This window comes from Rhodobacter sp. NSM, assembly GCF_052244495.1.
GTDB lineage: Bacteria > Pseudomonadota > Alphaproteobacteria > Rhodobacterales > Rhodobacteraceae > Cereibacter_A.
Genome location: NZ_JBQPXH010000018.1, coordinates 1 through 42,259, shown reverse-complemented (window position 1 = coordinate 42,259; position 42,259 = coordinate 1). Strand labels below are relative to the sequence as shown.

Annotated in this window: 38 protein-coding genes; 21 read left to right on the top strand and 17 right to left on the bottom strand. The window is 67.8% G+C overall.

All coding sequences use genetic code 11. The features are described from left to right. From ACTVZP_RS19905 to ACTVZP_RS19895, 3 genes are all read left to right on the top strand, one after another. Positions 1 to 597: hypothetical protein (locus ACTVZP_RS19905; protein ID WP_443213912.1), on the top strand; the 597-nt coding region annotated here is incomplete at its 5' end. Positions 598 to 656: 59 nt separating this feature from the next. After that, positions 657 to 875 (top strand): hypothetical protein, encoded by a 219-nt coding sequence (locus ACTVZP_RS19900; RefSeq protein WP_443213911.1) that lies wholly within the window; start codon positions 657 to 659, stop codon positions 873 to 875. 3 nt (positions 876 to 878) lie between these two features. Continuing rightward, positions 879 to 1,076: a conjugal transfer protein TraG N-terminal domain-containing protein gene (locus ACTVZP_RS19895; RefSeq protein WP_443213910.1), complete on the top strand. Its 198-nt coding sequence runs from the start codon at positions 879 to 881 to the stop codon at positions 1,074 to 1,076. Positions 1,077 to 1,085: 9 nt separating this feature from the next. On the opposite strand, the gene ACTVZP_RS19890 is transcribed toward ACTVZP_RS19895, so the two are convergent. From ACTVZP_RS19890 to ACTVZP_RS19880, 3 genes are all read right to left on the bottom strand, one after another. Continuing rightward, on the bottom strand, positions 1,086 to 2,339 hold the full coding sequence (locus ACTVZP_RS19890) for a type II toxin-antitoxin system HipA family toxin (RefSeq protein ID WP_443213909.1): 1,254 nt from the start codon (positions 2,337 to 2,339) through the stop codon (positions 1,086 to 1,088). Then, complete coding sequence (locus ACTVZP_RS19885) at positions 2,336 to 2,683, bottom strand: helix-turn-helix domain-containing protein (protein WP_443213908.1); 348 nt, start codon at positions 2,681 to 2,683, stop codon at positions 2,336 to 2,338. The genes ACTVZP_RS19890 and ACTVZP_RS19885 overlap by 4 nt, the downstream gene beginning before the upstream one ends. 407 nt (positions 2,684 to 3,090) lie before the next feature. Continuing rightward, positions 3,091 to 3,699, bottom strand: coding sequence for a calcium-binding protein (locus ACTVZP_RS19880; protein WP_443213907.1), 609 nt, complete (start codon positions 3,697 to 3,699; stop codon positions 3,091 to 3,093). Between the two features lie 136 nt (positions 3,700 to 3,835). Between ACTVZP_RS19880 and ACTVZP_RS19875 the strand changes: the two genes are divergently transcribed. Genes ACTVZP_RS19875 through ACTVZP_RS19865 form a run of 3 tightly spaced genes read left to right on the top strand, consistent with a single transcriptional unit; the run spans position 3,836 to position 6,203 of the window. Continuing rightward, positions 3,836 to 4,171 carry a PepSY domain-containing protein gene (locus ACTVZP_RS19875; protein WP_443213906.1) on the top strand — a complete coding sequence of 112 codons (336 nt, stop codon included), beginning with the start codon at positions 3,836 to 3,838 and terminating at the stop codon, positions 4,169 to 4,171. Further along, complete coding sequence (locus ACTVZP_RS19870; protein WP_443213905.1) at positions 4,171 to 4,833, top strand: response regulator transcription factor; 663 nt, start codon at positions 4,171 to 4,173, stop codon at positions 4,831 to 4,833. The genes ACTVZP_RS19875 and ACTVZP_RS19870 overlap by 1 nt, the downstream gene beginning before the upstream one ends. Further along, positions 4,830 to 6,203 carry a sensor histidine kinase gene (locus ACTVZP_RS19865; RefSeq protein ID WP_443213904.1) on the top strand — a complete coding sequence of 458 codons (1,374 nt, stop codon included), beginning with the start codon at positions 4,830 to 4,832 and terminating at the stop codon, positions 6,201 to 6,203. Before ACTVZP_RS19870 ends, ACTVZP_RS19865 begins: the two co-directional genes overlap by 4 nt. 99 nt (positions 6,204 to 6,302) lie before the next feature. On the opposite strand, the gene ACTVZP_RS19860 is transcribed toward ACTVZP_RS19865, so the two are convergent. Then, positions 6,303 to 8,090: a calcium-binding protein gene (locus ACTVZP_RS19860; RefSeq protein WP_443213903.1), complete on the bottom strand. Its 1,788-nt coding sequence runs from the start codon at positions 8,088 to 8,090 to the stop codon at positions 6,303 to 6,305. Between the two features lie 340 nt (positions 8,091 to 8,430). Here ACTVZP_RS19860 and ACTVZP_RS19855 point away from each other — a divergent pair, with 340 nt between their 5' ends. Then, a complete protein-coding gene (locus tag ACTVZP_RS19855) occupies positions 8,431 to 11,943 on the top strand; it encodes a hypothetical protein (RefSeq protein ID WP_443213902.1) in 3,513 nt (1,170 codons plus the stop codon). Between the two features lie 187 nt (positions 11,944 to 12,130). Here the strand turns inward: ACTVZP_RS19855 and ACTVZP_RS19850 are convergent, their stop codons facing one another. Together ACTVZP_RS19850 and ACTVZP_RS19845 are read right to left on the bottom strand one after the other, a co-directional pair. After that, entirely contained in the window at positions 12,131 to 12,565 is a 435-nt protein-coding gene (locus tag ACTVZP_RS19850) for a type II toxin-antitoxin system VapC family toxin (protein ID WP_443213901.1), read from the bottom strand. After that, a complete protein-coding gene (locus ACTVZP_RS19845) occupies positions 12,562 to 12,903 on the bottom strand; it encodes a type II toxin-antitoxin system Phd/YefM family antitoxin (protein ID WP_443213900.1) in 342 nt (113 codons plus the stop codon). Before ACTVZP_RS19845 ends, ACTVZP_RS19850 begins: the two co-directional genes overlap by 4 nt. 111 nt (positions 12,904 to 13,014) lie before the next feature. On the opposite strand from ACTVZP_RS19845, the gene ACTVZP_RS19840 reads away from it, so the two are divergent. The 8 genes from ACTVZP_RS19840 (at position 13,015) to ACTVZP_RS19805 (ending at position 22,265) form a co-directional block, all read left to right on the top strand. Then, positions 13,015 to 13,818 carry a glycosyl transferase gene (locus ACTVZP_RS19840; protein WP_443213899.1) on the top strand — a complete coding sequence of 268 codons (804 nt, stop codon included), beginning with the start codon at positions 13,015 to 13,017 and terminating at the stop codon, positions 13,816 to 13,818. A 559-nt stretch (positions 13,819 to 14,377) separates the two neighbouring features. After that, a complete protein-coding gene (locus ACTVZP_RS19835; RefSeq protein ID WP_443213898.1) occupies positions 14,378 to 15,331 on the top strand; it encodes a hypothetical protein in 954 nt (317 codons plus the stop codon). Then, on the top strand, positions 15,328 to 16,182 hold the full coding sequence (locus ACTVZP_RS19830; protein WP_443213897.1) for a sugar phosphate isomerase/epimerase family protein: 855 nt from the start codon (positions 15,328 to 15,330) through the stop codon (positions 16,180 to 16,182). The genes ACTVZP_RS19835 and ACTVZP_RS19830 overlap by 4 nt, the downstream gene beginning before the upstream one ends. Next, positions 16,179 to 17,201, top strand: a complete 1,023-nt coding sequence (locus ACTVZP_RS19825; protein WP_443213896.1) for a hypothetical protein — start codon at positions 16,179 to 16,181, stop codon at positions 17,199 to 17,201. The genes ACTVZP_RS19830 and ACTVZP_RS19825 overlap by 4 nt, the downstream gene beginning before the upstream one ends. Continuing rightward, positions 17,198 to 18,367: an FAD-dependent oxidoreductase gene (locus tag ACTVZP_RS19820; RefSeq protein ID WP_443213895.1), complete on the top strand. Its 1,170-nt coding sequence runs from the start codon at positions 17,198 to 17,200 to the stop codon at positions 18,365 to 18,367. Before ACTVZP_RS19825 ends, ACTVZP_RS19820 begins: the two co-directional genes overlap by 4 nt. Next, on the top strand, positions 18,367 to 18,831 hold the full coding sequence (locus ACTVZP_RS19815) for a GtrA family protein (RefSeq protein WP_443213894.1): 465 nt from the start codon (positions 18,367 to 18,369) through the stop codon (positions 18,829 to 18,831). Before ACTVZP_RS19820 ends, ACTVZP_RS19815 begins: the two co-directional genes overlap by 1 nt. Positions 18,832 to 18,894: 63 nt before the next feature. Then, positions 18,895 to 21,372, top strand: coding sequence for a glycosyltransferase family 39 protein (locus ACTVZP_RS19810; RefSeq protein WP_443213893.1), 2,478 nt, complete (start codon positions 18,895 to 18,897; stop codon positions 21,370 to 21,372). A 122-nt stretch (positions 21,373 to 21,494) separates the two neighbouring features. Continuing rightward, a complete protein-coding gene (locus tag ACTVZP_RS19805; RefSeq protein ID WP_443213892.1) occupies positions 21,495 to 22,265 on the top strand; it encodes a PAS domain-containing protein in 771 nt (256 codons plus the stop codon). Here the strand turns inward: ACTVZP_RS19805 and ACTVZP_RS19800 are convergent. Both ACTVZP_RS19800 and ACTVZP_RS19795 read right to left on the bottom strand, forming a co-directional pair. Beyond that, positions 22,195 to 22,650 carry a hypothetical protein gene (locus ACTVZP_RS19800; RefSeq protein ID WP_443213891.1) on the bottom strand — a complete coding sequence of 152 codons (456 nt, stop codon included), beginning with the start codon at positions 22,648 to 22,650 and terminating at the stop codon, positions 22,195 to 22,197. The genes ACTVZP_RS19805 and ACTVZP_RS19800 overlap by 71 nt on opposite strands. Positions 22,651 to 22,656: 6 nt before the next feature. After that, positions 22,657 to 22,908: a hypothetical protein gene (locus tag ACTVZP_RS19795; protein WP_443213890.1), complete on the bottom strand. Its 252-nt coding sequence runs from the start codon at positions 22,906 to 22,908 to the stop codon at positions 22,657 to 22,659. Between the two features lie 342 nt (positions 22,909 to 23,250). Here ACTVZP_RS19795 and ACTVZP_RS19790 point away from each other — a divergent pair, with 342 nt between their 5' ends. From ACTVZP_RS19790 to ACTVZP_RS19780, 3 genes are all read left to right on the top strand, one after another. Beyond that, positions 23,251 to 23,502: a helix-turn-helix domain-containing protein gene (locus ACTVZP_RS19790; RefSeq protein WP_443213889.1), complete on the top strand. Its 252-nt coding sequence runs from the start codon at positions 23,251 to 23,253 to the stop codon at positions 23,500 to 23,502. Beyond that, complete coding sequence (locus ACTVZP_RS19785) at positions 23,502 to 24,812, top strand: type II toxin-antitoxin system HipA family toxin (RefSeq protein WP_443213888.1); 1,311 nt, start codon at positions 23,502 to 23,504, stop codon at positions 24,810 to 24,812. The genes ACTVZP_RS19790 and ACTVZP_RS19785 overlap by 1 nt, the downstream gene beginning before the upstream one ends. Before the next feature lie 742 nt (positions 24,813 to 25,554). Continuing rightward, the gene (locus ACTVZP_RS19780) at positions 25,555 to 26,379 is read left to right on the top strand and encodes a nucleotidyltransferase family protein (RefSeq protein WP_443213887.1); all 825 of its coding nucleotides are present in this window, start codon (positions 25,555 to 25,557) and stop codon (positions 26,377 to 26,379) included. A gap of 213 nt (positions 26,380 to 26,592) precedes the next feature. Here ACTVZP_RS19780 and ACTVZP_RS19775 read toward each other — a convergent pair whose 3' ends face one another. Both ACTVZP_RS19775 and ACTVZP_RS19770 read right to left on the bottom strand, forming a co-directional pair. After that, the gene (locus ACTVZP_RS19775; RefSeq protein ID WP_443213886.1) at positions 26,593 to 26,829 is read right to left on the bottom strand and encodes a hypothetical protein; all 237 of its coding nucleotides are present in this window, start codon (positions 26,827 to 26,829) and stop codon (positions 26,593 to 26,595) included. 8 nt (positions 26,830 to 26,837) lie between these two features. Continuing rightward, positions 26,838 to 27,068, bottom strand: a complete 231-nt coding sequence (locus tag ACTVZP_RS19770; protein ID WP_443213885.1) for a hypothetical protein — start codon at positions 27,066 to 27,068, stop codon at positions 26,838 to 26,840. Positions 27,069 to 27,622: 554 nt separating this feature from the next. Here ACTVZP_RS19770 and ACTVZP_RS19765 point away from each other — a divergent pair. Continuing rightward, complete coding sequence (locus ACTVZP_RS19765) at positions 27,623 to 31,927, top strand: beta strand repeat-containing protein (RefSeq protein ID WP_443213884.1); 4,305 nt, start codon at positions 27,623 to 27,625, stop codon at positions 31,925 to 31,927. Positions 31,928 to 32,255: 328 nt separating this feature from the next. Next, entirely contained in the window at positions 32,256 to 32,540 is a 285-nt protein-coding gene (locus ACTVZP_RS19760; protein ID WP_443213883.1) for a hypothetical protein, read from the top strand. A gap of 250 nt (positions 32,541 to 32,790) precedes the next feature. Here the strand turns inward: ACTVZP_RS19760 and ACTVZP_RS19755 are convergent, their stop codons facing one another. After that, entirely contained in the window at positions 32,791 to 34,017 is a 1,227-nt protein-coding gene (locus ACTVZP_RS19755; protein ID WP_443213913.1) for a Fic family protein, read from the bottom strand. Positions 34,018 to 34,347: 330 nt separating this feature from the next. Here ACTVZP_RS19755 and ACTVZP_RS19750 point away from each other — a divergent pair, with 330 nt between their 5' ends. Further along, positions 34,348 to 34,707, top strand: coding sequence for a helix-turn-helix domain-containing protein (locus ACTVZP_RS19750; protein ID WP_443213882.1), 360 nt, complete (start codon positions 34,348 to 34,350; stop codon positions 34,705 to 34,707). Positions 34,708 to 34,792: 85 nt separating this feature from the next. Here ACTVZP_RS19750 and ACTVZP_RS19745 read toward each other — a convergent pair whose 3' ends face one another. The 6 genes from ACTVZP_RS19745 to ACTVZP_RS19720 all read right to left on the bottom strand — a co-directional run. Beyond that, positions 34,793 to 35,797, bottom strand: coding sequence for an NAD-dependent epimerase/dehydratase family protein (locus tag ACTVZP_RS19745; RefSeq protein ID WP_443213881.1), 1,005 nt, complete (start codon positions 35,795 to 35,797; stop codon positions 34,793 to 34,795). Between the two features lie 126 nt (positions 35,798 to 35,923). Continuing rightward, on the bottom strand, positions 35,924 to 37,348 hold the full coding sequence (locus tag ACTVZP_RS19740; protein WP_443213880.1) for a UDP-glucose dehydrogenase family protein: 1,425 nt from the start codon (positions 37,346 to 37,348) through the stop codon (positions 35,924 to 35,926). A gap of 57 nt (positions 37,349 to 37,405) precedes the next feature. Beyond that, complete coding sequence (locus ACTVZP_RS19735; RefSeq protein WP_443213879.1) at positions 37,406 to 38,299, bottom strand: UTP--glucose-1-phosphate uridylyltransferase; 894 nt, start codon at positions 38,297 to 38,299, stop codon at positions 37,406 to 37,408. A 124-nt stretch (positions 38,300 to 38,423) separates the two neighbouring features. Further along, positions 38,424 to 39,821, bottom strand: a complete 1,398-nt coding sequence (locus ACTVZP_RS19730; protein ID WP_443213878.1) for a phosphomannomutase — start codon at positions 39,819 to 39,821, stop codon at positions 38,424 to 38,426. A 1-nt stretch (position 39,822) separates the two neighbouring features. After that, positions 39,823 to 41,250 (bottom strand): mannose-1-phosphate guanylyltransferase/mannose-6-phosphate isomerase, encoded by a 1,428-nt coding sequence (locus ACTVZP_RS19725; RefSeq protein WP_443213877.1) that lies wholly within the window; start codon positions 41,248 to 41,250, stop codon positions 39,823 to 39,825. A gap of 57 nt (positions 41,251 to 41,307) precedes the next feature. Further along, the coding region (locus ACTVZP_RS19720) for a polysaccharide biosynthesis tyrosine autokinase (protein ID WP_443213876.1) at positions 41,308 to 42,259 on the bottom strand (952 nt) is incomplete at its 5' end.

Below are 42,259 nucleotides of genomic sequence, written 5' to 3'. Positions count from 1 at the left end.
CCTCGGCGGGGTCTATGGCGGGGTCCCAAGCATCGGATGAGAGGGCGTCGGGTCCTAGAGCGGCGGGCAAGGATCTTCCTAGGTTGCGAAGGGGAGAGCGAGCAGGGCTATGGCGCCCTGCTTCAGCGGCTTGTTAACGCGAGCGGGGCTAAGATTCACGTGGTCCCTGTAAACCTCCAGCCGGCCGGGGACCCGCTGGCGCTGGCGAGGAAGGCGGAGCGCAAGCTGGCGGAGGAGATCCTGCGAGGCGGCCCATTCGCGGCACAGGCGGTCATGCTAGATACGGACCGGCTTCCCGAGCTACCGGACGGCGGCCGCGAGGCAAGGGCGATCCTGGCGCGGAACGAGATAATCGCGATTTGGCAGCGCCCGGACTTCGAAGGACTCCTGCTTCGCCATTTCGCCGGTCATGAACATGATCACCCGCCCCGTGGCAGGTCAATGGCAGCGCTTTCCGCCGTATGGACCGACTATCACAAGAACATGTCGGCGGCCGAACTTCAGAGGAGAATCGGGCTCGATCACGTCTTGCGGGCGGCGGGGGTTGAACCGGATCTGGCCGAGCTTCTAGAGCGGCTCAAGCTCATCGCGCCTTGACCGGCGGAGGAGGCGGGTGCAGCCGAACTCGTGTATAGTTAGTCGGCGCCACTGGGATCGTGCCCCGGCTGCTTCGGGATCACGTCATAGACGTCCCAGCCACAGTACGGAACGACGCCATCCGCAACACCCGGAATGGCTTCGGCACGCTGCGCCGCGAGGCCGCCGAAAAGTATGCGGACGCGCTTTCGGCCATCGAGAAGCTGCAGCTCCACAAGGCCATGCTCACGGCCGGCAGCTCCACGAAATTCACCTCGATGATGGGACAGGGGCGCTGATCGATGCAGTGGGAAATCTACACGACCGGCGGCGCCTTCTATCTCTATGACGTGTTCCAGATGCTCGGAGCCTACACCTCCTCGGGCAACTTCAAGAACCTCCTCACCATCGGAACGATCATCGGCATCGGCTGGGCGTCGCTGCAGCTCGCCTTCGGCGGCAGCCTCGGCTCCGCCATGAATATGTGCTGCCGTGACTGACCCGCCCATTCAAAGCGAGAGTGTCGCCTCGCGCCGTTCGTGTTCAAAGGCGCCCTCCATCTCCCGGATCTCGGCAGCTCGAGCACCCAGTTCAGCCGCCACCTCCCGCCATGTGCCGATGACCTGAGCCGTATCCCGCAGGAGTGTTCGGGCGTCGCGCGGGCGGATTCCGTATTCACCGGCTGTCTCGAGCAGAAGCCCCACATCGGCGGTCCGGTCGTCGTAGTCGATGGCCGTCGAGAGGATTGCCGGCTTCAGGTGCGGCGGGACCGGATTGAGGTCGTAGGCCGGCGACAGGCGCCAGCCGGCTGCGCCTTGGCGGATGAAGCCGTGGTTGCGCAGGTGGTCGTCAACATTCGAGATCAGGATCGAGAAAGCGATCCGCCGAAAGAGCTCGATCCGATCAGCTTCGGGCTCTGCCCCTTCTGCGTCGATGACCTCGGCCATCTCGAGGTAGCTGCAGTCATCGTCGCCGTCGCGGTGCCCGGTCAGCGCCATCGCCGAAATGAAGGGTAGCCGGTGCCCGCCCGCCCGGTCGAAGCGCCGCGACAGGAGGACCCGGCGGCCACCGACGCTCTTCAGTTCGAAGGGCGCCACGCGGATCCCCGCCCGGGCCGCAAGGGTCAGGGCGATCGCCTCCCAGGTCTCGATGTCATGCTCATCGTCCGCCTTCGGGAATTTCGCGATCATGAGGTTGCCCGTGGCGTCGAGCACGCTTGCCTTCGGGCGCGCCCCGCCGAGCGAGGAGCCGGGCGCGAAGATCATCCGCAGATCCTCATCCGCGAAGTCGTCGGCCTGGATCCGGTCCGAGGCGGCCAGGAGACGGCCGAGATCGATCGTGCCCGGCACCCCCTCGCCGACATCGGCCACGAAGAGCTCCGATCCCTCTTCCCGAAAGCGCATGGCCCCCAGACGCGAGACATCCGCGACCCCGAGCAGGAAATCGACCTCCTGCAGCGCCCGCGGACGCCTGCCTTCCGCCACCGCGGCGCGCCGCTCCCTCCGGCGCATGAGGTCCTTTCCCCACCGGTCCGGCGCACTGTCGCCGATCGTCCCGAAGACCTGCCCCTGATCGGGAAAGAATTCGCCCGGGGTCAGCGGCAGGCGCGGATCGACGGCAAAGCTCATCGGATGCGCGATCCATTCCGCATCGTAGGCAAAGCTCAGGATCTCCCCGCCGGCGCGCGCCTGGCGGCGCATGCGGCCGAGACGGACGAGCCCTGCCTCCCAGTCGAGCCAGACCTCGACGATCTTCGCGATCACGACTGGCTCTCGGGACCTGCGCGCGAGGATGGCGCCTTCGGAAGCCGCGCGCGCCGGTGCCGCAGATCGGCAGATTTCATGCGCGCGATCGGATCGCCTTGAGGCGCGGCCAGATGCCCAGCCGTCTCGAGGAGACCGAGAGCGTTGAGCACGCCAAGAACCGTCCCCCAGGACACCCGCGGATCGCCGGTTTCGATGCGACCGACCGTCTGGCGCGTCGTCATTGCGCGCTCGGCCACGATCTGCATCGGCAGGTTCCGCTCGAGCCGCGCAGCGCGCACGCGATCACCGATCCGACGAAGCTCTCGCCTGACCGCCGAGGGAACAAGGATTTCCTGCGCCATATCGTTTCCTCAGAGCCACGCAAAAGGCTATTATGTGCGCCTGACATAACGTAGTCATGCAGAGGTAACAAGGCGCCGGCGCCGGTGGCGAGGGCAGCGAGGCCGCTGGCGAACCGTAGCTGACCTCGGCCGACGCGTTCTGACGGTACTGACCGGTGTTCAAGAAGGCCTCAGGACCGACAGAGATATTGGCCGTCTTGCGCGGCGCGGATCCCCGAGCGATTTCTCTGATCGGTGTTGCGGCGGGACAGAACTTCCGCACTCCGGATAGATGGCGTCCATAGATAATTTCGCAAAAATCAGACGGCTGCCACGGGCCTCTCGGCAGCCGTCGTTGTTGTGTCCCAAGACCCGGGTGAGCCAGCCCGGGCAGTCATGTCCTTCTGCCCGAGGCGGATGGCCGGGGATCAGAACAGGAAGTCGGACATGTCCAGCTGCGAAAGCCTCATGTCCTCGAGGATGATCCTGGTATCTGCCGACAGGGTGAGGATGAGGTCGCTGCCGACCTGCCGGGCGCCGTCGATCACCGCCTCGACCTGCGCGCGGCTGAAATCGTCGAGATCCAGACGGTCCTGGCCATTGGTGAAATCGGTGATGCGGTCGCGGCCGCCGCCGAAGTCGAATTCGAAGACGTCCCGGCCGGCCCCTCCGGTCAGCACGTCATTGCCCGCGCCGCCGTCGATCTCGTCATTGCCCGTGCCGCCATAGAGGCGGTCTGCCCCGCGACCTCCGTCGAGTTCGTCGTTGCCGCTGCCGCCCCGCAGGCGGTCGTTGCCGGAATCGCCGTCCAGCTCGTCGTCGCCCGTGCCGCCGAGGAGGAAGTCGTCGCCGCTGCCGCCCTCGAGGTCGTCCCGTCCCGCTCCGCCCCAGAGGCGGTCGTTGCCGCGGCCCCCCTCGATCTCGTCGTTGCCGTCCCGGCCGTAGAGCCGGTCATGGCCGTCGAAGCCGAAGATGTCGTCCATCCCGTCGGTGCCCTGCAGCGTGTCGTTCAGGCCGGTTCCCCTGATGCGCGCCATGCGGAGTCTCCTTCTTGCTGTTTCCTGAAGGGTCCTGCTCTTCAGGACCGCTTCCCGTTCCTGGCACAGACGGGCTGACGGCACTCTGATCCCGGACGTCAGCGCGATGTCAGCTCCGCCCCGGTAAGGTCGGGGCATGCGCCTCATCCTCCTTTCCCTTCTCCTTCTCCCCTCGGCCGCCGGCAGCCAGGATGCGGTCCCCATCCCGCTTCCGGATTTCGAAGCCGCGCGCCGAGGCGTGGAACAGGGCGAGATGCTGCCGCTCGGCAGCCTGATGCCGCGGATCGAGCAGGAGTTCGGCCGCGTACTGGAGGTCGAGCTGGAGGAGGCGGACGAGGGCGGGATGGTCTACGAATTCGAGATCCTGCGCCCGGACGGCCGGCTTGTCGAAGTGGATGTCGACGTGGTCACCGGCCTTGTCGTCGAGGTCGAAGACGAGGAGGATGACGACGACGACGATGGGATGGACTGATGCGGGCGCTGGTCGTCGAGGATGATGCGAGGATCGCGCGGGATCTGGGCCTGGCGCTCGGCGCGGCGGGCTTCAGGGTCGAGACGGCCGCCGATGGCGAGGCCGCCTGGTTCCTGGGCGGGACCGAAAGCTTCGACCTGATCGTGCTCGACCTCGGCCTGCCGAAGCTGGACGGGCTGGCCGTGCTGAAGCGCTGGCGCGCCGAGGGGGTGGAGACCCCGGTCCTGGTGCTGACGGCGCGGGGCACCTGGAGCGAACGGGTGGAAGGCATCGACGCGGGGGCCGACGACTATCTGCCCAAGCCCTTCCGGATCGAGGAACTGGTCGCCCGCGCCCGCGCCCTCGTGCGCCGCTCGACCGGGCGGGCTGCGGCCCAGCAGAGCCTGGGGCGGCTGTCGCTCGACATGAACCGGATGTCGGCGACGCTCGACGGCCTGCCGCTCGGCCTCGCTCCGCTGGAGTTCCGCCTGCTGGCCTATCTGATGCTGCATCGCGACCGGGTCGTGCCTCCGACCGAGCTTCTCGAGCATCTCTACGGCGACAACGATGCCCGCGAGGCGAACGCGCTTGAGGCGGTGGTGGCGCGGCTGCGCCGCAAGACGGGGCGGGGCATCATCGGGACGCGACGCGGCTTCGGCTACCAGCTCGAACCGGGTCCGTGAAGCTCCGCTCGATCCGGCTCCGCCTCGTGGTCGTGAATGCGCTGGCGCTGGCGCTGGCGCTCACGGCGGCGGCCTGGGGGCTGGCGCTGCTCTTTGACCGCCATGCCGAGCGCGTGGCGCTCTCTGCCCTTGCCGCCCGCGCCGACGCGCTGACCGCGGCGCTGGAACGCGGCCCCGGCGGAGCCGTCCGCTTCGTGGATCCCTCGGGCGATCCTTCCTACCAGCAGCCGCTCTCGGGCCATTACTGGCAGATCTCCATCGACGGCGAGCTGCGCCGCTCGCGCTCGCTCTGGGATTACGTGCTGCCCCTGCCGGAGCGGGCGCCGTCTCCCTCCGGAACCGCGTCGCCGCTTGCGCTGCCGGGGCCGCAGGGCGAGGCGCTCCTGGTCCTCGACCGGACGGTACTGATCGGTGAGGGCAGGGACCCGGCGCGGGTGCGCATCTCGGTGGCGCAGGACCGCGCCGAACTCGCCCGGGCGCAGCAGTCCTTCCTGCGCGAACTCGCGCCCCTCCTTGCGCTGCTGGCCCTGGCCCTGGTCGCGGCGGGAGCCGTGCAGGTGACGCTCGGGCTCAGGCCGCTCGCGGCCATCGGCCAGAGGGTCGGGGCGCTGGCCTCGGGCGCGGAACGGCGGATCGGGACCGACCTGCCGACGGAGGTCCTGCCGCTCGCGCGCGAGATCGACCAGCTTCTGGAGGCGCGCGAGCGGGAACTGGAGCGGGCCCGCAGCCGGGCGGGGGACCTGGCGCACGGCCTGAAGACACCGCTTCAGGCGCTTCTCGGTGAGGCGATGCGGCTGCGCGATCGGGGCGAGGCGGCGGCGGCGCGCGGAATCGAGGAGGTCGCCTCCGGCATCCGGCGCCATGTCGACAGGGAACTGATGCGCGCGCGGATCATGCGGGACCGGGCGGGCGCCTCCTCCGATCCGGCGGAGGCCGCCCGAAGGCTGATCCGCGTCCTGCGCCGCACCGAGCGGGGATCGGCCCTTGCCTGGCATCTCGAGGCCGACGGGCCGCTGCTCGTCCGGCTGGACGGCGCGGATCTGACCGAGGCGCTGGGGCCGCTGATGGAGAATGCCGCGACCCATGCCGCCAGCGCCGTCCGCGTGCGGATCGCCGCCGCGGGAGCGTCGGTCGGAATCGCGGTCTCCGACGACGGACCCGGAGCCCCCGACATCGAGGCGATCCGCGGGCGCGGCGTCAGCTTCGACACCCGCGCCGACGGACACGGGCTCGGCCTTGCCATTGCGGGAGACATCGTCGAGACGGCCGGGGGAGAACTCCGCCTGCGGAACCTCTCGCCTGGGTTCGAGGCCACGCTGATCCTGCCTGCCGCCCCGGCCATGACAGTCCCCGATGTGGGACGACAATGACCGAAGAAAGAAGGCGCTGATCAAACCGGTCGAGAAGCAGGTTGATGGCGACCTCGTGCGTGAGATGCCGGCCTTGTCCGGAGGACGGATCCGATCACGTCAGAAAAGGAAGTTGTCGACCACGTCGGTGAGGTCGTCCGCATGACCCGTTCCGACGCCTTCGAGCACCAGGACCAATCCCCTGTCGAAACGGACGATGACGTCTCTGCCACGCCCGAGATCCTCGACCTCGGTGGTGGCGAGAAGATCGTCGAGAGTGCCGGTTCCCGACGGGATCAGCGACTTGATCTGCAGCGTGTCTCGGTCCCGATCAAAGTCCTCGATGCGCCGGACGCCGTCGCCGCCTGAGCCGATGACGAAGACGTCCTGGCCAAAGCCTCCGATCATCGTCACATCCGTTCCATTCCCCTCGATGGTATCGTTCCCGGCGCCCCCCTCGATCCGGCTCACGGCCCCCGAAATGATGAACGTGTCGTTCCCGGTACCGCCATGGATACGGTGGATGCCATCGGCCGTCGCATCGATCTCGGACACGATCAGGTCGTCGCCCGCGCCGCCGCTGAACAGGTGCTCGGCGGAAGGCCCGAACAGGGATGAGGCGATCAGCGTGTCGTTTCCGGCGCCACCACACAACGAGACAGTGGAGATCACGTTGCCAACTGTCGCCACGAAGATGTTGTCGTCTCCGGCACCCCCGTCGCACCGGGTGGTGATCCGGCTGCCGAACTCCAGCGATGACAGGTAATGCTCGATCGTCATGCGGTCGTCGCCGGTTCCCCCGGTGGCATCAAACGCGATGGTGAACCGTTTCTCGACCGTGACGTCCCTCTGCGGATCGTCTCGATAGGATCCGGAGGTGAAGCGGATGTCGTCGGCACCTTGTCCGCCAGAGATATTCACCGTGTCGTCTGTGCCACCTATAGCGGACCAGCGCTGGAAAATCACCGAAGCGATGATCAGGTCGTCTCCGGCTGCGCCCGCGAGCGTCTGCGCGCCGCGAGAGCCATCGGCATCTTCATAGGCAATGCCGCTGTTGATCTGGTCGTCGCCGCTTCCGCCGAGGAGCCGGTTGTCGAATGTCGCGGTCGCGTCCGCATAGGTATGGCCGTATAGAAAGTCGGAACCGGCACCACCGTCCTCCCGGATCTGGCTGCGGCCGCCAGCATCTTCGCCGCGGAAGTAGGTCTGGGAGAAAAGCGTGTCATTGCCCTTGCCGCCGCTCAATGACGTCAAGGCGAGACTTGTATCACCGGCCCATGCGTAACTCGTCACATGGAAACGGTCCGATCCGGATCCGCCGGATCCGCTGTTGATCGAAATGCTGCCGTCCACGGCCGGCTCCGCAAGCGCATAAAAATTCACAAGGTCATCACCGCTCCCGCCCGTGAAGCGGTTGATCGCCCGCGTACTTCCTCCGGACCCTGCCTCGTTGCCTGCCTGAGCCGCCAGAGAGAGGCTCGTCCCGCCGCTGTCTCCTGAACGCGCCAGATTGGTGGCTGTTGCAACGCCGCCGCCACGGCTGACGGCCGAGGTCTGGATTGATGCCGTTCCATAGCCGGGACGCACATTGGCGTCGTTGGATCCCACGTCGGTGAAGCTCAGCGCCGTCGCATCGCTTTCCGCCATGGCCTGGAGATCGACCACGATATAGTCGTTTCCGCTGCCGGCATCGATTGTGGTGGTGGCCAGCGCGGTGTCCTGGCCAGTTTCCTCGACGGCTACGGTGGCAAAGAGGCTATCGGCTCCATCGCCTCCGACAAGATACGAATGGTTGAAGGTTGTGAACAGCCTGTCTTCGCCCCCGCGACCGAAGAGAGCCTGCCTCTCCGCCGTGGCTGAAAGCTCGTCGGGTCCAGATGTTCCCACAATGTTTTCGTCAAGGCGCATCGCATCACTCCACATAACAGGCGGAACAACGTGGCCTGTTCTTGAACCATATGCTGCGACGCGCCGCCGGCCAACGAGTCGACGGGCAGTCGGTTGTTCAAGCCGTTTCTGCTGGCAAAGCCTGTCTGCGGAAGAGGGCTGAGCCCTGCACTCTGATGAATGGCCATGATCTGCCGCGAGCCGGAGCACCCGGATGAGGGCCGCCACCGGAACGCGGCTCGGGCTGAGGGCGGGTTGCTACGCCCTTCGAACGGTTGACTCGGCGGCGGCCAATGGCGGTAATCGGAAGAACCTTTTCAGACTGATCGTTTCGGGACCCGCATCCTTCCGGGAGGCCGCCATGTATTCCGCAACACGTGCCTGTCCTGCACTGCGGGCCGCCGTGCTCTTCCTCCTCATCCCGGCGGCGGCGCTCGGCCAGCAGGGGCAGACGCTCTGGCAGTTCTCGGCGGATGGCGCGCGGCTGATCGGATCGGCCGATCACCTGGAGGATGGCCGTCCGCGGCTCGCCTTCCGCTGCATCGCACCGGGCCAGCCGGAGGCGCGACGGGCCTCGGCCGCCAGTCTCGTCGCCTCGGCCGTGGCCCCGGGAGAGACGGCCCTTCTGCTGGCCCCTGACCTGCCGATGCTCTCGGGCGGGCTGCCGCCGTCGCTCCGGATCTCGGTCGACGGAGCGGCGCTGGTCGAGGCGCCGCTCGCCCTCGGGGCGCCCGAGAACGTCCCCTTCCTGCGCATTCCGCGGGAAAGCCCGCTGCTCGACGCCATGGCGAAGGGCAGGAGCCTCACGCTCGCGGCGGCCTCCGGCGGTTCGGCCGCCTTCGCGCTGGAGGGCGCCGGGGAGGCGCTCGCACGACTGAAGGCGCATTGCGCCCCCACGGGCTCGGCCGCTTCCCCCGTGGCGCCGGAGCCTGCAGCCTCCGCACCCGCCCCGGTCCCCGCTCCTGCGCCGGAGCCTGTCCGGACCGCCACGGTGGCGCCCGATGCCGCGCAGAGCTGGGCCCGCTACGGCGCGACGCTGGTGAGCGACCGCGTCCTCATCCGCCCGGATCATCCCGCCAAGGAACCGCATCCGCTCGAGCCCCTGCTGGCGCTCGTCGGCCTGTCGCTCCTGGAGGAGGTGACGGATCCGGAGACGGTCTTCGCGTTCGGCCGCTTCCTCCAGCCCGCCGATTTCGCGCGGCTTGCCCGCACGAACGACGTCAGCGACTACAAGTACAAGAGCCTGCTTCGGAACGATCCGTTCCTGCGGCGGGACATCATGACGGAGTTCGAGAAGCTCTACCGGCCGTCGCTGGTCGCCCTTGCGCCGAAGCTGCCGGTGCGGGCCGCGATCCTGCTGCCGGCCAGCCTCGGCGCCTACGACTTCGAGACGGGCAGCTTCCCGCTCCTCACCAACCTCTACGGCGGATCCCGGCAGGGAATGCCCGTCCAGATCCCCGGGACGAATGCGACGATCACGCTGGATGTGGTGCAGATCCAGTCCGAGATCCCGGTCGAGCCCGAGCTTGCCCGGCGGATCACGCAGAGCCGCGTCGGCAATGACTTCGGCGGCGGCCAGCTTTCGGGCTTCGGCCTGCTTCTCGACCTGGAACTGCTGGCCGATGGTACCGCGCGTGAGAAGCATGACGGGACGGTCGAGCTCTCTCTTCCGGCGCATGTCGTCTCGGCCACACTCCATTACGACGAGGCGGCGACGCAGCGCATGACGGCGCTGAAGCTGTCGCCGGTCGCGGCCGAGGTGCCCGATCTGCCGAAACCGAAGCCCGGAAGCGCCACCGCCGAGGGAACGTCCCTGACACTGGAGGACATCGTGTCCCTCGCGCTGGCCAAGGGCGTCACGGTCCCCCAGCTGGAGCGGATCGCCTCGCAGGCCGCCGCGGTCCGGCAGGTCAACGAGTTCGACCGCCCCGACGCCGTCCGCGATCTCATGGCACGCCTGACCTCTTCCACCCCCGATGCAGGGCGGCCGATGTTCCTCTCCGGGACCATCGCCCTCGGGACCTATGACAACGACGCCTTTCCGATCGAGAGCTGGAGGCTTGGCTATCTCCGGTCAGCGTCGTCGGGCAAGGCCAGCCTGGACGGCGACGATGTGCAGGTCGATCTGCACAATCCCGAGGGGATCACGCGGTTTCCGATGGACCGCGAAGCTGCCCGGCGGCTCATCGAGGATGGGCGCCAGTTCAACGTGCTGTTCGAAGTCGCGCCCGTGCGCGCCTCCGTGGGCGAGGGGAGGCGGGGGGAGCCGTCGGTCCTCGTCGATTTCCAGGCTCTCGCCGTCCATCTGCTCTCGCCGCGCGAGGAAGGGCGGACGCTTGCCGTCCTGCGCGTGCCCGAGGTGAAGGCCCCGGCGACGGGCTCGGCCGAGGCGGCCGAGGCGCAGCGCCCGGAGGGCCGCCCGGCGCTGACCGGCGAACTGGTGCGCTGGCTGCAGATCCGCCACGGGCAGGTGACGCTCGACGACGGGCTGCTGCGCAGCCTGCTGGACGAACGCTGGACGGTCGAATCCACCCTCGCCTCCGGTCAGGGGAACGCCAGCCTGCCCGAACCGGACTCGCCCTGCGGCGCCTTCTTCCCGCCCGGCGGACGGCAGCCGACGGAGGCCGACAGGACGGCCATGCTGCCGGTGTTCCGGGCCTGGCTCGGGCGGTGCCTCGACCTTCTGCCCTCCGGCTTCCGCTTCGAGGCGCAGAACGGCAGCTACACGGGCCTGCGCGACAGGACCGTGATCGCCGTGAGGCCGGAGGATCCGCTCTTCGCCTCGGGTCGGGACGCCGATCTCTTCCGGGACGGAGCGGCGATGACGGAGGCAGGGCTCGTGTCGCTCACGGCAGCCGGTTTCGGGATGGACGATCTCGTCTTCGCGCTGCCGCCCATGCCCCGGCCGCCGAACGGAGCGAGGATCGACGCGGTGTCGGTCGCCTTTGATGTCGCGCAGGTGACGGCCGTTCCCCGGCCCGCGCCGCAGTTGCCGAGGCTGGTGATGGAGGTGCGGCCGGTCGAGGTGCAATGGTGGGGCAGGACCGGTCCGGGCCAGCGGCAGTTGCTGCTCTCGCAGCCCGTGGCGGCCGCACCGGCGCCCGCCCCCGCAACGCCCGAGCCGCCGCCGCCCGCGGTGAGCTACGACGTCGTCGGCGTGAAGCTCGGCATGACGCCGGACGAGGCCCGGGCGGCGATCGATGCCCACATGAAGGTCGGCCGCGTGCTCGAGATGAGCACGACGGGGCGTCCTCCGCTCGTTCCCGACCAGAGGACGCTCCTCCTTATCGACGAGGGGGCCTCGGACTTCGTCACGCTGATGCTCGGCCCGAAGGAGTGGGAGCCGCGGGTGTTCGGCGTCGGCCGCACCTGGTTCGCGCCGGCCGGCCAGATCCCCGAGGCCCGCCTGGCGGAGGCGCTGCAGGCCAAGTACGGGCCGCCGCTTCCGGGGCAGGCCGGCCGCTGGGCAGCCCCCGGATCGGGCGAGGACTGCTTCGACTTCGGGGCGCAATGGACAGTGAACTGGCTCAGGGCCGCGGCGGTCGAGGGGGAGGCGCCCCCGCCGCTCCACGGCGGCGAGCCGGTGCCGGACGATCCGGCGGCGCGCGCCGCGATGACGCTCGCCCTGCGGCTGGCGAACCTGCCCTTCGGCATCGGGCTGTCGCGGGACGAGCAGCCCGCCTCCTGCGGCGAGACGCTGCGGGTGGACCGCGAAGCGAACCAGATGATGGGGCTGCGCGGCATCCAGATCCCCGAGAGCGTTTCCGACCGCGTGACCGTGACGCTCTTCGATCCCGCCCGCTACCGCGCCGAGGCCGACCGGATCATGGAGGACAGGCTGAGCCGCATGCCGAAGGTCGACCTCAAGCTTTGACGCGGAAGCCGAGGGGCTGACCGGGCTGCGGCATCAGCCCCGTTCTTCGCCGGATCGAGTCCGGCCCTGCCAATCTCCGGCATGACCGCTCTCCTCTGTGGATCGCTGCAGATCCACCTTGGCATATCGATGCCGTCGGGGGGGGCGGTCACAGCATCAACGCCCCACGGCAGGCGTTCGATAGCCGTCAAGACCCAGGTTCTGGCGCATTCGAGGAAGATCCCCAGACCCGGCCCTTCCATTCCGGCAAGCCCGCAAGATCATCGAATACGGCATCGGTCGAGATCAGCGGGCAAGCCATCTCGATAGCCGTAGCGGCAATCATACGGTCGAAAGGGTCGCGGTGTGCCCAGGCCATTGATCCCGACCTCATCGCCATCTTCGCGGTGAAGGGAGCGATGTGGAAGCCCTGCGACATGCACAGGCTGTCGAGCCGATCCGCATATGGGGCCATCGCGTCCCACTTCCCGTTGCGAATCTTGAGCGTGATTTCATGCAGCGAGCATGGCGGTGCATAAACCATGGCCCCGCTCAGAAGAAGGCCACGCGCTTCCGAAGGCAGGAGTGCTGGCGCGATCAGAGACCACGCCAGCACATGCGTATCAATCAGAACGCTGGTCAAGCGCCCCACTCCGCCACTTCGTCTTCGCTCATCGGCTGCAAGAAGTCCGGGATCGTGTCAGGGCCGACAACTCCTTCCAGCAACCCCAGACGGACACCGACTCGGGCAACTGGCACCAGTCGCGCTGCAGGAACCCCGTCCCGCGCGATCACGACCTCTTCGCCCGCATCCACGGCAGCCAGAAGCTGGGACAGCTTCGCGCGCGCCTCGGCAACATTCATCTGCATCATCTGGAAGCATCCTCCATCGGTGAAGATGCGACCAACATGGGCCAGGTCGGAGCTTGTATCAAGGTTGGTGCAGGGTCGGTACGACGGCATCGGGATCGGCCGCAACATGCGTCGCCACCTCGGGACCAGGTAGCCGGAGGCCTCCGCCCCCGCGCTTGACTTCCCAGGGCGGAGGCCTCTTCTCGGCGGAAGGACGGTCAGGGCGGGGCGCACGGGCGAATGCTGAAACAGGTGATCTGCATCAACTGGGGGACGAGATACGGGCCGCGGTTCATCAACCGGCTCTATGCCATGGTGGCCCGGAACATCACGCCGCCCTTCAGCTTCACCTGCTTCACCGACAACGCACAGGGCGTCCGGCCCGAGGTGGACTGCCAGCCGCTGCCGCCGCTCGATTTCGTCATGCCGAAGAACACCAAGGGGAAGTGGCCCAAGGCGCGCCTGTGGAGCCCGACCCTCGGCGATCTGAAGGGGCCGGTGCTGTTTCTCGACCTCGATCTGGTGATCACCGGCTCGCTGGACGAGTTCTTCACCTATGGCGACCCCGACCGGGTGATCCTGGCGCGCAACCCCGCCAAGCCCTTCGAGCGTCTGGGACAGACCTCGGTCTTCCGCTTCCCGGTGGGAAAACTCGTCGATCTGCAGCGCAGGTTCCTCGCCGATCCGCAGGCGGTGGCCGACCAGTACCGCTTCGAGCAGCGCTTCGTGACCCTCAACGCCCCCGGCGGCGTGGATCTCTTTCCCGCCCGCTGGGTCCGGCATTTCCGCTACCAGTGCATGCCGCCCTTCCCGCTGAACCTCGCCCTCCCTCCGCGCCTGCCGCGGGGGGCGAAGATCGTGATCTTCCCCGGCGGCGTGCATCCCGAGCATGCGATCCAGGGCGGATGGGTGGATCGCGAGGGCTGGACCCTCGGCCAGCATCTGAAGGGCTTGGCCGAACGCCACGCGGACGGCTCGCGCTGGCGGTATCTCCGGCACTACATGCGCCCGGCCCCCTGGGTCGCCGATCACTGGAAGGAGTGAGCGGGCGCACGCTCGCAGGGCGGCGGCATTCCATGCGGTCTCGGTCGCATGCTGGAGCAGCGCGCAACCTGAAAGCATAAGCTCATCCCGTTGCCCGGCTCTGAGGCCGCCAGCCAGCGCTACTCAGAAAGCAATAACCATTCGTCGAAGTGATGATGGGGCGAAGTTGTTATGCTCGTTGACGAAATCCATTACCCGTGCGAACAATTCATTCATATTCTTCGACACGAATGTTTTTGTCGGCTGTTTGTTATTGCGGTTTTGCCATGTTCGAATGTCGCTTCGCGTCCGAGCTTCCTGTCAGTTCGATATCCTGTTCTCCCTCGATGACATTTCGCCTGCCTGATAGGGTCCTGCCGTGTCGTGCCGTCTGCCGACGGTGACGCTCGATGCGGCGCACGGCAACCCGCTGCGCTCGGGATTCGACGGTCCCCACCTCAGCCGGAAGCTACGCCTACACCTCTCTCCCGTCGCTCGGCCTTCCTGCCCCGATATCCGGCATGAGCCGCCCCTCCGCCCCTTTCTCGATCAGGCGCCGCGCGCCGCAGGGTGAAGAGACATGGATGCGCTGATCGGATTCACCGGCTTTGTCGGAAGCCACCTGCTGCGCCAGCACGAGTTCGGCGCCCTCTTCAACAGCGCCAATATCGGCGAGGCGGCGGGCGGCCGGTTCGGCACGCTCGTCTGTGCGGCGGCCCCCGGCTCGATGTTCACCGCCAACCGTTTTCCCGAGAGGGACGAAGCCGCGATCCGGAGCCTGATGGCCCGGCTCGCACCGATCCGAGCTGAACTCTGCGTGCTGGTCTCGTCGATCGCGGTGCTGGCCGAGTTCGACGGGCAGGACGACGAGAGCACCGACCGCTTCCAGACGACCCTCGCCTATGGCCGCAACCGGCGGATGCTCGAGGCGTTCTGCGCCGAAAGATTCGACCGCTGCCTCGTGGTGCGGCTGCCGGCGCTGTTCGGCCGCGGGCTGCGGAAGAACTTCCTGTTCGACATCCTGAACCCGATGCCGACCATGCTGCCGAGGGCCCGGCTCGACGAGCTGGCCGGGCGGCTGCCGGCCGGGATGCGGCCGGGGCTCGCCCGCTTCTACCGGCCGGACCCCGAGACGGATCTCATGGTCATCGACCGCGCGGCCCTGGCAGCCAGCAGCCAGCGGGCGGCCTATGACGAGGCGGTGACGGCGCTCGGCTTTTCGGCCGTGCAGTTCACCCATCCCGCAACGCATCTCCAGTATTACGACATGGAGCGTCTCTGGTCCGATATCGGCCTCTGCCTCGGCGCGGGGCTTGAGACGATCCACCTCGCCCCCGAGCCGCTCGAGGCGGGGCGTATCCATGCAGCCCTGACGGGGCGTGAGATGCCGGCGGGCTCGGCGCGGATCCACCACGAGGACATGCGCACCCGCCACGCCGCGCTCTGGGGCTGTGCGGGACCCTACATCGCCACGGCCGACGAGGTGCTCGCAGGGCTGCAGGCCTTCTTTGCCGGGGAAAGGGCCGTGGCATGAAGCTCGCCGTCTCGAACATCGCGTGGGCCCCCGCGGAGAGGCTCCGCGTCTACCGGCTCCTTGCCGCCCACGGCATCCGCGGACTCGAGATCGCGCCGGGCCTGTTTTTTCCCGGCAGCACCCGCCCCTTCACGCCCTCAGAGGCCGAAGTGGCGGCGTCGCTGGCCGAAACGCGGGCGGCGGGACTGGAACTGGTCTCCATGCAGTCACTGCTCTTCGGGGTGGAGGGGGCGGCCCTCTTCGGCGACCCCGGAGAGCGCGCGCGGTTCCGCGACGGGCTGCGGGCGGCGATCACGCTGGCCGGGCGGCTCGGCATCCCGAACCTCGTCTTCGGCTCGCCGCGCCAGCGGGTGATCCCCGCGGACATGGGCACCGCCGAGGCCGAGGCGGTGGCGCTTGAAACCTTCGCCGTTCTGGGCGACGCGGCCCGGCAGGCCGGAACCCGGCTGGGGATCGAGTTCAATCCGGCAGCCTACGGCACGAATTTCCTGACCACGCTCGAAGAGGCCGACGCCTTCGTGACGCGGCTCGGCCATCCGGCGGTGACGCTGATCCTGGATCTCGGGGCCATGCACATGAACGGGGCCTTCGACGGCATTGCCGGAGCGGTGGCTGCGGTGACGGCGCCCATCAGCCATGTCCATGTCAGCGAGCCGAACCTCGCGCCCGCGCCGGCCCGTGCCGGGGCTGCCGCCACCGCACTCGCAGCCCTTGCCCACAAGGGCTATGCCGGCTGGCATTCCATCGAGATGAAGCCGCCGCCGGATCCCGGTCCGGCGGTTCTGGAGGCAGCGATCGGGCGGCTCCTGCGGGCGGCCGGCATGGCGGAAGGAAAGGCAGGTGCGGCATGATCCCCGTCCGGCGTGAGGATATCTTCGTCTCGGTCTGCATCGCCGACTTCCCGGCAAGCGAGGCGGCGGCGGCGGAACTGCGGCAGCTGTGCGCCGCGATCTCGGGGCGGTTCCGCTACTGGGAGGTGCTGCTGACCGTTCCGGCCGATCGGGCCGAGGCCTGCGAGGCGCTGATGGCGTGCGTGGCCAACATCCGGCTGCTGAAGGTGCGCCATGGCACGCCCTTCTACCGCCAGCGCGTGGCGGCAGCGGCCGAGGCGATCGGCGATGTGGTGGTGGTGGCCGCCATCGAGGAACGGTCCGAACTGGACATGCCGGGGATGATCGAGACGGCCGCGGCCACCGGCGCCATCGTGATCGGGCAGCGCCGCTCGCGCAGCCTGCTGAACCCGTTGCTCGAGGCGCTGGGGCACAGTGCGGGCTTCCGCACCAGCACCCGCAACATGCTGACGGCGGCCTATCCGCGCACGCTGCTGAACCGGCTGCTGGCCCATCCCGACCCGCAGCTCGCGCTACGCTTTCCCCCGGCGGACCCGGCGCTGCCGGTGCTGTGGCAGAAGGCGGCGGGGTTGCTGCGGCCCTGTCCGCTCTGCGGGCTCGGACGCAAGCTGGGGCTGGTGCAGAAGCTGCTGGTCAGCACGGCGCCGCGCGTTCTGGCGCTGGTGGGGCTGCTGTCGCTGGCCGTGGCCCTCGCCTCGATCGCGCTTGCGCTCTATGCGCTGGTGGTCTGGCTCACCTTCAGCAACGTGCAGCCCGGCTGGTTCACCGTGACGCTTGCCCTCAGCCTGACGGCCACCTTCCTGTCGGTGGCGATCTTCGGCCTCTCGCTCGGCCTGCAGAAGATGATCGAGGGCCAGTCGGGCGGGCTTGGTGAGGACATTCTCGACGAGCGCAGTTCGGTGGACCTGTTCGGGCAGGTGATGACCGAACTCAATGTCGAGGTGGCGGACGGAATGACCGGGAGGGGGCCGCTCTCGCTGCCGGGCCTGCCACGCCTGCCGGAGCGGGAGACCGCATGAGCCGCACTCCGGACATCGACTGCCTGGTGATCGGCGGCGGCTTCTACGGCTGCTGCCTCGCGCTCTTCCTGCGCTCGGTTTCGGAGCGGATCGTGCTGGTCGAGGCGGGCGAGCGGCTGATGGACCGCGCCTCGCGGGTCAACCAGGCGCGGGTCCATACCGGCTTCCACTATCCGCGCTCGGCCCTGACGGCGGCCAAGTCGATGGTGCTGCACCGCCGCTTCGCCTCGGATTTTCCCGAGGCGGTGCGGTCCGACTTCCAGATGCTCTACGCGATCGCGCGCCGCCGCTCGAAGGTCAGTGCCAAGCGGTTCTACCGGATGTTTGCCGACATGGGCGCGCCCATCGCCCCCGCCACCCGGTCGCAGGCGGCGCTGTTCGACCCCGCCACGATCGAGGCGGCCTTTGCCTGCACCGAAATGGCCTTCGACCATTCCGTGCTGGCCCGGCGCCTCGGGGGGCAGCTCGATGCGCTGGGACTGGATGTGCGGCTCTCCACCGCGGCGGTGCAGCTCGAGGAGCAGGCCGAGGGTGTGGTCGTGCGGCTCTCCTCAGGGGCGGAACTGTTTGCCCGGCATGTCTTCAACGTCACCTATTCCCAGATCAACAGCCTGCTGCGCGGCGCGGACCTGCCCGAGGCCAGCCTCAAGCACGAACTGACCGAGATCGCCCTCGTGCGGCCCCCGGCCCAGCTCGAGCGGTTCGGGATCACCGTCATGGACGGACCCTTCTTCTCGGTGATGCCCTATCCCGCCGAAGCACTGCATTCGCTGACCCATGTCCGCTACACGCCGCAGATGAGCTGGACCGACCGGACGAGCGGCCGCTCCGCCTACGAGACTTTCGCTGCCAGCGACCCGCAGAGCCGTCACCGCCACATGATCCTCGACGGGCAGCGCTACCTGCCCTGCCTGGCTGACAGCACCTGGGTGAAGTCGATCTTCGACGTGAAGACGGTGCTGGTGAAGAACGAGCAGGACGACGGGCGGCCAATCCTCTACCAGCAGCAGCCCGCTGGCTCGCGGGTGATCTCGATCCTCGGCGGCAAGATCGACAACATCTACGATCTCTTCGACCTCGTGCGGCTGACCCGGCCGGAATGGGCCGGCGCGACCGAAACCTTCGTCTGCCCGCCCGCGCTCCGCAGCACGCAGGAGGTGGCATGATGGCCGCGCGCCTTCCTGCCGAACTGATCCGCTTCGGCCTCGTCTCGGTGCTGGGGCTCGGGGCCGACATCGCCGTGGCCTGGGCGCTTGCGGTCCTTGCGGGGCTGAGCCTGCCGCTCGCGGCCACCTGCGGTTTCGCCACCGGGGCGGCGCTGAACTACGTCCTGCATCACAGCTGGACCTTCCGAGCCTCCGCGCCGCGGGCGTCCGGCCGGCAACGGGTGGCGTCCCATGCGCAGCGCCTGCTGCGCTACGGCCTGGGGCTCGGGCTCACGCTTCTGGCGCGGGTGGCGACGGTCGCACTCGCCAGCCGGTTCCTCTTTGTTGCCGAGGGGCAGGAACTGCCGGCCCTGCTGGCGGGCACCGCCGTCTCCTTTATCATCAACTATTTGACCAGCAAGCATTTCGTCTTCCAGACCCAAGGGACGCGGCCTCCCTGCGACCCCCTTTCCGACATCAGGTGACCGCACCCGATCGCGATGCGCACCAATCCGGCAGGCGGGTCCACACTTTCCGAGGAAAACCACATGAATCAGGTGAGCCGCATGAAGGATGCCGATCCCGGAAGGCCGGAGCCGGAAATCGGGTCCGCGACGGGAGCGGAGATATGGCCAGGGGCCGAGCTTCCCGCCTTCGACAGCGCCATCTTCGCCCCCCGCGCCACGCGCTACCTGCTGGTGATCCCGGTCATCAACGAGGGCGAGCGGATCCGCAACCAGCTGCGGCAGCTCCATGGCCTGCGGATCCCGCTCGACGTGGCAATCGCCGACGGCGGCTCGACCGACGGCTCGCTCGAGCCGGGCTTCCTGCAGGAGTGCGGGGTGCGGGCGCTGCTGACCAGGCGCGGTCCGGGCCGGCTCAGCGCGCAGCTGCGCATGGCCTATGCCTGGGGCCTGGCCGAGGGCTATGACGGCATCCTGACGGTGGATGGCAACGGCAAGGACGGGCTCGAGGCGCTGCCCCGTTTCATCGAGGCGCTCGAGGCGGGCTTCGACTATGTCCAGGGCTCGCGTTACCGCAAGGGAGGCGAGGCGATCAACACGCCGCTCGACCGCAGGATCGGCGGGCGGCTCTTGCATGCGCCGCTGCTGTCGCTGGCTTCGGGCAACCGGCTGACGGACACGACCAACGGGTTCCGCGCCTATTCGCGGCGCTATCTGGCCGACCCGCGCGTGGCCCCGTTCCGCGCCTGTTTCCGCGACTACAGCCTGCTCTTCTACCTGTCCGCCCGGGCGGGCCAGCTCGGCTACCGCGTGACCGAGGTGCCGGTGCGCCGCGCCTATCCCGCCTCGGGCCCCACCCCCACCAAGATGGGCGGCGCAGGCGCCAAAATCGCGCTGATGGGCGAACTGTTCCGCAGCGCGCTCGGCGGCTACCATCCGCCGGCTGCGCGCGGACTGGCCGGTATCGGCGCGCCGGAAGCGGGAAGCGATCCGGAGCCGGTGCCGCGGTTCTGGCCCTGGATCCTGGCGCTCGTCTTCCTGCTGATCCTGGCGTCGCGGCTGGCCGGCATCCTCGATGCGCCCGACATCTGGCACGACGAGGGAATGCTGATGGCGAACCTGCCCTTGCCCTCGGTCCTTGCCGCCTTCCAGCACCTGCCGTACTTCGCCCAGGCCGCGCCTCCCGGCTACCTGATCCTCGCAAGCGGCGTGATGACCCTGGCGGGCGAGCATGCGATCACCGGGCTGCGCCTGCTCAGTCTTGCGGGCAGCCTCGGAGCGGCGGCGGTGCTGGCCCTGACGCTGCGGCGGACGGGTGGGGCCGTGGTGGCGCCGGTGGCGCTTGCGCTCATGTTCCTCTCGCCCTTCGGCGTGCGCTACGGGATCGAGATCAAGCAATATGCCTTCGAGATCCTGGCCACCTGCCTGATGCTGGCCGCCACCCTTCGGGCGGTGCGGCGTCCGGACAGGTCCGGCCTTGCGATACTGGCGGGGGCGGGCCTTGGCCTGCTGCTCTTCTCCTTTACCGCACCGGTCCTCTTCGCGGCGCTCGCGGCGGCAGCGGCGCTGCAGCTTCTCGTCGAGGGTCGGCTGCGAACGGACGGGGTCCGCCGCCTCGGCCTGCTCTTCGCGGCACTCATGGCGGCGGCGGGCGCCTGGCACCTGGGCGTGACGAAGCCGGTGACGGTGGCGCAGTTCCGCTACTTCTCCTTCGTCTATGACCTGGGCTACCTGCGGCTGCCCTTCATCGACGACGGCGAGGGCATCACGGTCTCTTCCTTTGCACGGATCATGCTGGGGATGTTCGACCCGTTCTATCGTTTTGCCAGCGAATATCACGCCGCGCGTCCCGTGGCCGTGATCACGGTCCTTCTGCTCGCGATCGGGATCCTGATGCCGCTGCGCCGGGGCCTGCTGCTGCCCACCTTCGGCCTGGCGTTGCTGATCGGCCTGCCGGTGCTGAGCCATGCCGGCTTCTACCCGGTCCTCTACAGCCGGCACTTCATCCTGATGCAGCCTGTCCTGGCTATCCTGCTTGCCACGGGCCTCCTGTCCGTCTTCGCCTGGATTGCGGGGGCGGCGGGGATGGCCCGTCCGGCCGGGACGATGCGGCTCGTCGCGGCCTTCGTGGTCCTGCAGGGGGGCATCGCGATGCATGCGGGCTTCCATCAGGAAAAGCAGCAGCTGAGCGAGGCCCTTGCGGTGATCGCCGCCAATGCGGCCGAGCCCGATCCGCTGATCTACGTCGCCCCGGCGGCGCAGCCGAACATGCTCTATGTTGCGCCCGATTTCGGAACCCGGATCGGCTATGGCCCCGGCGCGTTCGATCACGATTTCCACAAGCGGTCGAAGACCTCGGACATCGCCACGGACTATCCCCGCGAGGTTGCTGCGCATCGCGAGATCTGGCTGCTCGAGACGCTTATTTACGATCTCGACAACGTGGCCGCGGAACTCGAGCCCTTGGCCGCGGCCTTCGGACCCTGCACCGAGATGTACCGCTCCGGCTCGTCCCGCGATCTCGGCTACACGCTGGCCTACCGCTGCCGGGCTCCGGACTAAGGCGCTTCGCGGCTACTGGCCCAAGACGGTTGACGATCGCACGTCCCGGTTGTTTCCTTAAGGTCATCGGCCGTAGGCCGGGGCGGCTCCGCTGCTTCTCAAGCTCAGGCCATGAGAGAGGGATGCAAGGCCACATGAACATCGCGGCGACTGACGAGGCGGCCGACGCCCTTCATGTGAGCGAGGCGCGTTTCCGCGCCTACTTCGACGCCTCCGCCGACTGCATGTTCCACCTCCATGTCGGGGCGGACGGCCGCTTCACCTACGCCGATATCAACCCGGCCGGACTGGCCGCGGCGGGGCTCACGCTCGACGAAATGCTGGGGCGCGAGCCGCTCGAACTCCTGGGGCCGGTCAAGGGAGAGGAGATGACTGCAGGCCTCATGTCCGTGGTCCGCACCGGGCAGCCCTTTCGCTACGAGCCGACCTGGGAAATGGCCGGCGGCACGGTCGTCTACGACGCCGTCTACATGCCCCTGCATGGCCGGTCCGGCATCGTCACGGGGGTGCTCGGGGTGGCGCGCGACATCACCGAGCGGCGCCGGGTCGAGGCGGCGCTGCATCAGGCGCAGAAGGTCGAAGCGGTGGGCCAGCTCGCGGCCGGCGTCGCCCACGACTTCAACAACGTCCTGGCAATCTTCCAGTCCTGCCTGCGGCTCCTGGGGAGCGAGGTGACCTCCGATCAGGGTCGGAAGGTCGTGGAGGAGGGCCGAGCCGCCGTTGGACGGGGCAAGGCGCTGACCGAGGCGGCCAGTCGGTCGATGAGATCGGATTGCGCGGCGGCCAGAACGACGTTTCAGGTGGCCGTCTGCTTGTACTGGGTTAGTCGTCGCGACCGATGGCGCGTATGCCTGCCTTGCCGGACGACTTCAGCGCGGCATCGAACGCCTTGAAGGCCTGCACGATGCGCGCGAAGGACGGTTGGCTCAGCCGGCCATAATCGCATCCATCCGTTCCCGGGATCTTGCGCAGGTCATATCCCGGCCAGATGAAGCGGTTGACCTCGTCCAGCACCACCCAGTGATCCTCGCCATCAAGCCCGATCGACATGCATTCGTGAGGCGTGAGCTTCAGATGCGAGCCCGTCCTCCCGCCAGGAGGCCGGTGCGTAATGGGCAGCACGGAAACCCTGTCACGACCAGCCGCCGCGGACGGCTCCAGAAGGATGATGGCGCACGGCCGGTCCTTGGAGCCTTCGGTCGAGCTTCGCTCGTGTTCATGGCTCCAGAGGAACGAGTAGTAAATGACGAGACCCGGCTTCGGGGCGGGAAGACGCATGCCGCTTCAAGCGTCGTAGTTCGCGACGGCTTCGTCGAGGGCGGCGAGGAACTCCTGGGGGATCTCGCCGGCCTTCAGGATTTCACGCTCCTGTGCCTTCAGGCGTTCGTAGTTCTCAAGCTCCTTGGGTGAAAGGAACCCGCCCACCACTCGATCATGACTGACGACCCGTACTATGCCATGCTCGCGCACGTCTTCCTTGATCCGCGAGAACCGGCGCGCAAAGTCGGTGGCGGTGAAGGTGAGGAAGTCGGCCATGCCCTGTTCTCCGTGGATCGATATGTATATTGCGCATTTTGCGCATCAAGGCAAGGCCGCGGACTGACGAGGCGAAGGGAGGGCCAGCATCTCGCGGCAGGCGCGGCGCCGTTGCCCCCTTGGGTCGCCGATCACTGGAAGGAGTGAGAGACCCGCGCCCGCGGGGGCGGCATCCCTCGCGGCCTCGGTCGCATGCTGGCGCGGCGCGCAACCTGAAAGCATAGGCTCATCCCGTGCGGGCGGAGCAGGGCTATATCTTGGAAGATATATTTTCCCTTTATGATCTTCGCATCCTATTGATGATTTATGATCTTGCGATCATCTTGTGTGGAAGGATTGCCCATGGATCAGATCGCGCGCACCACCAGGGACCTCGGCACCATCCTGCGGCAGGCTCGCAGGACGCAGAACCTGACGCAGGCCGAACTGGCATCACGTGCAGGCATCTGGCAACGCACGGTCTCGAACATCGAGACCAGCGCCAGCGGGGCGAAGGTCGACACGATCTTTGATCTGCTCGCAGCACTCGACCTCGAACTCCACATCGTGCCGCGCAGCAAGATCAAGCCGTCGGACCTGGAGGACATCTTCTGATGGGGCGCAAGCGCAGCTACGTCCCGCTCGACGTCTACATGAACCGCCGCAAGGTCGGGCAGTATTTCCGCGAGGCAGGCGGGGCCTTCGGCTTCACTTATGCCCCCGGCTGGCTTGCATGGGAAAGCACGCTGCCGATCTCGCGTGCCTTGCCCCTGCGCTCCGAGCGACATGTCGGGCCCGCGGTCATCGCGGTCTTCGAAAACCTGCTGCCGGACAGCGACGTCATCCGACACCGTGTGGCGGAACGCGTCGGCGCAGACGGGGTGGATGCGTACAGCCTTCTCGCCCGGATCGGGCGCGACTGCGTGGGCGCGCTGCAGTTCCTGCCGGAGGGGGAGGTGCCGGGGGACAGCCAGACCTTGACAGGCGAGCCACTGACCGAGGTCCAGATCGCCGCGATGCTCAAGGATCTCGGCCGTACGCCCCTGGGCATCCGGGCCGAGCAGGACTTCCGGATCTCCGTCGCGGGCGCCCAGGAAAAGACTGCTCTTCTCTTCCATGAGGGCCAATGGGTTCTGCCCACCGGAACGACGCCGACCACCCATATCCTGAAGCCACCGATCGGCACCTTGCCAAATGGCATGGACCTGACCAACAGCGTCGAGAACGAGCACTTCTGCCTGCGCCTGATGGCCGCCTTCGGCCTGCCGGCAGCTCACACCGAGATTGTTACCTTTGCAGCCTCCAGGGCTCTGGTGATCGAACGCTTCGACCGGCTGCGCGCTCGCGACGGGCGCCTGATCCGCCTCCCGCAGGAAGACTGCTGTCAGGCGCTGTCGGTCCCGCCGACCCGGAAGTACCAGAACGAGGGCGGTCCCGGCATCGTCGAGATCTGCGGCCTGCTGACGGGCAGTGACGAGCCCATGCGCGACCGGGCAAATTTCCTGAAGGCGAACATCCTGTTCTGGTTGATCGGCGCGACCGATGGACATGCCAAGAACTTCAGCATCGCCCTCCTGCCGGGCGGTCGCTTCGTGATGACCCCGCTTTACGACGTGCTGACCGTGCAGCCCTCGCTCGATGCCGGGCAGATCCAGGTCAAGAACATGAAGCTTGCGATGCGGGCAGGGAAAAGCCGCCACTACAAGGTCTCGGACATCCAGGGCCGGCACTTCGTGGAGACAGGACTGGCCGCAGGGTTTTCGCGGGAAAAGGTTGTGCGGATCTTCGCGGACATCCTCGAAAGGGCGGAGGGAGCCTTCACCACCGCGCTGGCCGAAATGCCCGCCGACTTTCCGGCGGAACTGTTCGCCTCCGTGAAGCGCGGGTTTGATCAGCGTGCGGCGCATCTGCAGGACGCCGTGTGAGGCCGAACGACACTGGCGATGCAGGCGCGAGTCATCCTCGTCTCTCCCATGATCCTCGGCTTCTCTTCGCTCGTGGCGTGCCCGGTCATGGTCATTTTGAGAAATATCGTCCGAAGGGTCGGGATGAGGCGCAGGAACAGTTCGGTCCCGCAGGGCCTGCCTCGGCTCGCGATCCGGCAGGGGCGCTGCCTGCGCCGCGGCTGCGACGGAAGTGTATGACGGCCCGGCAGCAGGCCTGTTCCCGTCCCGGGACCCGGTCGGGCAGGGGCGAGGGTCATCTCGGGAAGGTCGGGTCGCTGTGTCGACGACCTCGTCGGCGGCGCCACAGCGGTCGTGGCTGGACTGAAGAACAGGCTCTTGTTCAGCAATTCATCCCTGGTCTTCCGACACGGCAGAGTTCGCTCATCTGCCGCTTTGCGGCGTAAGATCATGGCACTCGCAGCATCTGCAATGAACTTGATAAGTTCATGGTAAGTATCATGTTTGCCAAGGGAAGACGGAATTTTGATGTGAGTTGGCAAAAATGTCTTATTTCAGTGAGTTGACTGGCGACGCGGTCCGGGATGCAATCGATGCGCGCGAACGGTATCGCCTGCTGCGGGAGGCCTTGGGCGAGCTCCGGCACAGCTACGGCGGCTCGATGAAATTCGAGACACGGGGGGAGGCGGAGTATCTCATCCGGCGTCCCTACCGCGGCACCGGCAGGAGGTCGTGCGGCCGACGGAGCCCGGAAACCGAAAAAATGCTGCAGAAGTTCGAGGAGGGGAAGGCCGCAGCAGAGGAGCGGGTGCAGAGCCTTCGAAGGCAGCTTGAGGAGCAAGCCCCGGTTCTCCGCGCACGGGGTCTCGGCCGGGTGCCTCTTCTGACGGCACGGGTGATCCGCAAGTTCGAGGATCTGGGGTGGCTCGGACGGACTCTCCTCGTGCTCGGAACGAACGCGCTTTATGCCTATGAGGCGGCGGCGGCCGTCCGCATTGAGGCCGGCATGCTCGCGACCGGCGATGTCGATGTGCTCTACGATGCCCGTCGGAAGCTCGTCATGTCGGGAGAGGTGGGTGAACGGGGCCTGATCGGAGCGTTGCAGGCTGTCGACAGATCCTTCCGGCAGGTCGAGCGGTGCAGCTACACGGCAGCCAACAAGGACGGCTACATGGTCGATCTGCTGGAACCCCAGGACCACGACCGCATCATGCGGCAGGGTCCGGCGCGGATGTCTGCGGCTCCGGATGATCTCGTGGCGGCTTCGACGGAGAGCAGCCGATGGCTTCTCAACGTACCGAAGTTCTCCGCGACGACCTTCGACGAGAAGGGGCTGCCGGTCAGGATCGTGACGATCGATCCACGGGCCTTCGCCTTGCAGAAGCAGTGGATCCTGGAGAACGATCCGACACGGGATCCGGCCAGGCGCCGCCGCGATGGCGAGCAGGCGCGCCTGGTCGCAAGGCTTGCGGTGCGCCATCTGGGCCTGGGCTTTGATGATTCTGCTCTCTCGGCCCTGCCTCGATCCTTTCTGGATCTTGTGGACCGGCTGGACGTGCCCCCGATCGGGGAGTCGCCGCTCTGGTAGGCGCTGTCCCGGCTTGGCCAAAACCACCCTTGCGGCCATCCGTTTCGAGGATGGACCCAGCCTGAAGGCGACCATCGGCTTTGGGAGGTACATGGCCTGTTCCAGTTGCGCGAGGCCGCCCGATCCGGCGACATCTGGCTGGGGCGGTCGCGAGGATCGCCTTGCCGCCGGGTTCGAAGGCAATCCCGTTTCAGCGGGGTGCAGCCCTGGAACTCACACAGCCCGCCCTTCGCGCCAGGTTCCGAGGTCGCGCCCGGTCAGCGCTTCCGTCCGGGCGATGTCCTGCGCATAGAGGGCCCGCAGGTAGCTCTCATCCTCGGGCGAGACCGGAGGCAGCCCCTCCGCGGGCCGGAGCGGCCGGATCACCTCGGGCGGAGGCAGGGCAGGGGGCGCATCGCAGCCGAGGAACCGCCAGATCCGTGTGAGCGTGCCCGCGTGGTCGCGCTTCATCTCCTCGGTCAGCAGACCGAGACCTGCTCGCGCGGAAAACAGGTTTCCAGCCGCTCGAGCTGCGCCCCGTAGAAGCCCCGCTCGACGTAGGTGAAGACGCGCCCGTTTCGCGCAACCCGCGCCCGCCCCTCGCGGATCGCCTCGGAGAAGGACAGGGACTCGTTCCCGCGAGCCACTTCCATCCGCCAGTGGGAATGGGCGCGTTCGACCGGGTCGCGCAGCGGCAGGATCAGGCACATCCGGGAATTGTAGGCCCGGATCCGCTGCAGCGATGGCTCGTGGAACAGGTAGACTGGGGTCGCCTCGCAGCAGATCTGGTCGGAGCGGGCGCCTGCGAAATGGGCCTCCTAGAGCGGGGCGGTCAGTCGATCGCCGCGCCTCGCTGTCGAAGAAATGCAGTTCCTTCTTTGGCGGGCAGGAAGAGCTCGGGATGCGTCGACAGGAAGCGGTGGAGCGCGGTAGTTCCGGACTTCCGGGCGCCTGCGATGAGGAAGGCGACCTTCGGTCCCTGCCGCGAAGCTCTCTGGGTCGGATCAGGCCCGATTCCCGTGCGGATCATTCCGGTCTTCTCCTCCTCCGGGCGAGTCCGGCTCGACACGGCTCGCCCGACATTCCTTCGTCGGGGGGGTTACGTGCTTTCGCCAGTACGGCCCATACGGCCGGAGGCCAAGCCTGTGGCCTGAACTCACCACCGAGACCTCTGCTCCAAAATATCCATGTAAGATCGTTCTAAAAGCCACATTTTGGTCACAGTGTCAGCATTTCTCGCCCTGATCATTTCAGGGGGCAGACAATGGCTACATATCTCACCGGCGAAACCGTCACGCTCGTCGTGAACTTCTCGAACTCCGTGGACCCTCTGCTGTCGACGAGCTTCGTCGTGGGCGACGGGGCCGAGATCAGCTTTCCGATCTCCGATGGCCTCCTCAGCGGCACGATCACGGTCGACGTCACCGACTCGGGCTTCGACGTCAGCTTCAGCGGCAGCCAGGCAATTGGCAGCCTGACCTTCACCCTCAGCAGCCTTTCCGACGAAGGCGCCGGTTCGGTGGTCGAGGCGAGCGAGATCGGCTCCTCCACCTCGGGGGGCATCAACCAGACCCTCGCCCCGAGCTACGACACCCAGGCCGGCACGGCCTCGGGGGGCTTCTTCTTTCTCGGTTTCGAGCCTTTGGTCACGGTCAGCCAGACCGTCGCCCTCTCCTTCGCCGAACCGAACGAGGCCCCGGTCGTCGCGACCAACACCGGCTCGACCCTGGCCGAGGGCGGCCTCGACACGATCCTGACGAGCGAACTCGGCGCGACCGACGACGTGGCCGAGGGCACCAGCCTCGTCTACACGATCACCTCGGGCACGTCGCACGGCACGCTCTTCGTCGATGCCAACGACAACGGCCAGGTCGACATCGGCGAGACGCGGGGGCTCGGTGAAACCTTCACCCAGGCCGACATCGATGCGGGCCGCCTGCTCTACCTGAATGATGGCGGCGAGAGCACCACGGACGGCTTCGGCTTCACCCTGTCGGACGGGATGGCCACGACCGACAGCAGCTTCTCCTTCACGGTCACCCCGGTGAACGACGCGCCGACGGTCTCGGCCCCGCCGAGCCTCGCGGTGACCGAGGACGCGGCGACCGCCCTGACCGGCATCAGCTTTGCCGACGTGGATGCAGGCTCGAGCGACGTGACCGCGACCCTTTCGGTCGATGCCGGGCTGCTCGCCGCGACGAGCGGGTCGGGCGTGACGGTCTCGGGCTCGGGCACGGGCGTGCTCACGCTGAGCGGCACGGTGGCCGCGATCAATGCCTTCATCGCGGCAAGCGGGGTGGCCTTCACCCCGGACGCCAATGCCACGACGGACGTAACCCTGAGCGTCGGCATCGACGACGGCGGCAACAGCGGCAGCGGCGGCGCGCTGACCGCGGGCACCAGCGTGACGCTCGCCGTCATCCCGGTGAACGACGCGCCGACGGTCTCGGCCCCGGCGAGCCTTTCGGTAACCGAGGACACGGCGACCGCCGTGACCGGTATCAGCTTCGCCGACGTGGATGCGGGTTCGGGCGACGTGACCGCGACCCTTTCGGTCGATGCCGGGATGCTGGCGGCGACGAGCGGGTCGGGCGTCACGGTCCTGGGCTCGGGCACGGGCGTGCTCACGCTGAGCGGCACTGTGGCCGCGATCAACGCCTTCATCGCGGCGAGCGAGGTGGCCTTCACCCCGGCCGCCAACGCGACCACGGATGCAACCCTGAGCGTCGCCATCGACGACGGCGGCAACAGCGGCGGCGGCGCGCTGACCGCCAGCACCAGCGTGACCATCGGCATCACCCCGGTGAACGACGCGCCGATGGTCTTGGCCCCGGCGAGCCTCGCGGTGACCGAGGACACGACGACTGCCGTGACCGGCATCAGCTTTGCCGACGTGGATGCGGGTCCGAGCGACGTGACCGCGATCCTCTCGGTCGATGCCGGGCTACTCGCTGCGGCGAGCGGGTCGGGCGTGACGGTCCTGGGCTCGGGCACGAACGCTCTCATGCTGAGCGGCACGGTGGCCGCGATCAACGCCTTCATCGCGGCGAGCGAGGTGGCCTTCACTCCGGCCGCCAATGCCACGGCGGGTGCCACCCTGACCGTCGGCATCAACGACGGCGGCAACAGTGGCAGCGGCGGCCCGCTGACCGCCATCACCAGCGTGACGCTCGCCGTCATCCCGGTGAATGACGCCCCGACGGTCTCGGCCCCGGCGAGCCTTTCGGTAACCGAGGACACGGCGACCGCCGTGACCGGTATCAGCTTCGCCGACGTGGATGCGGGTTCGGGCGACGTGACCGCGACCCTTTCGGTCGATGCCGGGATGCTGGCGGCGACGAGCGGGTCGGGCGTCACGGTCCTGGGCTCGGGCACGGGCGTGCTCACGCTGAGCGGCACCGTGGCCGCGATCAACGCCTTCATCGCGGCGAGCGAGGTGGCCTTCACCCCGGCCGCCAACGCGACCACGGATGCAACCCTGAGCGTCGGCATTAACGACGGCGGCAACAGCGGCGGCGGCGCGCTGACCGCCAGCACCAGCGTGACGCTCGCCGTCACGGCGGTGAACGACGCGCCGACCGTCTCGGCCCCGCCGAGCCTTTCGGTGACCGAGGACACGACGACTGCCGTGACCGGCATCAGCTTCGCCGACGTGGATGCGGGCTCGAACAGTGTGACCGCGACCCTCTCGGTCGACGCCGGAATGCTCGCCGCGACGAGCGGGTCGGGCGTGACGGTCTCGGGCTCGGGCACGGGCGTGCTCACGCTGACCGGCGCGGTGGCGGCGATCAATGTCTTCATCGCAGCAAGTGAGGTGGTCTTTACCCCGGCCGCCAACGCGACCACGGGCGCGACCCTCACCGTCGGTATCGACGACGGTGGCAACAGCGGCAGCGGCGGCGCGCTGACCGCCAGCACCAGCGTGACCATCGGCATCACCCCGGTCGACGACGCGGCGGTGGCGGCCAACGATGCCTTCCTCGTCTCCGATGTCACCCCGCTCTCGGGCGATCTCTTCGCCGACAATGGCCAGGGCGTCGACTCCGACGTGGACGACACGCTTCTCGTCACGGCGGTGAACGGCAGCGCCCTTGCCGTGGGCAGCCAGATCACGCTCGCCAGCGGCGCGCTGCTGACGGTGCAGGCAGACGGAACCTTCGCCTATGATCCCAACGGGCAGTTCGAATACCTGCCCCTCGGCCAGACCGCCGAGGACAGCTTCACCTACGAGGTGAACGGGGTCGAGGCCACGGCCACGGTCACCATCCTGGGCGTCGACAACCGCGACCTGCTGGAAGGAACCGACGGGGACGACCTCCTCTCGGGCGGGGTGATGGCAGACATCATCCGCGGGGGACTTGGTGCGGACACGCTGATCGGCGGCGCCGGCGCCGACGTGATCGGAGGTGGTCTGGGCCGTGACCTTGCGAGCTATGCGGGTTCGGATGCCGGGGTGCAGGTCGATCTCGCGGCCGGGACCGCTGCGGGCGGCGATGCCGAGGGCGACCAGCTCTCGGGCATCGAGAACCTGCTCGGTTCGGACCATGCCGACCGGCTGACCGGTGATGCGGTCGCCAACGAACTGTCCGGCAGCGCAGGCAACGACACGCTCTTCGGCAACCAAGGCGGCGACACGCTTCTTGGCGGCGAGGGTGATGACTACCTCTATGGCAACACCGGGGCCGACCTGCTTCAGGGCGGTTCGGGCAACGACGAGTTGCGCGGCGGTTTGGGCAACGACATGCTCGTGGGCGGCGCCGGGGCGGACCGGCTGATCGATGCGTACGGCCAGGACACGGCCAGCTACGCGGGCTCGGCCGATGGCGTGAATGCCAACCTCTTGCTCGGCACCGGCCAGGGTGGCGATGCCGACGGCGACAGCTTCTTTGGGATCGAGAACCTGCTCGGCTCGGACCATGACGACCAGCTGACCGGCGATCTCCTCGCCAACACGCTGAACGGAGCTGCCGGCAACGATACGCTCTTCGGCCACGGGGGCCACGACACGCTGAGGGGCGGCGAGGGCGACGACTACCTGCGGGGTGACGCGGGCGACGACCTGCTGATGGGTGACGCCGGAGACGACCGGATCCGCGGCGGCGCCGGAGACGACCGGGTCCGAGGTGGCGAAGGCAACGACTACCTGCTGGGCAACTCGGGGAACGACCTGCTGATAGGCGGCGCCGGAAACGACCAGATCGGCGGCGGTTACGGCAACGACCTGCTGATGGGCGGTGACGGCAACGACCTGCTCTTCGGCGCGCTCGGCAACGATACCTTCGTGGGCGGCGCGGGAGAGGACGTCTTCCTCTTCAACACGGCCCCTGCGAGTGACAACGTCGAGACCATCCTCGACTTCGAGCTCGGGATCGACCGGATCGCGCTGCTGCCCTCGGCCTTCACCTTCATCCCCAGCCAGGATGGGGTCTTCGAGGACTATCTGCGCTTCGATGCGGACATGGGCACGCTCTATTTCGATGCCGACGGCCAGGGGGCGCAGGAAGAGGTGCTGATCGCGAACGTGCTCGGCACCGACACCCTGACGTCGGACGATTTCCTGTTCGCCTGACGAAGTTCCCTGCAAACGCAGGCATATCCTTGAGCCGGCCGATCACCTCGGCCGGCTCTCTGCATGTTCCGCGGTGTCCACGCAGGATAATTTCCGAATACATGCTCGGCATTGCCCGGGGCATCCGCCGCGTCGGGTCAGCGACCCGGCCTTGAGGTCGACCTCAAGGCCGTCCTGGCTCGGTGCAGGGCTGCGCCTCAGGTGCGTAGGCTGACGTCGCAGCTCTCGTCTGCCATGTCTCGGCGCATCACCCCTGCCCGGACAAGGCCTGCGATCAACCCTGTGGACGGCGAGGAACGCAGACTTGGCCGGCAAAGGACCCTCTCTTATGCTCGTCCTGGAAATTGAAGGAACGAACCTGATGGCCGAGTATCTGCCGCTCTATGAAGTGACAGCCAATTACTATAACCTCAGCCCGCTGGGCATTTTCGACTGCCCATGTGGTGTGCGACACAAGCACGGGCTTCCGGAGAAGAAGGGCGTGCCGGAGCATCGTGTCGCGCACTGCGTCGATCAAACGCTTCATCCCAAAGGCTACAACATCGTCTGGCAAGGCAAGACCGATGGAGTTCGTCCTGCGCGTCGGCGGCGGCCGCAGGCAGTGACCTCCTGACCATAATCCGTACGGGGCGTCACGAACCGGTCGCGCTGGAGGGGCTGTCGGGTTTCCAAGCGACCGCCGGCCAGACGCTGCAGGAGCTCCGCCTGGGTCCAGGGTCGCGGTGCGTCGCCGAACTGCATCGGCGTGCGTTGCGGAGAGCGCCGCCCGAGGATCTCCTCTATCGCCTCGAGACAAGTCGCGCCCCATCTCGCCATACGGGCGCGGACGACCAGCCTGCCGGAGCTGGCTGAGCGGTGGGCTGTCAGAGCACTGGCGGGGCCGGAGGCGCAGGTACGACAGGTGCAGCATCCGTGAAGAGGTTCGGGAAGAGCCGCTCCCGGTAATCCAGCGGAAAGGCGATGCGCACGGGTCCCTTCGATGTTGCGGATTTCAGGAAGCCGCCGCGCGTCAACTCGCCGAGGTCGCCGCTCGTGGTGCGCTCCGAGGCGCCGGTCACGAAACGTGCGTCCCCCCGCGCCATTTCTCCATGGCGCAAGACATGTACGATCAGCCGGGGCAGGCGGTCCTTGCCCGGATAAAGATCCGTGATCAGCCGCGTGTAGCGATCCCGCAGTGTGCCCAGGTCGAACATTGCTTCGGTAAACCGGACCTGATCCAGCATGACGGTCAGAAACCACCCGGTGAAGGACGTCAGGGTGCCGAGAGACAGGTTTCCGCGGCCGTCACGGTCGCCCCGACGCGGCTGGTCGGCCGCGTCCATGCGTTCCTTGTATTCGGCCGGGTCTGCCAGCCCTCTGGCGAGGCCGCGGCTGATTGACCAGAGTCCATGCCCGCCGATCCCTGCGGCCTGGCACATCGCGTGGGACATGAGCCTGCTCACCCGGCCGTTTCCGTCGAGAAACGGATGAATGTAGTTCAGCCGGTGGTGGGCTGCGGGAATGGACAGGATCCGGCCGGTGGCGCCGCGGGTCAGGCCGCGGTAGCGCAGGACGAAGTGGTCCATGAAGGCAGGCACGCGGGGGGCAGATGGCGGCAGGTGGCGACCGACCGCGACCTCCTCGCCTTCGACCCGGAAGGCGCCGGGGACGATCTCCCTGCGCTGGCCGTCATGCTCGGTGAAGCGCAATTCTTCGGGCATCGCCTCGTAGAAGCGGCGATGCAGGTCGCGGATGAAGGCAACCGACGTCGGCTCGGGCAGCTCCCCTCGAGCATGGGTCTCGTCGATCCACATCTGGACACGGACATGCGCGGCGGCTTCTTCGGCCAGAGGGCGGTTTTCGACCGTGTCGAGCCGGCCGGCCAGGGCGGCTTCAATGTCGCGCGGCCGGGTGTTGTGGCCTTCGATCAGGTTCGAGTAATAGGCGTTCATGATCCGGGTCATGGAGCGCAGTTCGGCCGCGCTATCCGGATGAAGCCTCCGCCCGAGGGCTTCCGCCGAAGAGCGGAGTTCGAGGACCAGATCGGTCAACTCGATCGGGATTGCTTCCTCGATGCCGCAGGGTTCGATACGTGCCGGTGTTTCCAGGATCATGTTGCCGATCCTATATCATGAAAAGATTGTGTGACAGCTGAGGTTTGGAATGAATTTTTGCGCAGTGTTGCCGATCATGGCTGCCGATCTTCGGTACGGCTTGTGGGTCCACCGCCCGCAACGGCCTGAACGTCTTCTCAGTCGACGAGATAGGGGCTGCACCCGTGGAGGTGCTCGGTGAGGACTCTACGTCCTGCCCTCATTTCAGAAGAAGTCCACGATCGGGATCAAGACGCCCAAGCTCCGTCTCGATTTGATCAAGACCCGCCTGAGCCAGGTGAAACAGCATCTTGCCGAGGCTAGTAGACAAGAGAAGAGGAAGAAGAAATGACCGAAGAACAGTCCACGCTGGAGATTGAAGTCGGAAGCGGCAATGTCTTTGCTGATCTCGGTCTCGACGATGCGCCCGAACTGAAGCTGAAGGCTGCCATCGTTGGCCAGATCAACTCGATCCTGCGCCATCGCCACCTGACGCAGCTCCAGGCATCCGCGCTCCTTGGCCTGCCACAACCGAAGATTTCCGCGCTCAAGAACGGCAGGCTCCGGGGCTTTTCGCTCGAGAAGCTTCTCGAGCTGATGGTGAAGCTCGATCGAGATGTGGAGATCGGCTTCAGCAAGTCCTCCAGGAAGGAGGGGTCGCGCTACTACATCCGGAACGAAAAGGTTCGCACATCCGTCGCGGCCTGATCTCACGGAGAGCCGAAGGGTATGGACGGCATGGGTTTTCCGTTCGTGTCCCATATACTCAAGGAGCCACAGGTCGGCGTGGCGCCTACTTCCCCGAATACTCGCGATACCAGGAGACGAAGCGCGCGATGCCGTCGCGGATGTCGGTCTGCGGGCGGTAGCCGGTCAGGCGCTGCAGGAGGCCCGCATCGGCCCAGGTCGCGGGCACGTCGCCCTGCTGCATCGGCATGTAGTTGCGGAGGGCCTTCTGCCCGAGGCTCTCCTCGATCGCCTCGATGAAATCGAGAAGCCGCACCTTGTCGGAATTGCCGATGTTGACGATGCGAAAGGGGGCCGCGGGCGAGAGGCTGTCGCCCTCGACCGCCGTCTCGGGGCCGCCCGGCACCGCATCGATCAGGAGCCGGATCGCGCGGACGAGATCGTCGACATAGGTGAAGTCGCGCCACATCTCGCCGTGGTTGTAGATGTCGATCGGCCGGCCGTCGAGGATCGCATCGACGAACTTGAACAGCGCGAGGTCCGGCCGCCCCCAGGGCCCGTAGACGGTGAAGAAGCGGAACATGGTGACCGGCACACCGTGCAGATGGGCCCAGGCATGGGCCATGCTCTCGTTGGCCTTCTTGGTCGCAGCATAGATCGTGAGCTGGCTGTCGGCCTTGTCGGTCTCGCGGAAGGGCATCTCCTCGTTGGCGCCATAGACCGAGGAGGTCGAGGCCATCATCAGGTGGGCGACCTTCAGCCGCCGCGCGGCCTCCATCACGCTGAAGGAGCCGATCACGTTCGCGTCGAGATAGGCGCGCGGGTTCTCGACCGAGTAGCGCACGCCCGCCTGCGCCGCGAGATGGACGATCACCTCGGGCGCGAAGTCGTCTGTCACCCGGTCGAAGAGCGCCTGGTCCTCGAGCATGCCCTCGGTCATCGAGAAGTTCGGGTCCTGCAGCAGCATGGCGTGGCGCCGCCGCTTGAGGCCGACGTCGTAATAGTCGGTCATCCCGTCGTAGCCGTGAACACGGAAGCCCTCGGCCAGCAGCAGCCGCGCGAGATGGAAGCCGATGAAGCCGGCCGTGCCGGTGACGAGGATGCGCCTCATGAAAAGACCCTCATGTGTTCGCTGGATTGCGCCCGGCCTGCAAGCCCGGGCGGTTCTTCATTCGGCGCGGGCCCGGGGCGGCGGGAGGAGCCGGCGTGGCGCGAGGCCGCCCCCTGCCGGGCACGCTCATTCGCCGGGCTGCAGTTCGGCCGTCTCCCGTGCAGGCTCCTCGACAAGCACCGCAGCACCGCCCGTTTCCTCGTTGTCCGTTTCCTCGTTCAGACCCCGGCCAGGCAGCCCCTCCAGCCTCCGGCCGACCGCCTCACAGGCAACGAAGCCCGCCGCGCGCACCACGTCCGGCTCGTAGACATTGCGCAGATCCGCAAGCCGCGGCACGGCCATCAGCCCCGCCAGGCGCTGCAGATCGAGGGCGCGGAACTCGTTCCATTCCGTCAGGATCACCAGCGCCTCGGCCCCCTCGGCGGCCTCGTAGGCATCCTCCATCCAGGTCACGCCGGGCAGGAGATGCTCGCCCTCGCGCCGGCCTTCGGGATCGACGACGCGCACCTTCGCACCTGCCCCGATCAGGGCCGGCACGATGGTCAGCGAGGGGGCATCGCGCATGTCGTCGGTGTTCGGCTTGAAGGTCACCCCCAGGACCGCCACCGTCTTGCCGCGGCACGAGCCTTCGCAGAGATCCTCGATCTTCTCGATCATCCGGCGCTTCGTCTCGTCATTGACCTTGATGACGGTCTCGACGATCTGGATCGGCGAGGCATGGTCCTGCCCCATCCGCGCCAGCGCCTTGGTATCCTTGGGGAAACACGATCCGCCGTAGCCGGGGCCTGCATGCAGGAACTTGTTGCCGATCCGGCCGTCGAGGCCCATGCCCTTCGAGACCGCCTTGATGTCGGCCCCCACCCGCTCGCAGAGCGCGGCGATCTCGTTGATGAAGGTGATCTTCGTCGCGAGGAAGGCGTTCGCCGCGTATTTGATCATTTCGGCGCTTTCGAGGCCGGTGTAGACGATGGGGAAGTCGCGCAGGAAGAGCGGGCGGTAGATGTCCGACATGATCTTCTTCGCGCGCTCGGAGTCCAGGCCCACCACGACGCGGTCCGGGCGCATGAAGTCGTCGATGGCCGCGCCCTCGCGCAGGAATTCGGGGTTCGAGGCCACGTCGAAATCTGCGGCGGGGTTCGCGTGCCGGATGACCTCCGCCACCTTGCGGTTGGTGCCGATGGGCACGGTCGATTTCGTGACCACCACCGCGTAGTGATCGAGCGCGTGGGCGATCTCCTCGGCCGCTGCCATGACATAGGTGAGGTCCGCATGGCCGTCGCCGCGGCGCGTGGGCGTGCCCACGGCGATGAAGACCGCCTCCGCGTCCCGCATCGCCTCGGCCAGGTCCAGCGTGAAGCTGAGCCGCCCCGCCGCCACGTTGCGCGCCATCAGCGCCTCGAGCCCCGGCTCGAAGATCGGAACCTTGCCGTCCTTCAGCTTGGCGATCTTGGCCGGATCCTTGTCGACGCAGACCACCTCATGTCCGAAGTCCGAGAAGCAGACCCCCGAGACGAGGCCCACATAGCCCGTGCCGATCATCGCAATCTTCATGTCGTCAAACCTCTGTAAGGGAACAGTCCTGCCCGATGACCCCGGGTCCGATGGGCTCTATTCGGCCGCGCAGCGGAAGCCTGCCGCCTCCTCGAGGAAGGCGCGGAACTCCGCACCCAGATCCGGGCGCGCGAGCCCGAAGGCCACCGTCGCCTGCAGGAACCCCGCCTTCGAGCCGCAATCATACCGGCGGCCGCGGAAGCGGAACCCGTAGACCGGACCGCCGGTCCGGATCTCCTCGGCGATCGCGTCGGTGAGCTGGATCTCGCCTCCCGCCCCCGGCTTTTGCCGGTCGAGATGCGCCATTACCCGCGGGGTCAGGATGTAGCGCCCGATCACCGCGAGCGTGGAGGGCGCATTCTCAGGCTTCGGCTTTTCCACCACGCCCCGCAGCCGGACGAGCGGCCCCGACTCCTCCGCAACATCGAGAATGCCGTAGGAGGAGGTCGCCGCCCGCGGCACCTCGGTCGCCGCCATCATGCTCCCGCCGGTCTCGGCATGGGCCTCGATCATCTGCTGCAGACAGGGTGGCTCGCCCGCGATCACGTCGTCGGTCAGGATCACCGCGAAGGGCTCGTCTCCCACCAGATGGCGCGCACAGCGGACCGCATGGCCGAGGCCCAGGGGCCGGTGCTGCCGCACATAGGCGATCGCTCCCGATTCCACGTCGGTCGCGGCCAGGGCCTCGAGAAGGGCCGTCTTGCCCGCCCGGCGCAGCGCCTCCTCAAGCTCGGGCGCCTCGTCGAAATAATCTTCCAGCGCCGACTTTCCGCGGGATGTGACGAAGATGAACTGCTCGATGCCGGCCGCCCGCGCCTCGTCGATCGCATACTGGATCAGCGGACGGTCGACGAGGGTCAGGATCTCCTTCGGGATCGATTTGGTGGCCGGGAGGAAGCGTGTTCCGAGGCCAGCGACCGGAAGGATCGCCTTCGTCACCTTGCGTTGCATGAAGTACCCTTGAGAACGAGAACAGAAGCGATGGCCGGACCCCGGGGGCATCCGGGAAAGGCGAACGGACGGCCGAAGCCTGCGGCCGTCAGGGAGACGCCGGATCCTCGAGGGCGGCGGCAGGTCATGCCTGGCGGATCTCCGCCAGAGCCTGCCCGAGCGCCGCAAGGCCGCGGGTCAGAAGATCCCCGGCCATGTCGGGTGTTTCGGCCTCGACATAAAGCCGCAGTTCCGGGGCATTGCCGGAAGGGCGGACATGGAGGATCCGCCCGGAGGCGCAGCTCACCCGAAGACCGTCTGTCAGATCCGTGTATCCCGGGTCCTCCCCGAGCGGGGCCAGGAAGGCTGCGAGCCGCTCCGGGCGGGCGGCGAGATCGGCCACCAGCGCCCGGGCCGGATCGGACGGCACCTCCTCGAGCCGGTCGGCGGCGGTGAAGCGGGCAGGCTCACCTGCGACCAGCGCTGCAAGCCCTCCGGCGGCCCGGGCCAGCGACAGCGGCGCCAGAATGGGCAGCAGGCTGTCGCGGGTCGGGAGCGGCGGCAGCGGCCCGGCGAGGCGGGCCTTGAAGCCCAGGAGGAAGCCGCCGTTGGCCTCGTAGCCCACCGTGCGGCCCGGGGCCTCCTCCATGCCGGCGATGACGAAGGGCGAGCCGATCCGTGTCCGGATCACCTGCCGGAAGCGCCCGCCCGCCTCGACGCCGCTGTTGGAACTGACCGGCGTCACCACCACCTCGGCATCGACCGCCGCCGCGGTGATCTGGCCCAGCAGGTCACCGGGAATGACTCGCCCCTCCCCATCCGCCAGAAGCGGCCGGTCGCCGTCGCCGTCGGTGGAGACCAGCGCATCGAGGTGGTACTGGGCAATCCAGTCCGCGATCTGCCGGCGCGCCCGGTCCGGGACGGCCTCGGTATCGACGGGGATGAACTCCTCGGACCGGCCAAGGTCCACCACGGCCGCGGCGCCGAGGGCGCGCAAGGCGGCGGTCAGAAGATCGCGGCTGACCGCGCTGTGGCTCCAGACCCCGATCCGCAGGCCCGCCAGGGCTTCCGCCCCGAAGGCCGTGACATAGCGGCGGACCCAGGCTGCGCCCGCGGTCGTGTCCCGGATCAGGGGGGCGGGCTCCGGGGCAGGGGGAGGCGGGTCGTCCAGTGCCGCGAGGATCGCGGCCTCGTCGGCCTTGGTGATCTCGCCGGTGGGAAGGTAGAACTTCAGGCCATTGCGGTCGGCCGGGATATGGCTGCCGGTCACCATCACCGCTCCCGCCCCGGCGCGCATCGCGGCCAGCGCCAGCGCGGGCGTCGGCACCGCCCCGCAATCGGTCACCGGCACGCCCGCCCGGAGCGCGGTTTCCGCCACGACCCCGGCCAGAGCGGGCGAGGAGGACCGCAGGTCGCGCCCGATGTAAAGCCCGGTGCCATGGGGGCAGGCGCGCAGGAAGGCGCCGACATGGGCGGCAACCAGATCCGGCGTCAGCTCCGTCACCAGGCCTCGGAGGCCGCTCGTGCCGAACCGGGGCGGCATTTCAGCCCCGCGCGCCCTGGCCGCGGGCGTAGATGTCCTCGTAGCGCGTGATGTCGTCCTCCCCGAGATAGCTGCCGGTCTGCACTTCGATAAGTTCCATCGCCACCTTGCCGGGGTTCTCCATCCGGTGGCGCGCCCCCAGCGGAATGTAGACCGACTGGTTCTCGGTGACGAGACGGACCTCGTTGTCGACGGTGACGCGGGCGGTGCCGCGCACAACGATCCAGTGCTCGGAGCGATGGACATGGCTCTGGAGCGAGAGCGACGCACCGGGATGGACGAGGATCCGCTTCACCTGGAAGCGGTCGCCCAGGGCGAGCGTCTCGAAGAAGCCCCAGGGCCGGCGGTCGTGCAGGAAATTCTCGGCCTGCCGCGCGCCCCGGGCCTTGAGCGCCTCGACAGCCGCCTTCACGTCCTGCGCCCGGCCGCGCTCCGCCACGAGGACCGCATCCTTCATGGCCACCGCGATGATGTTCTCGAGCCCGATGCCGACGATCTCCACCCCCTCGCTGTCCGAGCGCAGAAGGGTGTCTCGGCAGTCGAGCGCCGTGGCCGCGCCCGCAAGGCTCACGCCCCGCTCGTCCGCCCCCATCTCGAGCGCCACCGCATCCCAGCCGCCGAGATCGTTCCAGCTCCCCTCGTAGGGCACGACGGAGAGATTGGTGGCCCGCTCCATCACCGCGTAATCGATCGAGATCGGCTCGGCCCGGGCCCAGGGCTCCGGAGCGAGGCGCAGGAAGCCGAGATCGGGCTCGGCCGCCTTGACGGCGTCCTGCACCGGCTCGAGAAGCTCCGGCGCATGCTCCTCGAAAGCGGCAAGGATGGTGGCAGCCGAGAAGAGGAAGATCCCGGAGTTCCAGAGGAAGCGGCCCGCGGCCAGCATCTCCTCGGCCTGTGCGCGACAGGGCTTCTCGACGAAGCGCCGGAGCGGGACCGCAGCTCCCTCCACCCCCTCCTCGAGCTCGAGCCAGCCATAGCCGGTCTCGGCACGGCTGGGAGCGATGCCGAAGGTGACGATGCGGCCGGCGCGTGCGGCCGGCACCCCCCGCATCACCGCCGCGCGGAAGGCCGCCGGATCGGCAATCGCATGGTCGGACGGCGCCACAAGCATCAGCGCCTCTGGACCGCGGGCCGCGACATGAAGCGCCGCGGCGAGGATGGCGGGCGCGGTGTTGCGCGGCTCGGGCTCGATCAGGATGGCACCTGGCTCGATCCCCACCTCGGCCAGCTGTTCGGTCACGACAAAGCGGAAGTCCGCGCCGGTGACGATCACCGGCCGGTCGAAACCCGGGCCCGAAAGCCGGTCGGCCGAGGCGGCGAAGAGGCTGCGTGCGCCCAGGATGGCGGCGAACTGTTTCGGATGCCCCTTCCGTGACAGGGGCCAGAGCCGCGTGCCCGAGCCGCCGCACAGCAGGATCTGCGTGATCATGGTTTCTCACCTTCCCGAAGGTCCTCCGGACCCGGCTTTCCGGATCCGGTCTCGCGGTTAGTCCCCGGCCTGCGGCCGGTAGCTGTACTGATAGTGGTAGCCATAGCCGTATCCGTAGCCGTAGGGACCCCGGCCGACTTCAGGCTTGTAGGCGTTGAGCACTGCGCCGGCGGGTTTCACGCCCGCACCCTGCAGCTGGCGGATCAGCGCATCGATCTCGCCCATGGTGGTGACGTCGTGGCGCACGACGGCGATGGTCGCTCCCACCGCGCGCCCGATCACCACGGGATCGGTGACCGCGAGCGCCGGCGGCGCATCGAAGATCGTGAGATCGAAGCCGCGGTCGAGCTCCGCCACGAGTTCGGACAGTGCCGGCCGCATCAGGAGCTCGGACGGGTTCGGCGGGTAGCGTCCGGTCGTCATGATCCTGAGCCCCGGGATCGGCGTGGGCCGCAGCAGGTCCTTGAGCTCCGCCTCGCCGGCGAGATAGTCCGAAAGCCCCGGCTCGTCCTTGCCCACCCCGAAATAGCGCCGGATCCGTCCGCGGCGCAGGTCGGCATCGACGAGGCAGACCCGCTGGCCCGCATCGGCCGCCACCACCGCGAGATTGACCGCGAGGAAGGACTTGCCGGCCTCGGGCGCCGAGGAGGTGAAGGCGATCGAGCGGCTTTGTGCATCCAGCATCCCGAAATGCAGGCTCGTCCGGAGCGACCGGATCCCTTCGACCGCCACCGCATCGGGATCGGTCATGGCCAGGATCGGCAGGGCTCCCTTCTGCCGGCGGTCGCGGGCCACCGCAGGCGCATAGAGCACGGTGGCAAAGACCGGCAGCCCCATCCGGTCGATCTCCTCGGCGCCCCGCACTCCCCGGCGCAGCCAGTGCCGTCCGAGAACGAAGCCCGCTCCGCCAAGGGCTCCGAGCAGAAGCGCCAGCGCCAGAACCCTGCCTCGCCGCGGCGCGATCGGGAGGGGCTCGGTGCGGGCGCTGTCGATGATGCGCACGTTCCCG

Coding starts and splice junctions, on each gene's coding strand:
- ACTVZP_RS19815 (WP_443213894.1), top strand. CDS start 18,367: ATGGCCGCGCGCCTTCCTGCCGAACTGATCCGCTTCGGCCTCGTCTCG.
- ACTVZP_RS19800 (WP_443213891.1), bottom strand. CDS start 22,650: ATGCGTCTTCCCGCCCCGAAGCCGGGTCTCGTCATTTACTACTCGTTC.
- ACTVZP_RS19840 (WP_443213899.1), top strand. CDS start 13,015: ATGCTGAAACAGGTGATCTGCATCAACTGGGGGACGAGATACGGGCCG.
- ACTVZP_RS19870 (WP_443213905.1), top strand. CDS start 4,171: ATGCGGGCGCTGGTCGTCGAGGATGATGCGAGGATCGCGCGGGATCTG.
- ACTVZP_RS19785 (WP_443213888.1), top strand. CDS start 23,502: ATGGGGCGCAAGCGCAGCTACGTCCCGCTCGACGTCTACATGAACCGC.
- ACTVZP_RS19795 (WP_443213890.1), bottom strand. CDS start 22,908: ATGGCCGACTTCCTCACCTTCACCGCCACCGACTTTGCGCGCCGGTTC.
- ACTVZP_RS19725 (WP_443213877.1), bottom strand. CDS start 41,250: ATGATCACGCAGATCCTGCTGTGCGGCGGCTCGGGCACGCGGCTCTGG.
- ACTVZP_RS19885 (WP_443213908.1), bottom strand. CDS start 2,683: ATGGCGCAGGAAATCCTTGTTCCCTCGGCGGTCAGGCGAGAGCTTCGT.
- ACTVZP_RS19845 (WP_443213900.1), bottom strand. CDS start 12,903: ATGTTGCGGCCGATCCCGATGCCGTCGTACCGACCCTGCACCAACCTT.
- ACTVZP_RS19760 (WP_443213883.1), top strand. CDS start 32,256: ATGCTCGTCCTGGAAATTGAAGGAACGAACCTGATGGCCGAGTATCTG.
- ACTVZP_RS19735 (WP_443213879.1), bottom strand. CDS start 38,299: ATGCAACGCAAGGTGACGAAGGCGATCCTTCCGGTCGCTGGCCTCGGA.
- ACTVZP_RS19810 (WP_443213893.1), top strand. CDS start 18,895: ATGAATCAGGTGAGCCGCATGAAGGATGCCGATCCCGGAAGGCCGGAG.
- ACTVZP_RS19765 (WP_443213884.1), top strand. CDS start 27,623: ATGGCTACATATCTCACCGGCGAAACCGTCACGCTCGTCGTGAACTTC.
- ACTVZP_RS19875 (WP_443213906.1), top strand. CDS start 3,836: ATGCGCCTCATCCTCCTTTCCCTTCTCCTTCTCCCCTCGGCCGCCGGC.
- ACTVZP_RS19835 (WP_443213898.1), top strand. CDS start 14,378: ATGGATGCGCTGATCGGATTCACCGGCTTTGTCGGAAGCCACCTGCTG.
- ACTVZP_RS19730 (WP_443213878.1), bottom strand. CDS start 39,821: ATGCCGCCCCGGTTCGGCACGAGCGGCCTCCGAGGCCTGGTGACGGAG.
- ACTVZP_RS19855 (WP_443213902.1), top strand. CDS start 8,431: ATGTATTCCGCAACACGTGCCTGTCCTGCACTGCGGGCCGCCGTGCTC.
- ACTVZP_RS19775 (WP_443213886.1), bottom strand. CDS start 26,829: ATGAAGCGCGACCACGCGGGCACGCTCACACGGATCTGGCGGTTCCTC.
- ACTVZP_RS19895 (WP_443213910.1), top strand. CDS start 879: ATGCAGTGGGAAATCTACACGACCGGCGGCGCCTTCTATCTCTATGAC.
- ACTVZP_RS19745 (WP_443213881.1), bottom strand. CDS start 35,797: ATGAGGCGCATCCTCGTCACCGGCACGGCCGGCTTCATCGGCTTCCAT.
- ACTVZP_RS19790 (WP_443213889.1), top strand. CDS start 23,251: ATGGATCAGATCGCGCGCACCACCAGGGACCTCGGCACCATCCTGCGG.
- ACTVZP_RS19880 (WP_443213907.1), bottom strand. CDS start 3,699: ATGGCGCGCATCAGGGGAACCGGCCTGAACGACACGCTGCAGGGCACC.
- ACTVZP_RS19750 (WP_443213882.1), top strand. CDS start 34,348: ATGACCGAAGAACAGTCCACGCTGGAGATTGAAGTCGGAAGCGGCAAT.
- ACTVZP_RS19780 (WP_443213887.1), top strand. CDS start 25,555: ATGCTGCAGAAGTTCGAGGAGGGGAAGGCCGCAGCAGAGGAGCGGGTG.
- ACTVZP_RS19805 (WP_443213892.1), top strand. CDS start 21,495: ATGCAAGGCCACATGAACATCGCGGCGACTGACGAGGCGGCCGACGCC.
- ACTVZP_RS19825 (WP_443213896.1), top strand. CDS start 16,179: ATGATCCCCGTCCGGCGTGAGGATATCTTCGTCTCGGTCTGCATCGCC.
- ACTVZP_RS19740 (WP_443213880.1), bottom strand. CDS start 37,348: ATGAAGATTGCGATGATCGGCACGGGCTATGTGGGCCTCGTCTCGGGG.
- ACTVZP_RS19830 (WP_443213897.1), top strand. CDS start 15,328: ATGAAGCTCGCCGTCTCGAACATCGCGTGGGCCCCCGCGGAGAGGCTC.
- ACTVZP_RS19770 (WP_443213885.1), bottom strand. CDS start 27,068: ATGTGCCTGATCCTGCCGCTGCGCGACCCGGTCGAACGCGCCCATTCC.
- ACTVZP_RS19820 (WP_443213895.1), top strand. CDS start 17,198: ATGAGCCGCACTCCGGACATCGACTGCCTGGTGATCGGCGGCGGCTTC.
- ACTVZP_RS19860 (WP_443213903.1), bottom strand. CDS start 8,090: ATGCGCCTTGACGAAAACATTGTGGGAACATCTGGACCCGACGAGCTT.